Source organism: Amycolatopsis sp. NPDC104819 (genome assembly GCF_055583145.1).
This window is the reverse complement of record NZ_JBVJON010000003.1, coordinates 514,160-567,514: the sequence shown is the minus strand read 5'-3', so window position 1 is coordinate 567,514 and position 53,355 is coordinate 514,160. Positions and strand designations below refer to the sequence as shown.

The 53,355-nt window shown below is 69.9% G+C and carries 67 protein-coding genes (1 of these 67 running past the window's edge); 55 read left to right on the top strand and 12 right to left on the bottom strand.

Features of this window, described 5'->3' with window-relative positions; all coding sequences use genetic code 11:
- From ACZ63E_RS11935 to ACZ63E_RS11920, 4 genes are all read left to right on the top strand, one after another.
- Nucleotides 1-1,270, top strand: partial view of a hypothetical protein gene (locus ACZ63E_RS11935; protein ID WP_465335958.1) — the 3' portion only. 578 nt of this gene lie to the left of the window's left edge; only the last 1,270 of its 1,848 coding nucleotides appear in the window; the start codon falls outside the window, past its left edge; it ends in the stop codon at nt 1,268-1,270.
- A gap of 72 nt (nt 1,271-1,342) precedes the next feature.
- Nucleotides 1,343-3,028, top strand: coding sequence for a hypothetical protein (locus ACZ63E_RS11930; RefSeq protein WP_465335957.1), 1,686 nt, complete (start codon nt 1,343-1,345; stop codon nt 3,026-3,028).
- A gap of 26 nt (nt 3,029-3,054) precedes the next feature.
- Complete coding sequence (locus tag ACZ63E_RS11925) at nt 3,055-3,261, top strand: hypothetical protein (protein ID WP_465335956.1); 207 nt, start codon at nt 3,055-3,057, stop codon at nt 3,259-3,261.
- Between the two features lie 17 nt (nt 3,262-3,278).
- Nucleotides 3,279-3,509 (top strand): hypothetical protein, encoded by a 231-nt coding sequence (locus tag ACZ63E_RS11920; protein WP_465335955.1) that lies wholly within the window; start codon nt 3,279-3,281, stop codon nt 3,507-3,509.
- Between the two features lie 102 nt (nt 3,510-3,611).
- Here ACZ63E_RS11920 and ACZ63E_RS11915 read toward each other — a convergent pair whose 3' ends face one another.
- Nucleotides 3,612-4,091 carry a GNAT family N-acetyltransferase gene (locus tag ACZ63E_RS11915; protein ID WP_465335954.1) on the bottom strand — a complete coding sequence of 160 codons (480 nt, stop codon included), beginning with the start codon at nt 4,089-4,091 and terminating at the stop codon, nt 3,612-3,614.
- A gap of 58 nt (nt 4,092-4,149) precedes the next feature.
- On the opposite strand from ACZ63E_RS11915, the gene ACZ63E_RS11910 reads away from it, so the two are divergent.
- Nucleotides 4,150-4,374 carry a hypothetical protein gene (locus ACZ63E_RS11910; RefSeq protein ID WP_465308650.1) on the top strand — a complete coding sequence of 75 codons (225 nt, stop codon included), beginning with the start codon at nt 4,150-4,152 and terminating at the stop codon, nt 4,372-4,374.
- Nucleotides 4,375-4,376: 2 nt separating this feature from the next.
- On the opposite strand, the gene ACZ63E_RS11905 is transcribed toward ACZ63E_RS11910, so the two are convergent.
- The 4 genes from ACZ63E_RS11905 to ACZ63E_RS11890 are packed head-to-tail and all read right to left on the bottom strand — an operon-like array spanning nt 4,377 to nt 7,127.
- On the bottom strand, nt 4,377-4,991 hold the full coding sequence (locus tag ACZ63E_RS11905) for a hypothetical protein (RefSeq protein ID WP_465335953.1): 615 nt from the start codon (nt 4,989-4,991) through the stop codon (nt 4,377-4,379).
- A gap of 2 nt (nt 4,992-4,993) precedes the next feature.
- Nucleotides 4,994-6,220, bottom strand: a complete 1,227-nt coding sequence (locus tag ACZ63E_RS11900; RefSeq protein ID WP_465335952.1) for a hypothetical protein — start codon at nt 6,218-6,220, stop codon at nt 4,994-4,996.
- Nucleotides 6,221-6,231: 11 nt separating this feature from the next.
- Nucleotides 6,232-6,579, bottom strand: a complete 348-nt coding sequence (locus ACZ63E_RS11895; protein WP_465335951.1) for a hypothetical protein — start codon at nt 6,577-6,579, stop codon at nt 6,232-6,234.
- Nucleotides 6,579-7,127 (bottom strand): YbaB/EbfC family nucleoid-associated protein, encoded by a 549-nt coding sequence (locus ACZ63E_RS11890; RefSeq protein ID WP_465335950.1) that lies wholly within the window; start codon nt 7,125-7,127, stop codon nt 6,579-6,581. The genes ACZ63E_RS11895 and ACZ63E_RS11890 overlap by 1 nt, the downstream gene beginning before the upstream one ends.
- 166 nt (nt 7,128-7,293) lie before the next feature.
- Between ACZ63E_RS11890 and ACZ63E_RS11885 the strand changes: the two genes are divergently transcribed.
- The 39 genes from ACZ63E_RS11885 to truA all read left to right on the top strand — a co-directional run bounded on the left by ACZ63E_RS11885 (nt 7,294) and on the right by truA (nt 32,214).
- Nucleotides 7,294-7,449, top strand: coding sequence for a hypothetical protein (locus ACZ63E_RS11885; protein WP_465335949.1), 156 nt, complete (start codon nt 7,294-7,296; stop codon nt 7,447-7,449).
- A gap of 451 nt (nt 7,450-7,900) precedes the next feature.
- Nucleotides 7,901-8,275, top strand: coding sequence for a 30S ribosomal protein S12 (gene rpsL / locus ACZ63E_RS11880; RefSeq protein WP_003102113.1), 375 nt, complete (start codon nt 7,901-7,903; stop codon nt 8,273-8,275).
- On the top strand, nt 8,275-8,745 hold the full coding sequence (gene rpsG / locus ACZ63E_RS11875) for a 30S ribosomal protein S7 (RefSeq protein ID WP_003102106.1): 471 nt from the start codon (nt 8,275-8,277) through the stop codon (nt 8,743-8,745). Before rpsL ends, rpsG begins: the two co-directional genes overlap by 1 nt.
- A 63-nt stretch (nt 8,746-8,808) precedes the next feature.
- The gene (gene fusA / locus ACZ63E_RS11870) at nt 8,809-10,908 is read left to right on the top strand and encodes an elongation factor G (RefSeq protein WP_465308660.1); all 2,100 of its coding nucleotides are present in this window, start codon (nt 8,809-8,811) and stop codon (nt 10,906-10,908) included.
- A gap of 130 nt (nt 10,909-11,038) precedes the next feature.
- Nucleotides 11,039-12,232, top strand: a complete 1,194-nt coding sequence (tuf, locus tag ACZ63E_RS11865; protein WP_285482326.1) for an elongation factor Tu — start codon at nt 11,039-11,041, stop codon at nt 12,230-12,232.
- Between the two features lie 490 nt (nt 12,233-12,722).
- Complete coding sequence (gene rpsJ, locus ACZ63E_RS11860; RefSeq protein WP_003102098.1) at nt 12,723-13,028, top strand: 30S ribosomal protein S10; 306 nt, start codon at nt 12,723-12,725, stop codon at nt 13,026-13,028.
- 33 nt (nt 13,029-13,061) lie between these two features.
- On the top strand, nt 13,062-13,718 hold the full coding sequence (rplC, locus tag ACZ63E_RS11855) for a 50S ribosomal protein L3 (protein WP_465308664.1): 657 nt from the start codon (nt 13,062-13,064) through the stop codon (nt 13,716-13,718).
- The gene (rplD, locus tag ACZ63E_RS11850; protein WP_465308666.1) at nt 13,715-14,404 is read left to right on the top strand and encodes a 50S ribosomal protein L4; all 690 of its coding nucleotides are present in this window, start codon (nt 13,715-13,717) and stop codon (nt 14,402-14,404) included. The genes rplC and rplD overlap by 4 nt, the downstream gene beginning before the upstream one ends.
- Complete coding sequence (gene rplW / locus ACZ63E_RS11845; RefSeq protein ID WP_003102087.1) at nt 14,401-14,712, top strand: 50S ribosomal protein L23; 312 nt, start codon at nt 14,401-14,403, stop codon at nt 14,710-14,712. Before rplD ends, rplW begins: the two co-directional genes overlap by 4 nt.
- Nucleotides 14,713-14,727: 15 nt before the next feature.
- Nucleotides 14,728-15,564 carry a 50S ribosomal protein L2 gene (gene rplB / locus ACZ63E_RS11840; RefSeq protein WP_465308668.1) on the top strand — a complete coding sequence of 279 codons (837 nt, stop codon included), beginning with the start codon at nt 14,728-14,730 and terminating at the stop codon, nt 15,562-15,564.
- Nucleotides 15,565-15,582: 18 nt separating this feature from the next.
- Complete coding sequence (gene rpsS, locus ACZ63E_RS11835) at nt 15,583-15,864, top strand: 30S ribosomal protein S19 (RefSeq protein ID WP_003102083.1); 282 nt, start codon at nt 15,583-15,585, stop codon at nt 15,862-15,864.
- Between the two features lie 29 nt (nt 15,865-15,893).
- The gene (gene rplV / locus ACZ63E_RS11830; RefSeq protein ID WP_086675501.1) at nt 15,894-16,313 is read left to right on the top strand and encodes a 50S ribosomal protein L22; all 420 of its coding nucleotides are present in this window, start codon (nt 15,894-15,896) and stop codon (nt 16,311-16,313) included.
- The gene (rpsC, locus tag ACZ63E_RS11825) at nt 16,313-17,134 is read left to right on the top strand and encodes a 30S ribosomal protein S3 (protein ID WP_395920633.1); all 822 of its coding nucleotides are present in this window, start codon (nt 16,313-16,315) and stop codon (nt 17,132-17,134) included. Before rplV ends, rpsC begins: the two co-directional genes overlap by 1 nt.
- A 3-nt stretch (nt 17,135-17,137) precedes the next feature.
- Nucleotides 17,138-17,557 (top strand): 50S ribosomal protein L16, encoded by a 420-nt coding sequence (rplP, locus tag ACZ63E_RS11820; RefSeq protein ID WP_004558864.1) that lies wholly within the window; start codon nt 17,138-17,140, stop codon nt 17,555-17,557.
- The gene (gene rpmC / locus ACZ63E_RS11815) at nt 17,557-17,802 is read left to right on the top strand and encodes a 50S ribosomal protein L29 (RefSeq protein WP_086675500.1); all 246 of its coding nucleotides are present in this window, start codon (nt 17,557-17,559) and stop codon (nt 17,800-17,802) included. Before rplP ends, rpmC begins: the two co-directional genes overlap by 1 nt.
- Nucleotides 17,799-18,077, top strand: a complete 279-nt coding sequence (rpsQ, locus tag ACZ63E_RS11810; RefSeq protein WP_086675499.1) for a 30S ribosomal protein S17 — start codon at nt 17,799-17,801, stop codon at nt 18,075-18,077. Before rpmC ends, rpsQ begins: the two co-directional genes overlap by 4 nt.
- Before the next feature lie 80 nt (nt 18,078-18,157).
- Nucleotides 18,158-18,526, top strand: coding sequence for a 50S ribosomal protein L14 (gene rplN, locus ACZ63E_RS11805; protein ID WP_004558867.1), 369 nt, complete (start codon nt 18,158-18,160; stop codon nt 18,524-18,526).
- A complete protein-coding gene (gene rplX / locus ACZ63E_RS11800; protein ID WP_086675498.1) occupies nt 18,526-18,840 on the top strand; it encodes a 50S ribosomal protein L24 in 315 nt (104 codons plus the stop codon). Before rplN ends, rplX begins: the two co-directional genes overlap by 1 nt.
- Nucleotides 18,840-19,403 carry a 50S ribosomal protein L5 gene (gene rplE, locus ACZ63E_RS11795; RefSeq protein ID WP_465308672.1) on the top strand — a complete coding sequence of 188 codons (564 nt, stop codon included), beginning with the start codon at nt 18,840-18,842 and terminating at the stop codon, nt 19,401-19,403. Before rplX ends, rplE begins: the two co-directional genes overlap by 1 nt.
- A 4-nt stretch (nt 19,404-19,407) precedes the next feature.
- The gene (locus ACZ63E_RS11790) at nt 19,408-19,593 is read left to right on the top strand and encodes a type Z 30S ribosomal protein S14 (RefSeq protein WP_004558870.1); all 186 of its coding nucleotides are present in this window, start codon (nt 19,408-19,410) and stop codon (nt 19,591-19,593) included.
- An 85-nt stretch (nt 19,594-19,678) separates the two neighbouring features.
- Complete coding sequence (gene rpsH / locus ACZ63E_RS11785) at nt 19,679-20,077, top strand: 30S ribosomal protein S8 (protein WP_155548873.1); 399 nt, start codon at nt 19,679-19,681, stop codon at nt 20,075-20,077.
- Nucleotides 20,078-20,093: 16 nt separating this feature from the next.
- On the top strand, nt 20,094-20,633 hold the full coding sequence (gene rplF / locus ACZ63E_RS11780; RefSeq protein ID WP_465308675.1) for a 50S ribosomal protein L6: 540 nt from the start codon (nt 20,094-20,096) through the stop codon (nt 20,631-20,633).
- 2 nt (nt 20,634-20,635) lie between these two features.
- Nucleotides 20,636-21,034 (top strand): 50S ribosomal protein L18, encoded by a 399-nt coding sequence (gene rplR / locus ACZ63E_RS11775; RefSeq protein ID WP_465335948.1) that lies wholly within the window; start codon nt 20,636-20,638, stop codon nt 21,032-21,034.
- A 31-nt stretch (nt 21,035-21,065) separates the two neighbouring features.
- Nucleotides 21,066-21,713 carry a 30S ribosomal protein S5 gene (gene rpsE, locus ACZ63E_RS11770; RefSeq protein ID WP_465308679.1) on the top strand — a complete coding sequence of 216 codons (648 nt, stop codon included), beginning with the start codon at nt 21,066-21,068 and terminating at the stop codon, nt 21,711-21,713.
- A gap of 1 nt (nt 21,714) precedes the next feature.
- Nucleotides 21,715-21,900, top strand: coding sequence for a 50S ribosomal protein L30 (gene rpmD / locus ACZ63E_RS11765; protein ID WP_465335947.1), 186 nt, complete (start codon nt 21,715-21,717; stop codon nt 21,898-21,900).
- On the top strand, nt 21,897-22,343 hold the full coding sequence (rplO, locus tag ACZ63E_RS11760) for a 50S ribosomal protein L15 (protein ID WP_465308681.1): 447 nt from the start codon (nt 21,897-21,899) through the stop codon (nt 22,341-22,343). Before rpmD ends, rplO begins: the two co-directional genes overlap by 4 nt.
- A gap of 667 nt (nt 22,344-23,010) precedes the next feature.
- On the top strand, nt 23,011-23,724 hold the full coding sequence (locus tag ACZ63E_RS11755) for a hypothetical protein (protein WP_465335946.1): 714 nt from the start codon (nt 23,011-23,013) through the stop codon (nt 23,722-23,724).
- A 592-nt stretch (nt 23,725-24,316) separates the two neighbouring features.
- Nucleotides 24,317-25,624 (top strand): preprotein translocase subunit SecY, encoded by a 1,308-nt coding sequence (secY, locus tag ACZ63E_RS11750; protein WP_465308685.1) that lies wholly within the window; start codon nt 24,317-24,319, stop codon nt 25,622-25,624.
- Nucleotides 25,621-26,175, top strand: a complete 555-nt coding sequence (locus tag ACZ63E_RS11745; RefSeq protein ID WP_465335945.1) for an adenylate kinase — start codon at nt 25,621-25,623, stop codon at nt 26,173-26,175. Before secY ends, ACZ63E_RS11745 begins: the two co-directional genes overlap by 4 nt.
- A 44-nt stretch (nt 26,176-26,219) precedes the next feature.
- A complete protein-coding gene (gene map / locus ACZ63E_RS11740; RefSeq protein WP_465336109.1) occupies nt 26,220-26,996 on the top strand; it encodes a type I methionyl aminopeptidase in 777 nt (258 codons plus the stop codon).
- Nucleotides 26,997-27,259: 263 nt separating this feature from the next.
- Entirely contained in the window at nt 27,260-27,481 is a 222-nt protein-coding gene (gene infA, locus ACZ63E_RS11735; RefSeq protein WP_004558881.1) for a translation initiation factor IF-1, read from the top strand.
- Between the two features lie 33 nt (nt 27,482-27,514).
- Nucleotides 27,515-27,628 (top strand): 50S ribosomal protein L36, encoded by a 114-nt coding sequence (gene rpmJ / locus ACZ63E_RS11730; protein WP_004558882.1) that lies wholly within the window; start codon nt 27,515-27,517, stop codon nt 27,626-27,628.
- A 205-nt stretch (nt 27,629-27,833) separates the two neighbouring features.
- On the top strand, nt 27,834-28,214 hold the full coding sequence (gene rpsM / locus ACZ63E_RS11725) for a 30S ribosomal protein S13 (RefSeq protein ID WP_004558883.1): 381 nt from the start codon (nt 27,834-27,836) through the stop codon (nt 28,212-28,214).
- Nucleotides 28,211-28,396: a hypothetical protein gene (locus ACZ63E_RS11720; RefSeq protein ID WP_020643221.1), complete on the top strand. Its 186-nt coding sequence runs from the start codon at nt 28,211-28,213 to the stop codon at nt 28,394-28,396. The genes rpsM and ACZ63E_RS11720 overlap by 4 nt, the downstream gene beginning before the upstream one ends.
- A gap of 18 nt (nt 28,397-28,414) precedes the next feature.
- Nucleotides 28,415-28,822, top strand: coding sequence for a 30S ribosomal protein S11 (rpsK, locus tag ACZ63E_RS11715; RefSeq protein ID WP_004558885.1), 408 nt, complete (start codon nt 28,415-28,417; stop codon nt 28,820-28,822).
- Nucleotides 28,823-28,845: 23 nt separating this feature from the next.
- A complete protein-coding gene (gene rpsD / locus ACZ63E_RS11710) occupies nt 28,846-29,451 on the top strand; it encodes a 30S ribosomal protein S4 (protein ID WP_285970653.1) in 606 nt (201 codons plus the stop codon).
- Nucleotides 29,452-29,543: 92 nt separating this feature from the next.
- Nucleotides 29,544-30,614, top strand: a complete 1,071-nt coding sequence (locus tag ACZ63E_RS11705) for a DNA-directed RNA polymerase subunit alpha (protein ID WP_004558887.1) — start codon at nt 29,544-29,546, stop codon at nt 30,612-30,614.
- A gap of 41 nt (nt 30,615-30,655) precedes the next feature.
- Nucleotides 30,656-31,321: a 50S ribosomal protein L17, sunset domain variant gene (gene rplQ / locus ACZ63E_RS11700; RefSeq protein WP_465335944.1), complete on the top strand. Its 666-nt coding sequence runs from the start codon at nt 30,656-30,658 to the stop codon at nt 31,319-31,321.
- 65 nt (nt 31,322-31,386) lie between these two features.
- Entirely contained in the window at nt 31,387-32,214 is an 828-nt protein-coding gene (truA, locus tag ACZ63E_RS11695; RefSeq protein WP_465336108.1) for a tRNA pseudouridine(38-40) synthase TruA, read from the top strand.
- Nucleotides 32,215-32,266: 52 nt separating this feature from the next.
- Here truA and ACZ63E_RS11690 read toward each other — a convergent pair whose 3' ends face one another.
- The 3 genes from ACZ63E_RS11690 to ACZ63E_RS11680 are packed head-to-tail and all read right to left on the bottom strand — an operon-like array spanning nt 32,267 to nt 34,562.
- Nucleotides 32,267-32,986 (bottom strand): hypothetical protein, encoded by a 720-nt coding sequence (locus ACZ63E_RS11690; protein ID WP_465308694.1) that lies wholly within the window; start codon nt 32,984-32,986, stop codon nt 32,267-32,269.
- On the bottom strand, nt 32,983-34,164 hold the full coding sequence (eccE, locus tag ACZ63E_RS11685; RefSeq protein ID WP_465336107.1) for a type VII secretion protein EccE: 1,182 nt from the start codon (nt 34,162-34,164) through the stop codon (nt 32,983-32,985). Before eccE ends, ACZ63E_RS11690 begins: the two co-directional genes overlap by 4 nt.
- Nucleotides 34,165-34,181: 17 nt before the next feature.
- Entirely contained in the window at nt 34,182-34,562 is a 381-nt protein-coding gene (locus ACZ63E_RS11680) for a hypothetical protein (protein WP_465335943.1), read from the bottom strand.
- A gap of 256 nt (nt 34,563-34,818) precedes the next feature.
- Between ACZ63E_RS11680 and eccB the strand changes: the two genes are divergently transcribed.
- From eccB to ACZ63E_RS11665, 3 genes are all read left to right on the top strand, one after another.
- The gene (gene eccB / locus ACZ63E_RS11675; protein ID WP_465335942.1) at nt 34,819-36,456 is read left to right on the top strand and encodes a type VII secretion protein EccB; all 1,638 of its coding nucleotides are present in this window, start codon (nt 34,819-34,821) and stop codon (nt 36,454-36,456) included.
- A gap of 67 nt (nt 36,457-36,523) precedes the next feature.
- On the top strand, nt 36,524-36,841 hold the full coding sequence (locus ACZ63E_RS11670; RefSeq protein WP_465335941.1) for a hypothetical protein: 318 nt from the start codon (nt 36,524-36,526) through the stop codon (nt 36,839-36,841).
- Entirely contained in the window at nt 36,841-37,950 is a 1,110-nt protein-coding gene (locus ACZ63E_RS11665; RefSeq protein WP_465336106.1) for a WXG100 family type VII secretion target, read from the top strand. The genes ACZ63E_RS11670 and ACZ63E_RS11665 overlap by 1 nt, the downstream gene beginning before the upstream one ends.
- Nucleotides 37,951-37,957: 7 nt before the next feature.
- Here ACZ63E_RS11665 and ACZ63E_RS11660 read toward each other — a convergent pair whose 3' ends face one another.
- Both ACZ63E_RS11660 and eccD read right to left on the bottom strand, forming a co-directional pair.
- Nucleotides 37,958-39,580 carry a S8 family serine peptidase gene (locus tag ACZ63E_RS11660; protein WP_465335940.1) on the bottom strand — a complete coding sequence of 541 codons (1,623 nt, stop codon included), beginning with the start codon at nt 39,578-39,580 and terminating at the stop codon, nt 37,958-37,960.
- A 20-nt stretch (nt 39,581-39,600) separates the two neighbouring features.
- On the bottom strand, nt 39,601-40,965 hold the full coding sequence (gene eccD, locus ACZ63E_RS11655) for a type VII secretion integral membrane protein EccD (protein ID WP_465308704.1): 1,365 nt from the start codon (nt 40,963-40,965) through the stop codon (nt 39,601-39,603).
- 314 nt (nt 40,966-41,279) lie between these two features.
- Here eccD and eccCa point away from each other — a divergent pair, with 314 nt between their 5' ends.
- The 5 genes from eccCa (at nt 41,280) to ACZ63E_RS11630 (ending at nt 48,747) form a co-directional block, all read left to right on the top strand.
- Entirely contained in the window at nt 41,280-45,296 is a 4,017-nt protein-coding gene (eccCa, locus tag ACZ63E_RS11650) for a type VII secretion protein EccCa (protein ID WP_465335939.1), read from the top strand.
- A gap of 106 nt (nt 45,297-45,402) precedes the next feature.
- Complete coding sequence (locus ACZ63E_RS11645; protein WP_465335938.1) at nt 45,403-47,454, top strand: type VII secretion-associated protein; 2,052 nt, start codon at nt 45,403-45,405, stop codon at nt 47,452-47,454.
- Nucleotides 47,455-47,468: 14 nt separating this feature from the next.
- Nucleotides 47,469-47,822 carry a hypothetical protein gene (locus tag ACZ63E_RS11640; protein WP_465335937.1) on the top strand — a complete coding sequence of 118 codons (354 nt, stop codon included), beginning with the start codon at nt 47,469-47,471 and terminating at the stop codon, nt 47,820-47,822.
- A 252-nt stretch (nt 47,823-48,074) separates the two neighbouring features.
- Nucleotides 48,075-48,392: a WXG100 family type VII secretion target gene (locus tag ACZ63E_RS11635; protein WP_465308712.1), complete on the top strand. Its 318-nt coding sequence runs from the start codon at nt 48,075-48,077 to the stop codon at nt 48,390-48,392.
- A 61-nt stretch (nt 48,393-48,453) separates the two neighbouring features.
- A complete protein-coding gene (locus tag ACZ63E_RS11630) occupies nt 48,454-48,747 on the top strand; it encodes a WXG100 family type VII secretion target (protein ID WP_465308714.1) in 294 nt (97 codons plus the stop codon).
- 143 nt (nt 48,748-48,890) lie between these two features.
- Here the strand turns inward: ACZ63E_RS11630 and ACZ63E_RS11625 are convergent, their stop codons facing one another.
- Complete coding sequence (locus ACZ63E_RS11625) at nt 48,891-49,571, bottom strand: DUF4333 domain-containing protein (RefSeq protein WP_465335936.1); 681 nt, start codon at nt 49,569-49,571, stop codon at nt 48,891-48,893.
- Nucleotides 49,572-49,593: 22 nt separating this feature from the next.
- A complete protein-coding gene (locus ACZ63E_RS11620; RefSeq protein WP_465335935.1) occupies nt 49,594-50,487 on the bottom strand; it encodes a hypothetical protein in 894 nt (297 codons plus the stop codon).
- 259 nt (nt 50,488-50,746) lie between these two features.
- On the opposite strand from ACZ63E_RS11620, the gene rplM reads away from it, so the two are divergent.
- The 3 genes from rplM (at nt 50,747) to glmM (ending at nt 53,244) form a co-directional block, all read left to right on the top strand.
- Entirely contained in the window at nt 50,747-51,199 is a 453-nt protein-coding gene (gene rplM, locus ACZ63E_RS11615; protein WP_465308720.1) for a 50S ribosomal protein L13, read from the top strand.
- 14 nt (nt 51,200-51,213) lie between these two features.
- The gene (gene rpsI / locus ACZ63E_RS11610) at nt 51,214-51,729 is read left to right on the top strand and encodes a 30S ribosomal protein S9 (protein ID WP_465308722.1); all 516 of its coding nucleotides are present in this window, start codon (nt 51,214-51,216) and stop codon (nt 51,727-51,729) included.
- Nucleotides 51,730-51,909: 180 nt separating this feature from the next.
- Complete coding sequence (gene glmM / locus ACZ63E_RS11605) at nt 51,910-53,244, top strand: phosphoglucosamine mutase (RefSeq protein WP_465335934.1); 1,335 nt, start codon at nt 51,910-51,912, stop codon at nt 53,242-53,244.
- Nucleotides 53,245-53,355 lie beyond the last annotated feature (111 nt).

The following is a 53,355-nucleotide window of genomic DNA, read 5'->3' as shown; positions in this document are numbered from 1 at the left end:
CACCCTCGGCGGCAGCGTCCCGGACGCCTACTGGGTGCTCAAGGACGGCACCGCGTACGGCACTTACATGGGCGGCCCGGTCGTCCCCGGCCCGCACGCCTACGCCGACGGCTCCACACAGATCGGCAACGGCTTCGCGGGCAGCCCCGGCGAGGTTGTCCACTTCGGACAGAACGCGCAGGTGCTCTCGGAGTCCCCGGCGGCGACCCCGCAGGGTGACAACCAGAAGCTCTGCGACAACCTGCCGCAGCTGGGCAAGCCGACGTGCGCCAACCCGCACGGCATCCAGGCCCGCGAGGACCTGAACACGCTCGTCACCAGCGACTACGCCGAGCCCCGCAACATCATCCTCGACCCGGTGAAGCAGCCGTCGCCGTACCTGCGCCGGCCGACCGTGCGGACCTGGGACATCGCCGACCGCAACCACCCGAAGCTGAAGTCGGTGTCGTACCTGCAGGACGGCCCGCGCGCCGATCCGGCCGACCCGCTGCACGCCGAGAGCCGCGCGGTCATGGAGACGACCGTGACGAACCTGCCGGGGCACAAGGGCGCCTTCGCCCAGACCATGCAAGGCGGCGCGGTCTTCTACACGCCGGACATCACCGCGGCCGAGCCGCACTGGATCGAGGTGTTCGACGACGGCGCCGCCAACAAGGCGATCTACCCGAACAACGACTCGAACGGCGCCAGCTCCAACGGCGGCTGGATCCAGACCAGCCCGGACGACAAGTACCTCTACCGCGCGATCGTCGGGCGGCAGAAGGGCACCCTCTCGGCCGACGACCCCGGCACCACCGGCGGTGTCTACGTCCTCGACATCCGGAAGCTGCTCGCCGCGGGGGACAAGGTCGAGGACATCCAGGGCCGGGTCGACACCAAGGCGAAGGCGCAGCAGGGCGGGGGTGGCGACCTGCCGACCGTCGTCGGTGCGGCGCCGATCAACCCGGGCACGCCGGGCGCGGGCCCGCACTGGGGCGCCTACGACAACTGGGCGCTCGGCAGTGACGGTTTCTACCACGAAACCGACACGCCGCAGCACCTCGCGGTGTCGAACTACTTCGTCGCCCGGTCCGGTTTGGACGGTGACCACAAGGTCAACCTGCTGGACATCGGGCCGGACGGGAAGCTCGCGGTCGACTCGAACTTCCGCGACGAGTTCACCGGGCAGGTCGGCATCAACTTCAACCGCAAGTCGTGGCCGCACGGGGACTTCGGCAACGCCAAGCCGCACTCCGAGCTGTTCGTCGTCGCGGACGCGGACATCAAGTAACGCCGTCGTGAGTGTTTAGGGCGGTTCTAGCCGCCCTAAACACTCACGACAACTTGCACCGAGGAGCCCTTGATGAACCACGACCACCCCGCGCCGACGGGCTCGTCCACTGTGGACGCTTTCGCCCTCTTGCTGAGACTGGCGTTGCTGCTCGCGACGGCGTTCCTCGCCGGCGGCGGCCTGCTTCGCCCGCCGGGGCAGCGGCCACAGCGCACGCTGTACGTCCTCGGCGGGGTGTCGGCGCTGCTCGCGGTGGTGTCGTCGTTCGCGGTCGACATCACCGTCGTCGCGCTGGCGATCCACGTCGTGCTCGCGGTGGCGGTGCCGGTCTTCCCGCGGGCCACCCGCTGGACGTCGGCCGCGCTGCTGGCGCTCGTCGTGCTGGAGACGTCGCTCGGCGGCACCGGCATCGAGTTCGCGATCGACACGGTGTTCGTCGCCGGCGCCGCCGTGTGGTTCGGCTTCGCGCTGCACGGGCCGGTCCCGACGTCGTCGATCCGGCCGGGCCCGCTGGCTCTCACCCTCGGTGGCCTGCTGGTCCTGGCGGGTGCGGTGCGGTTCGCCGTGTCCGGCCTCGGTTTCGACCGGCGCCTCTACACGACGCTCTTCGGGCTGGCGGTCCTCGCCGTCGTGGTCCTGCCGCTCGCGGTGAGCGTGCTCGCCGGGCTGGTCAAGGGTCGCGCGTACCGGTTCGGCGTGGCCGGGGTCGCGCTCGGGTTCCTCGCGTGGACCGCGCTGGGCGCGATCCCGGCGTCACCGCCGCTGCCCGTCCCGGGGGTGCCGCTGCTGGCCGCCGAGCCGGGGTTCCCGGTGCTGGTCAGCCCGCAACGGCCGGGGCACAACCTCGTCCACTTCCCGGCGAGCGCGGGGGACGACCTCTCCGCCGGGGTCCGCGGCGGCCTGGTCACGAAGGCCGTCGCCCGGCCCGGCGCCGAAGGCACCTGGGCCGACGTCGACCTGCCGCCCGGCCGCAGTGACCTCGAAATCCGCCGTGGGGACACCACAACGGTCGTCGGGGTCGACGCGGGGGAGAGCCCCGGCCCGTCGATCGGCGACGCCGACGCGCCGGAGTGCGCGGGCGCGGCGCTCGGCGGCCTGGTCACCGGCCGCGCCGACGTGCTGACGTCGTGCCCGTCCGACACGCTGACCCCGGAGGACGGCGGTGCGCTGGTCAAGCTCGTCGAGTTCCTCGCCGGGCGGAAACCGTCGGCGCTCACGCTCGTCGAGGACGGCTCCCCGCGCGGCGTCGCGGCGGCGAAGCTGGTGCGCGAGACGGCGGCGCGGACCGGGCTGGCCGTGCGGCCGGACGCCGGGCCCGACACCGCGCTCGTCGTCGTCTCCGGCTGGGCCGCCGGCTACACGGCGATGACCCGCGCGGCCGAGTTGCAGCGCCTCGAGCCCACCCACCAGTACGGGCTCTACCTCGCGCCGTGGCTGCTCAACGGGCCGATCGTCAACGCCGTGGCGAGCGCGTCCCTGCCGCTGCGGTTCGACCCGCGGGAAGCGACCGCGGTCGGGTACGCCGTCGCGGTCGGCGACCGCTTCGGCGGCGAAAGCCCGACCCTCGGCGGCTTCCGGGCCTGGCGGGGCGCCGACGACGCAGCCCACGACGTGCAGATCTTCGCCGCCGCCCAGGTCAACGCCATGCCGATGTACCCGACCGAACCCCACGCCACCGGGATGGTGATGGACCGCGACTACGCGGGCCAGTGGGTGCCCGACGGAACCATCGTGCCGATCACGTCGGTTCTGCGCTGAAAACCCTGTGAAGGAAAGGAAAACGCATGAAACGTCTAGCTGCCCGCCTCCTGCTGCCGCTCGCCGCGGCGACGGTGTTCACCGGCCTCGCCGCCGGGGTCGCGAGTGCCGACCCGACCGACGGCTCGGTCTGGCTCGTGCCCGGTGTCGACCTCGGCGGTGTGCTCGGGCCGGTCGGCCAGCCGGTCGGCCTGCTCGCGCCCGTCTTCGACCTCATCACCGCAGTTTCCTGAACCGGAAGGCGAAAACCATGAAGAAGAACCTCGTCCGCGCTGCCGGTGCCGCTCTCCTCGCCGGCGCTGCCCTGTTCGGCGCGGCCGCGCCCGCCATCGCCGCCGACACCCCCGGGGTGGTGGTGGTCGACGAGCCGGACACGAGCGGCCTGAACAACATCTGGACGTTCGCGCCGCTGGGTGTGCCGGTGCTCGGCCTGATCCAGTCGGTGAACGGTGTGCCGGGCAAGCTCCTGCCCTCCTTCTGACCCGTCGGCGGCCCCTCGCCCGAGGGGCCGCCGTTCTCGTCGGTGGGTTCGGCATCGCGGTGATCGCGATCGCGGCGGTCGTCGCCGTGTGCACCGGACGGCTCAGCTGAGCGCCTTCGCGAACCAGTGCTCGGCGAACTGCCCGTTGTTGAAGGGCTCGACCTCGGCGTACCCGGTCTTCGTGTAGAGCGTGCGGGCCTCGACGAGGTCGTGGCGGGTGTCGAGCCGCATGAGCGACGACCCGAGCCGCCGGGCCGCCGCTTCGGCCGCCGCCACCAGCCGCGGTGCGGCGCCCGAGCCGCGGTGGGCGGGCTTGACGTACATCTTGGTGAGCTCGGTGATCCCCGAGGCGACCACGCGGGTGCCGACACAGCCGGCGAGGACGCCGTCCCAGCGGCCGAGCAGGAATGCCCCGGTCGGGGCGGCCAGGTCGGTGCCGGGCTCCTCGGCCACGTACCGCGTGAGCTCGGCTTCGGTGATCGGCCGGCCGAAGTACCGCGACGCGACTTCGTCCATGTATTCGCGCATGACCGCGACGGCGTCCGGGTGCTCGACCGGCACTTCGGTGATGGTCCACTCCACGCCCCCATCCTGGGGACGCTGTCCAGCGAATTCGCCCGGCCCCGGGCACCATGAGGACATGACGACTGTCACGAAGCGCCTCACGGTGGTGGCCGTCCTGCTGATCACGGTGGGCGCGGTCCTGCTGTCGGTGGGCGCGATCGGCTTCCGGGCGACGTCCGACCAGCCGGACGCCAACATCGGCGCCGGGTTCGCCCTGCTGGCCGGGCCGTACATCGTCGGCCTCGGCCTGGTGTTCGCGCTCTCGGCGGGCCTCACCCACCTGACCACCCGGCGGCGCTGATCTCAGCGTGGCGAGTGCTCCCACAACGCCGCGGGCAGGGCGTCGGCCAGCTCGGCGAGGTAACCGGCCTCGGCGAGGACGTTCTCCCGGGTCGCGCAGCCCTGGCCCCAGGTGCGCGCGGCGCCGTGCTCGACGACGACGTCCCGCCGCGCGAACCGCGGGTTCGCCGCGAGCCAGCGGGCCACCTCCGCCTCCAGCCGCGAGTCCGGCGGCAGGGTCGGCATGGACACCGTCCCGCCGGGCACGATCCGCAGCTCCGGGCTCGGCGGCACCTGGACCTGCGTGACGTGGACGTCGCGGAAGTACGTGTGGTCGTCGAAGTGCCGGTACGGCTCCTGGGTGTCGATCGCGATCGCCGCGCGGTCGCCGGCGCGGAAGCCGACCCAGGTCTCCTGCGGCCAGTCCGCCAGCGGCCGCCCGGTCGGGTGCACCACGCCGAACGCCGGCGCCGGGCCCCCGCCGGAGCCGCTGTGGAACGTGCCGCCGCGCTCGGTCGCGAACGCCTTGAACCAGTGCTCCTCGCGGCTCGCGACGAACTTCTTGTGCGACCGCCACCAGATCGCGGCGGCGATCGCGGCCACCACGACGAGCAGGCCGATCGTGAAGAGCGTCTCCACCGTCAGAAGTCCAGGTCTTCTCGGGTCTCGTCGGCTGACTGGTCGCGGCCCGTGCCGTCGTAGTCGCTCGTCTTCTTCGCGTTCTTGACGTGGCTGTTGAGCTTGCCGAGGTGGTCGTTCACCGTCTTGGCCGGGTTGTCGCCGGGGTTGGCCGGGTTGTACCCGAGCACGCCCTTGACCGCCGCTTCGCCGCCCTTCTTCAGGGCTTCGGTCGCGCCGGCCTTGAGCATCGTCTTCTGGTAGTCGACCTTGCCGGCGGCGTCGAGGACCGGGTTTTCGAACGCCTTCGCCCAGCGTTTACCGATGAAACCCTTGTCCCCGGCGGCTTTCTGGAGGAGGTCCTTGCCCTCGTTCTCCTGCGCGATCTTCGTGAGCGACTTGCCGAGCTTCGTCTCGGCGAGCTTCGCCTGCAGCTTCTTCAGCCAGTCGAGCACCTTCTGCAGGAGCTGACGCAGCTTCGACACCTTCTGCGTGGTCTTCGCAGTGGTCTCGGCCGCCTTGACCTCGGACACCGGCGCCGCGGCCGAGAGCGAGGCGCCGCAGGTCGGCACCGCGGCCGCCAGCGCCGGCACCCACAACAGGATCAGCCAGGTGACGAACTCGGTCAGGATCGCCTTGATCAGGTCCTCGACGAAGCTCATCAGCATGCTGTTGAGCTGCAGCATCTTCGCGAGGTCACCGGACTTCCCGGCGACGCCTTCGATGCCGTGGCCGAACTCGCCGAGCGCCGTCTTCGCCGCGTTGCCCGCGTCGCCCTGCCAGTTCTTCAGCGCGTCTTCGGTCACGTCGGCGAAGTTCTGGGCCAGCTGGTCCAGCCCGGTCGCGATCGCCCCGAAGTTCTCCGCCGCGACGCCCAGCGCCGGGCCGTCACCGCTGACGAAGTGGATCGCGTCCTGGATCGGCTGGACGGCCGTGATGAGGAAGTTGAGGCCTTGCCCGACCAGCCAGCCGAGCGGGTCGATCGCGATGTCGGTGATGGTGCTCGAGCTCGACTGGATGAAGCCCGCCGTGTCGGTCGCGATGGTGCCCAGCGCCAGCGTGATGTCCGCGCCGTCCTTCTGGGGCGCGAACACGGCCTTCTTCACCGAGACGGCGTCCTTGCCGACGGTGACCGCGCTGCCGACGAACGGTGTCGCCTTGACGGCGTTGTCGACGTTGACCCCGAGCACCGTGTTCGGGTCGTCGGACTTGACGGTGATCCCGCCGGCGACGTCCGCCACCTCTGCCATGCCCGTCCCCCTCAGTGCTGGTTCTTGCCGGGGCCGTCGAGGAGGACCTCGATCTGGCCGAAGAAGGTCTTGTGGTCGTCTTCGACGCCTTGGTAGACGTTCGCCGCGTCGGTGAGCTTCGCCTGCGCCGAGGTCAGCCCCTCCGCGAGCGACCCGAGCAGCTCCCGCAGCTCGCGCAGGGTGTCGTCGTAGCCGCCCTTGGTGAAGACGCCGACGACGCCCCACGACTTGTCGCCGACGTCGGACTGGCCGGCCTTCTCGGTGATCTTGGCGCCCTGGTCCTGGTACTTGCCCAGGTCGCCGACGTACTTGTGCAGCGCGTCCACCTCGACCTGGTAACCGCCGGCTCCGTCGGGCATCAGTCCTCCTCGTCGAACAGGGTGCGGAGGAAGCTGTCACCCGCGCTGGCGGGCGGCGCCGGCGGCGGGGCCGGGGCGTCCGCCTGGCGCAGCACCCGCTGTTCCGAGAAGTCCTCGGGCGGGGCGGGCGGCTTCGGGGTTTCCTCCGCGAGCTTCGACCGCATTTCCTCGACGGTGGTTCCGAACGCCGCGGCCTGGGTCTCCAGGACCTGGTCGACCAGGCCGAGGTCGTCGCCCATGGCCTCCTGGACGATCACCGCCTGCCGCCGGGCCGCCTCGCCGACGGCTTCCCGCAGCGTCGCCAGCACGGTCGCGGACAGCGCCTGCGCGCCCTTGGCGAGCGCGGCGTCGGTGAACTTGACGTCCAGGACCGCTCCGCCGGGCCCGGTGACGACCGTCACGCCGCCGTCCGGTGAAGAGACTCTCGCCTGGAGCTCGGTCAGCTGCTGCCGCATCGCGCCGAGGCCGGCGAACCGGTCGTCGACGTTCCGCACGCTCGCCTGGAACCGCTCGTACTCGGTCACCAGCTGCTCGAACTCGGCCGACATGCCCTGTTCCCCTCCGTTCGCCCGGTGCGTGGCCCACCCATCGTGACCCCTCGGCGACAGTGTGACGCACGGAACGGACGATCCGATCCCACTGCGTCACCCGACCGGGTAATGGGTAGGTTGCGCCCGCAAGGGGAAGCACGGGGAAGAGCGCTAGGAGTGCGTGATGAGCAGCAGCGAAGGGGCCGAGCGGCCCGACGAAGAACCGAAGTCGACCGGCAGCCACGCTGCGCCCGAGGGAGCCGCGGTGCACCCGCTGATCGACCTCTCGCGCGACCCGAACCCGGGCAAGCCGGACCACGCGAAGCCCGACGAGGACTGATTCACGGGGCCGGCTCGCGCGCCCGCCCGGGTGCGCGGACCGGCCTGGTCCGCCGCGGGAATGACGGACGGCGGCGCTGTGTTGAAGGAAAGGCGACCGGTCTCCGGTCGTGCCCGTCCGGTTGTCCGCCGCCCGGTGGAATGTCCCGCGCGGGGGCGGCGTTCAGCGGTACGCTGGAGGTTCGCCGCTCTTCGGACCCCCCGCCGCGTTCGTCCCGAACCCCGGCGGGTATCTTTGGAGACCGTGCCCGGCAGGCGTCGGGCCGCTCCGCGTGCCGTGCGGCATGGGCGGGGTGCTCAGGCACCCGGTCACCGGCTTCGGCAGGTCGGGGTTCCGACGGAAAATCCCTCCGGGAAGTTACCGGTCGTCAGACCGTGACGCGGGCCGACACGCCCGACCGCGGGGGCCGGTGAAGACACGAAGAAGCAGATCACGACAGGAAGCTGGTCCATTGCCCACGATCCAGCAGCTGGTCCGCAAGGGCCGCCAGGACAAGGCTGCCAAGCAGAAGACCGCGGCCCTCAAGGGGAGCCCGCAGCGGCGTGGCGTGTGCACTCGCGTGTACACCACGACCCCCAAGAAGCCGAACTCGGCGCTGCGCAAGGTCGCGCGTGTGAAGCTGACCAGCGGCATCGAGGTCACCGCCTACATCCCCGGTGAGGGCCACAACCTGCAGGAGCACTCGATGGTGCTCGTGCGCGGTGGTCGTGTGAAGGACCTTCCGGGTGTCCGTTACAAGATCATCCGCGGTTCCCTCGACACGCAGGGTGTCAAGAACCGCAAGCAGGCGCGCAGCCGGTACGGCGCGAAGAAGGAGAAGAGCTAATGCCCCGCAAGGGTCCGGCCCCGAAGCGGCCGCTGATCTCCGACCCCGTCTACGCCTCCCCGCTGGTCACCCAGCTGGTGAACAAGGTGCTGAAGGACGGCAAGCGGTCCCTGGCCGAGCGCATCGTCTACGGCGCGCTCGAAGGCGCTCGCGAGAAGACGGGCACCGACCCGGTCGTCACGCTGAAGCGCGCCCTCGACAACGTGAAGCCCACCATCGAGGTGAAGAGCCGCCGCGTCGGTGGCGCCACCTACCAGGTGCCGATCGAGGTCAAGCCGGGCCGCTCCACCACCCTGGCGCTGCGCTGGCTGGTCTCCTTCTCGCAGGCTCGCCGCGAGAAGACGATGATCGAGCGCCTGCAGAACGAGCTCCTGGACGCTTCCAACGGCCTCGGTGCCTCCGTGAAGCGTCGCGAAGACACGCACAAGATGGCCGAGTCCAACCGGGCCTTCGCACACTACCGCTGGTGATCATCGCCCGGCTGTCGACCAAGCCATGCCGGGCCCCAAGCTTGAGAACAGGGGAACACTCTCGTGGCACGTGAAGTGCTGACCGACCTGAACAAGGTCCGCAACATCGGCATCATGGCCCACATCGACGCCGGCAAGACCACCACCACCGAGCGGATCCTGTTCTACACCGGGGTCAACTACAAGATCGGTGAAGTCCACGACGGCGCCGCCACGATGGACTGGATGGAGGAGGAGCAGAAGCGGGGCATCACCATCACCTCGGCTGCGACCACCACCTTCTGGGACGACCACCAGATCAACATCATCGACACCCCCGGGCACGTCGACTTCACCGTCGAGGTGGAGCGCAACCTGCGGGTGCTCGACGGTGCGGTCGCCGTCTTCGACGGCAAGGAGGGCGTCGAGCCGCAGTCCGAGCAGGTCTGGCGGCAGGCGGACAAGTACGACGTCCCGCGCATCTGCTTCGTCAACAAGATGGACAAGCTGGGCGCGGACTTCTACTACACCGTGAAGACCATCGTGGAGCGCCTCGGCGTCCGCCCGCTGGTCATCCAGCTGCCGATCGGCGCCGAGAACGACTTCGAAGGCGTTGTCGACCTGGTCCGCATGAAGGCGCTGACCTGGCGCGGCGAGGTCCAGAAGGGCGAGGACTACTCCGTCGAGGAGATCCCGGCCGAGCTGGCCGAGCTGGCCGCGGAGTACCGCGAGAAGCTCGTCGAGACCGTCGCCGAGGCCGACGACGCGCTGATGGAGAAGTTCCTCGAGGGTGAGGAGCTGACGGAGGCCGAGATCAAGTCCGGCATCCGCAAGCTCACCATCACGCGGGACGTCTTCCCGGTGCTGGCCGGTTCCGCGTTCAAGAACAAGGGCGTCCAGCCCATGCTCGACGCGGTCATCGACTACCTGCCGTCGCCGCTGGACATGCCGGCGGTCGAGGGCACGCTGACCGACGGCGAGACCCCGGCGACCCGGTCGGCCTCGGTCGACGAGCCGTTCGCCGCGCTCGCGTTCAAGATCGCCGCGCACCCGTTCTTCGGCAAGCTGACCTACATCCGGGTGTACTCGGGCAAGGTCGCCGCCGGCGCTCAGGTCATCAACGCGACCAAGGAGCGCAAGGAGCGCATCGGGAAGATCTTCCAGATGCACTCCAACAAGGAGAACCCGGTCGACGACGCCCAGGTCGGCCACATCTACGCGGTCATCGGGCTGAAGGACACCACCACGGGTGACACCCTGGCGGACCCGCAGAACCCGATCGTGCTGGAGTCGATGACGTTCCCCGAGCCGGTCATCCGGGTCGCGATCGAGCCGAAGACGAAGGCCGACCAGGAGAAGCTGTCCCTGGCGATCCAGAAGCTGGCCGAAGAGGACCCGACGTTCCAGGTCAAGCTGGACGAGGACACCGGCCAGACGATCATCGCGGGCATGGGCGAGCTGCACCTCGAGGTGCTGGTGAACCGGATGAAGTCCGACTACAAGGTCGAGGCGAACATCGGCAAGCCGCAGGTCGCCTACCGCGAGACGATCAAGAAGACGGTCGACAAGCTGGACTACGTCCACAAGAAGCAGACCGGTGGTTCCGGCCAGTTCGCGAAGGTCATCGTGAAGCTGGAGCCGCTCGAGCGCACCGACGGCGCGCTCTACGAGTTCGACAACAAGGTGACCGGTGGTCGCGTGCCGCGGGAGTACATCCCGTCGGTGGACGCGGGCGCGCAGGACGCGATGCAGTACGGCGTCCTGGCCGGCTACCCGCTCGTCGGGTTGAAGTTCACCCTGTTGGACGGTGCGTACCACGAGGTCGACTCTTCGGAGATGGCGTTCAAGATCGCCGGTTCCATGGCGATGAAGGAAGCCGCGAAGAAGGCCGGCCCGGTGATCCTGGAGCCGATGATGGCGGTCGAGGTGACCACGCCCGAGGACTACATGGGCGATGTCATCGGTGACCTCAACTCCCGCCGTGGTCAGATCCAGGCCATGGAGGAGCGGTCGGGTACCCGTGTCGTGAAGGCGCTGGTCCCGCTGTCGGAGATGTTCGGTTACGTCGGCGACCTCCGGTCCCGCACGCAGGGCCGGGCGAACTACTCCATGGTGTTCGACTCCTACGCCGAGGTTCCCGCGAACGTCGCGAAGGAAATCATCGCGAAGGCGACGGGGGAGTAACTCCCCCACCGCGCGCGGGCATTAAGGGACTCTCCTGAACGTCCGCTAGCACCGACGAAGGAACATTCGGGGGTCGGCAGCCACGCCGGCCCCCGAGCACAAAGCGAAATCAGTCCAGGAGGACATTCCAGTGGCGAAGGCGAAGTTCGAGCGGAGCAAGCCGCACGTCAACATCGGGACCATCGGTCACGTCGACCACGGTAAGACCACTCTGACCGCGGCGATCACCAAGGTTCTGCACGACAAGTACCCCGAGCTGAACGAGTCGCGTGCGTTCGACCAGATCGACAACGCGCCCGAAGAGAAGCAGCGCGGCATCACGATCAACATCTCGCACGTCGAGTACCAGACCGAGAAGCGTCACTACGCGCACGTCGACGCCCCGGGTCACGCGGACTACATCAAGAACATGATCACCGGTGCCGCCCAGATGGACGGCGCGATCCTGGTCGTGGCCGCCACCGACGGCCCGATGCCGCAGACCCGTGAGCACGTGCTGCTGGCCCGCCAGGTCGGCGTGCCCTACATCGTGGTCGCGCTGAACAAGGCCGACATGGTCGACGACGAGGAGATCCTCGAGCTCGTCGAGCTGGAGGTCCGCGAGCTGCTGTCCTCGCAGGAGTTCCCGGGCGACGACGCGCCGGTCGTGCGCGTTTCGGGCCTCAAGGCGCTCGAGGGCGACGAGAAGTGGGCCGAGGCCGTTCTCGAGCTGATGACCGCTGTCGACGACAACGTGCCGGACCCGGTGCGCGAGCTCGACAAGCCGTTCCTCATGCCGATCGAGGACGTCTTCACGATCACCGGTCGCGGCACGGTCGTCACCGGCCGCGTCGAGCGTGGCGTGGTCAACGTGAACGAAGAGGTCGAGATCGTCGGCATCAAGGACAAGTCGACCAAGACCACCGTCACCGGTGTCGAGATGTTCCGCAAGCTGCTGGACCAGGGCCAGGCGGGCGACAACGTCGGCCTCCTCGTCCGCGGTATCAAGCGCGAGGACGTCGAGCGCGGCCAGGTCGTCGTGAAGCCGGGCACCACCACCCCGCACACCGACTTCGAGGGCCGGGTCTACATCCTGTCGAAGGACGAGGGTGGCCGTCACACCCCGTTCTTCAACAACTACCGCCCGCAGTTCTACTTCCGCACCACCGACGTGACCGGCGTCGTGACCCTCCCCGAGGGCACCGAGATGGTCATGCCGGGCGACAACACCGACATCTCGGTCGCGCTGATCCAGCCGGTCGCGATGGACGTGAACCTGCGCTTCGCCATCCGCGAGGGTGGCCGCACCGTCGGTGCGGGTCAGGTCACCAAGATCATCAAGTGATTCGGCGCCCCGCCCGGGGGGATGCGGAACGCGCGTCGCGGCTCTCAACGCGACCACGGCGCGCGCTTCGCTTGCTATACCCCTGATTTGCCACTGCGCGCAAGCTTGCGGGCATAACAGTCACCCCCGGGTCAGGGGCGTCAAATCACGTGTGCGACACTATTCAGGTTGCTCGTCCTGGGGCGGCCGACCCTTCAAGGGTCCGGCCGCCTCGGTATGAGTGGCCACGGTCCGCCGAGCTCTTCCTTCGGGTTGCAGGCGAGCGGGCAAAGGCGAGTGAGACGGTCAGCCGGCTCATAGCCTCCTCACGTTGAGGAAGACCAGGCAAGACGACGATCCCGCGGGATCCGTCTGTGCGTCGGGCGCGACACGCCCGACCGCGTGGACCGGGGACAGGGCCGTTGAACTGCGGAAACCCAGGCCAAAGTGGAGACACCGCGGCGGGGTTTGTGAGATAGCGGCACGAGACGACAAGGAACGAGCAGCCACCATGGCGGGACAGAAGATCCGCATCCGGCTCAAGGCCTACGACCACGAGGCGATCGACACCTCGGCGCGCAAGATCGTGGAAACGGTCACGCGCACCGGCGCCCGGGTCGTCGGGCCGGTGCCGCTGCCCACCGAGAAGAACGTTTACTGCGTCATCCGCTCGCCGCACAAGTACAAGGACTCGCGCGAGCACTTCGAGATGCGCACGCACAAGCGTCTGATCGACATCCTCGACCCGACGCCGAAGACGGTCGACGCGCTCATGCGCATCGACCTGCCGGCGAGCGTCGACGTCAACATTCAGTAGCAGCGGCTGGCGAGCGGCGGAGATAAGAGACTCATGTCTGACAGGCAGATGAAGGGCATCCTGGGCACCAAGCTCGGCATGACCCAGGTCTTCGACGAGCAGAACCGGGTTGTCCCGGTCACCGTCGTGAAGGCCGGTCCGAACGTGGTCACCCAGGTTCGGACGCAGGAGAAGGACGGCTACGTGGCCGTGCAGCTGGCGTTCGGCGCGGTCGACCCGCGCAAGGTGAACAAGCCGCGCACCGGGCACTACGACAAGGCGGGCGTGACCCCGCGGCGCTTCCTCGCGGAGCTGCGTACCACCGACGCCGAGACCTACGAGGTCGGCCAGGAGATCACCGCCGAGGTGTTCGCCGCCGGCGTCGAGGTCGACGTGACCGGTACCAGCAAGGGCAAGGGCTACGCCGGTGTCATGAAGCGCCACGGCTTCAAGGGTCAGGGCGCGAGCCACGGTGCCCAGGCCGTGCACCGCAAGCCGGGCTCCATCGGTGGCTGCGCCACCCCCGGCCGCGTCTTCAAGGGCCTGCGCATGGCGGGCCGGATGGGCAACGACCGGGTCACCACGCAGAACCTGACCGTGCACGCGGTGCGTGCCGAAGACGGCCTGCTGCTGATCAAGGGCGCTGTGCCCGGTCCCAAGGGCGGCCTGCTGTTCGTGCGCAGCGCCGCGAAGGGTGGTAACTCCGAATGACGAACGTCGAGCTGAAGACCCCGGCCGGTAAAGCCGACGGCACCGTGGACCTCCCCGAGGAGATCTTCGACGTGCAGGCCAATGTCGCGCTCATGCACCAGGTCGTGATCGGCCAGCTGGCCGCCGCGCGCCAGGGCACGCACGACACGAAGACCCGTGGTGAGGTTCGCGGTGGCGGCAAGAAGCCGTACCGCCAGAAGGGCACCGGCCGTGCCCGCCAGGGTTCGACCCGCGCGCCGCAGTTCGCCGGCGGTGGCGTCGTGCACGGCCCCACGCCGCGCGACTACACCCAGCGCACCCCGAAGAAGATGAAGGCTGCCGCCCTGCGTGGCGCCCTCTCCGACCGGGCCCGCGCCGGCCAGCTGCACATCGTCACCGAGCTGGTGACCGGTGAGAAGCCGTCCACCAAGGCCGCCAAGACCGTTCTCGCCGCGGTGACGCAGGCGAAGCGCGTGCTCGTGGTGCTGCACCGGGACGACGAGCTGAGCTGGGTTTCCCTGCGGAACCTGCCCGAGGTGCACATCCTCTGGGCCGACCAGCTCAACACCTACGACGTGCTGGTCAACGACGACGTCGTGTTCACCAAGGCCGCGTACGACGTGTTTGTCGCCGGCCCCGTCCGTGGCAAGGCCGTCAAGGCCTCCGCGCGGTCGGGCGAGGTCACGGAAGGGAGTGACGAGAAGTGAGTTCGGTCGCCATTCCGGACCCCCGCGACATCCTGCTCGCGCCGGTCATCTCCGAGAAGTCCTACGGGCTGCTCGAGGACCACAAGTACACGTTCATCGTCCGCCCGGACGCCAACAAGACCCAGATCAAGATCGCGGTCGAGAAGGTGTTCGGCGTCAAGGTGGTCAGCGTCAACACGGCCAACCGCCAGGGCAAGCGGAAGCGGACTCGCGCGGGCTTCGGCAAGCGCAAGGACACCAAGCGCGCCATCGTGACTCTTTCGCCCGAGAGCAAGGCGATCGAGATCTTCGGCGGACCCACCGCGTAAAGGACTGAGCTGACAATGGGCATCCGCAAGTACAAGCCGACGACCCCGGGTCGTCGCGGTTCGAGCGTCTCGGACTTCGCCGAGATCACCCGCTCCACTCCGGAGAAGTCGCTGCTTCGTCCGCTGAGCGGTTCGGGCGGGCGCAACTCGTCCGGCAAGATCACCACCCGGCACAAGGGTGGCGGCCACAAGCGCGCTTACCGCGTCATCGACTTCCGTCGCAACGACAAGGACGGCGTTCCCGCCAAGGTCGCGCACATCGAGTACGACCCCAACCGGTCCGCTCGCATCGCGCTGCTGCACTACGCCGACGGCGAGAAGCGCTACATCATCGCGCCGGAGAAGCTGAAGCAGGGCGACACCGTCGAGAACGGCCCCCGGGCCGACATCAAGCCGGGCAACAACCTGCCGCTGCGCAACATCCCCGTCGGCACCGTGATCCACGCGATCGAGCTCCGCCCCGGTGGCGGCGCGAAGATGGCGCGGTCGGCCGGCGCGAAGGTGCAGCTCGTCGCCAAGGACGGTCCGTACGCCCAGCTGCGTCTCCCCTCGGGTGAGATCCGCAACGTGGACGTGCGCAACCGCGCCACGGTCGGCGAGGTCGGCAACTCCGAGCACGCCAACATCAACTGGGGCAAGGCCGGCCGCAACCGCTGGCGCGGCAAGCGCCCCACGGTCCGTGGTGTCGTCATGAACCCGGTCGACCACCCGCACGGTGGTGGCGAGGGCAAGACGTCCGGTGGTCGTCACCCCGTCAACCCGAACGGCAAGCCCGAAGGTCGTACGCGCCGGCGCAAGCCGAGCGACGCCCTCATCGTCCGCCGCCGGCGTACCGGCAAGAACAAGCGCTGAGCAGGGAGGTAGAACAACATGCCACGTAGCCTCAAGAAGGGCCCGTTCGTGGACGACCACCTGCTCAAGAAGGTGGACGCGCTGAACGAATCGGGCAAGAAGACCGTGATCAAGACCTGGTCGCGCCGCTCGACGATCATCCCGGACTTCCTGGGTCACACGATCGCCGTGCACGACGGCCGCAAGCACGTCCCGGTGTTCGTCACCGAGGCCATGGTGGGTCACAAGCTGGGCGAGTTCGCCCCGACGCGGACCTTCAAGGGCCACATCAAGGACGACCGCAAGTCGCGCCGCCGCTGAGCGGGCACGAAACCAGACAGGAAGTAGCGATGAACGCCCAGAACGACGTGACGACCGAGGCTGAACTGCCTACGGCGTACGCGCGGGCTCGCTTCGTCCGGGACTCGCCGACCAAGGTGCGCCGGGTGATCGAGCTCATCAAGGGACGTAGCGCCGCCGACGCCTTGGCCGTGCTCCGGTTCGCCCCGCAGGCGGCCAGCGAGCCGGTCGCGAAGGTGCTCGCCAGCGCCGTGGCCAACGCCGAGAACAACCTTCAGCTGGACCCGGAGACGCTCTGGGTCAAGAACGCGTACGCGGACGAGGGCCCGACCCTCAAGCGCATCCGGCCGCGGGCCCAGGGCCGCGCGTACCGGATCCGCAAGCGGACCAGCCACATCACCGTCGAGGTGGAGTCGCGTCCGGCCGTAGCGCAGAAGGCTCAGAGCAAGAAGAAGGCAGGTGGCCGGTAGTGGGCCAGAAGATCAACCCGCACGGTTTCCGCCTGGGTATCACCACGGACTGGAAGTCGCGCTGGTACGCCGACAAGCAGTACGCGGAGTACGTGGCCGAGGACGTCAAGATCCGCAAGCTGCTCTCCACCGGCATGGAGCGCGCCGGCATCTCCAAGGTCGAGATCGAGCGCACCCGTGACCGCGTCCGCGTCGACATCCACACCGCCCGGCCGGGCATCGTCATCGGCCGCCGCGGCGCGGAGGCCGACCGGATCCGCGGCGCGCTGGAGAAGCTGACCAAGAAGCAGGTCCAGCTGAACATCCTCGAGGTCAAGAACCCCGAGGCCGACGCCCAGCTGGTCGCCCAGGCGGTCGCGGAGCAGCTTTCCAACCGCGTGGCGTTCCGCCGCGCGATGCGGAAGGCGATCCAGACCTCCATGCGTTCGCCGCAGGTCAAGGGCATCCGCGTGCAGTGCGGCGGTCGTCTCGGCGGTGCCGAGATGTCCCGCTCCGAGCACTACCGCGACGGCCGGGTCCCGCTGCACACGCTGCGCGCCGACATCGACTACGGCTTCTTCGAGGCCAAGACGACGTTCGGTCGCATCGGCGTCAAGGTGTGGATCTACAAGGGTGAGCTCGTCGGTGGCCTGAAGGCCCGCGAAGCGCGTGACGCCGCCGAGCGCGCGCCGCGTCGCGAGCGCAGTGACCGGCCGTCCCGTCCGCGTCGTTCCGGCGCCTCGGGCACGACCGCCACCTCGACCGAAGCCGGTCGCGCCGCCGCTGCCGCCACGACCGAGGCGGCCCCGGCCACCGAGACCGCAGAAAAGACGGAGGGCTGAGACGTGCTCATCCCGCGCAGGGTCAAGCACCGGAAGCAGCACTCCCCGAAGCGCCACGGCGCCGCCAAGGGTGGCACGAAGGTCAGCTTCGGCGAGTACGGCATCCAGGCGCTTGAGCACAGCTACGTGACGAACCGGCAGATCGAGTCCGCTCGTATCGCCATGACGCGTCACATCAAGCGTGGCGGCAAGGTGTGGACGACCATCTACCCGGACCGCCCGCTGACGAAGAAGCCGGCCGAGACCCGCATGGGTTCCGGTAAGGGTTCGCCCGAGTGGTGGATCGCCAACGTGAAGCCGGGCCGCGTGATGTTCGAGATCTCGTTCCCGAACGAGGAGACCGCCCGCGAGGCGCTCCGCCGCGCGATCCACAAGCTGCCCATGAAGTGCCGCATCGTGACCCGTGAAGGTGGTGAGTTCTGATGGCGAACGCTGGTGCCCTGGCATCGGAGCTGCGTGAGCTCACCGCGGAAGAGCTCGTCCTGCGTCTGAAGGAATACAAGGAGGAGCTCTTCAACCTCCGCTTCCAGATGGCGACCGGGCAGCTCGACAACAACCGCCGTCTGCGCACCGTCCGCACGGACATCGCGCGGATCTACACGGTCATGCGCGAGCGCGAACTCGGCCTGTCCGTTGCCCCCGACGCCGAGAGTGAAGGTGCCGCATGAGCGAGCCCACCACCGAGACGCCGGCCCGGAACGACCGCAAGGTCCGCGAGGGCTACGTGGTCTCGGACAAGATGAACAAGACGATCGTGGTCGAGCTCGAGGACCGCAAGAAGCACCCCCGTTACTCGAAGGTTCTCCGCAGCACCACCAAGGTCAAGGTGCACGACGAGAACAACGAGGCGGGCGTGGGCGACCGGGTCACCCTGATGGAGACCCGCCCGCTGTCGGCAACGAAGCGGTGGCGCCTGGTGCAGATCGTGGAGAAGGCCAAGTAAGCAGGGCTCTTTCAGAGAGTTCTTAGTTCCGCAAGGCTCGCTCGTCGGGGCGAGAACCGGCGCGACATACAGGAGTTGACGTGATCCAGCAGGAGTCGCGGCTTCGGGTAGCCGACAACACGGGTGCGAAGGAAATCCTCTGCATCCGGGTTCTCGGTGGTTCCGGGCGGCGCTACGCCGGTATCGGCGACATCATCGTCGCCACCGTGAAGGACGCCATCCCGGCTGCCGGGGTGAAGAAGGGCGACGTCGTCAAGGCCGTCATCGTCCGCACGGTCAAGGAGCGTCGTCGTCCGGACGGTTCCTACATCCGGTTCGACGAGAACGCCGCCGTGCTCATCAAGAACGACAACGAGCCCCGGGGCACCCGCATCTTCGGCCCGGTGGGCCGCGAGCTGCGCGACCGAAAGTTCATGAAGATCATTTCGCTCGCGCCGGAGGTGCTGTGATGAAGGTGAAGAAGGGCGACACGGTCGTCGTCATCGCCGGCAAGGACAAGGGCGCCAAGGGCAAGGTCATCCAGGCTTACCCCGAGCGCGACCGCGTGCTGGTCGAAGGCGTGAACCGGATCAAGAAGCACACGCGGATCACCCAGACCCAGCGCGGCGCGCAGTCCGGTGGCATCGTCACGCAGGAGGCGCCCATCCACGTCTCGAACGTGATGGTCGTCGACTCGGACGGCAAGCCGTCCCGGGTGGGTTACCGCATCGGCGAGGACGGCAAGAAGGTCCGGATCTCGCGCCGGAACGGTAAGGACATCTGATGACCACCGCAGAGAAGGTCGCGCCGCGCCTCAAGGTGCGCTACCGCGACGAGATCAAGGGCCAGCTGCAGGCGGAGTTCTCCTTCGCCAACGTCCACCAGATCCCGGGCGTCGTGAAGGTCGTCGTGAACATGGGTGTCGGTGACGCCGCCCGTGACAGCAAGCTGATCGAGGGTGCGGTCAAGGACCTCTCCCTGATCACCGGCCAGAAGCCCGAGGTCCGGAAGGCCCGCAAGTCCATCGCGCAGTTCAAGCTGCGCGAGGGTCAGCCGATCGGCGCGCGCGTCACGCTGCGCGGCGACCGGATGTGGGAGTTCCTCGACCGGCTGCTGACCATCGCGCTGCCGCGTATCCGCGACTTCCGCGGGCTTTCGCCCAAGCAGTTCGACGGCCACGGCAACTACACGTTCGGTCTCAACGAGCAGTCGATGTTCCACGAGATCGACCCCGACTCCATCGACCGCCCGCGCGGCATGGACGTCACCGTCGTCACGACCGCCACGACCGACGACGAGGGCCGGGCGCTGCTGCGCAAGCTCGGCTTCCCGTTCAAGGAGAACTGAGCCGATGGCCAAGAAAGCCCTGGTCCACAAGGCCGCGAAGAAGCCGAAGTTCGCCGTGCGCGCCTACACCCGCTGCCAGCGGTGCGGCCGTCCGCACGCCGTGTTCCGCAAGTTCGGGCTCTGCCGGATCTGCCTTCGCGAGATGGCGCACGCGGGCGAGCTGCCCGGCGTCCGCAAGTCCAGCTGGTAAGAGCGTTTTTCTATAACTCCAGTTCGCCACAGGCCCCGCCCCTCCGGGGGCGGGGAACCAGGGCGAGAAAGGTTGACAGGTCACCATGACGATGACCGACCCCATCGCAGACTTCTTGACCCGTCTGCGTAACGCGAACTCGGCGTACCACGACGAGGTCGTGCTTCCCCACTCGAAGCTCAAGGCGAACATCGCGGAGATCCTCAAGCGCGAGGGTTACATCGCGAGCTACCGCGACGAGCCGGGCGAGAAGCACAAGAACCTGATCGTCGAGCTCAAGTACGGCCCCAACCGCGAGCGGAGCATCGCCGGCCTCCGGCGCGTCTCCAAGCCCGGTCTGCGGGTCTACGCAAAATCGACCGAACTGCCGTCCGTTCTCGGTGGCCTCGGCGTCGCGATCATCTCGACGTCTTCGGGGCTGCAGACGGACCGTCAGGCCAAGCGCAACAGCGTGGGCGGCGAAGTCCTCGCCTACGTCTGGTAAGGAAGGGGGCACAGACATGTCACGCATCGGAAAGCTGCCGGTCGCCGTCCCCTCCGGGGTCGAGGTGACCATCAACGGTCAGCACATCAGCGTCAAGGGCCCCAAGGGGACCCTGGAACACACCATCGCCGAGCCGATCACGGTCGAGCGCGACGAGGACGGCACCCTGCTGGTCAAGCGCCCGGACGACGAGCGCTACAGCAAGGCCATGCACGGCCTCACCCGCACGCTCGTGAACAACCTCGTGGTGGGCGTCACCGCCGGCTACGAGAAGAAGCTCGAGATCCACGGTGTCGGTTACCGCGTGCAGGCCAAGGGCTCGGACCTCGAGTTCGCCCTCGGTTACTCGCACCCGGTGAAGATCGAGGCCCCGGAAGGCATCACCTTCAAGGTGGAGACCCCGACCCGGTTCTCGGTCTCCGGCATCGACAAGCAGAAGGTCGGCCAGATCTCGGCCGTCATCCGCAAGCTGCGGCGCCCGGACCCGTACAAGGGCAAGGGCCTGCGCTACGAGGGTGAGAAGATCCGCCGCAAGGTCGGAAAGACGGGTAAGTGATCATGAGCGACACGACTACGAAGCGCAAGCCGGTGGGCAAGGACATCTCGACCCGCCGCCGCGTCGCGAAGGCCCGTCGGCACTTCCGGCTCCGCAAGAAGGTCTCCGGCACCGAGCAGCGTCCGCGCCTGGTCGTCAAGCGGTCCTCGCGGCACATCGCCGTGCAGGTCATCGACGACCTGGCCGGCCACACGCTGGTGTCGGCGTCCACCCTCGAGGCGGACCTCCGGACGTTCGACGGCGACAAGAAGGCCAAGGCCGCCAAGGTCGGGGCCCTCGTCGCCGAGCGTGCCAAGAACGCCGGGATCTCGGCCGTGGTGTTCGACCGTGGCGGCAACGCCTACCACGGCCGCATCGCCGCGCTCGCCGACGCCGCCCGTGATGCGGGGTTGGAGTTCTGATGCAGATGCTCGTTAAGGGAAGGAAAGCCTGATGCCGGGACGTACGCGGCAATTCGGCGGCGGCCAGGGCGGACCGGGCGGTCAGGGCGGCAACGACCGCAACGACCGTCGCGGTGGCGGCCGGGACCGGCGCGACAGCGGCCGTGGCGGGGCCGGCCAGGACAAGACCCCGCACCTCGAGAAGGTCGTGACGATCAACCGCGTCGCCAAGGTCGTCAAGGGTGGTCGTCGCTTCAGCTTCACCGCCCTCGTCGTCGTCGGTGACGGTGACGGTCAGGTCGGCGTCGGCTACGGCAAGGCCAAGGAAGTTCCCGCGGCCATCGCCAAGGGCGTCGAGGAAGCCAAGAAGAACTTCTTCAAGGTTCCCCGCGTCGGCGGCACCATCCCCCACCCGATCCAGGGTGAGGAGGCCGCCGGTGTCGTGCTGCTCCGTCCGGCGTCCGCCGGTACCGGCGTCATCGCCGGTGGCCCGGTGCGCGCGGTGCTGGAGTGCGCGGGCGTCCACGACGTGCTGTCGAAGTCGCTCGGCTCCGACAACGCGATCAACATCGTGCACGCGACCGTGGCGGCCCTGAAGGGTCTGCAGCGTCCCGAAGAGGTCGCGGCCCGCCGCGGTCTCCCGCTCGAGGACGTCGCTCCGGCCCGGATGCTGCGCCAGCGCGCGGGCCAGGGGGTCTGACATGGCTCAGCTGAAGGTCACCCAGGTCAAGAGCAAGATCGGCACGAAGCACGCTCACCGCGAGTCGCTGCGCACCCTCGGGCTGCGCAAGATCCGCCAGAGCGTCGTGCGTGAAGACACCCCCCAGGTGCGCGGCCTGATTCTCACCGTCCGCCACCTGGTGGAGGTCGAGGAGGTCCAGGCATGACGGCCATCAAGATCCACCACCTGCGCCCGGCCCCGGGCGCCAAGACCGACAAGATCCGTGTCGGCCGTGGTGAGGGCTCGAAGGGCAAGACGGCCGGTCGCGGTACGAAGGGCACCAAGGCCCGGAAGAACGTGCCGGCCGGGTTCGAGGGTGGGCAGATGCCCATCCACATGCGGCTCCCGAAGCTTCGCGGCTTCAAGAACCGCTTCCGCACCGAGTACCAGCCGGTGAACGTGGGCGACATCGCCCGCCTCTTCCCGAAGGGCGGCAAGGTCGGCGCCGAGGAGCTGGTCGCGGCCGGTCTCGTCCGCAAGGGCAAGCTCGTCAAGGTGCTCGGCAACGGTGACGTCGACGGCATCAAGCTCGACGTGACCGCCGACGGCTTCTCCGGCTCCGCCAAGGAGAAGCTCGAAGCGGCCGGTGGCTCCGCCACCACCAACTGAGCGAAGCTCGGTCCGAAGGCCCGTCTGGCAGCCGCCAGGCGGGCCTTCGGCGTTTTTCCGGGTGCCGGGACCGGACAGGTTCCTTGCCGTGCGGATGATCCGGACGGAGGATCATCAGGTGGACAGATCGTCGCAGGACCCGCCGGACCGGCCGGCCGAAGCCGAATCCCCGCTGAGCTTCCCGGTGGAGGCCCCGCGGCCCGAGGGCGTGGAGCCGGGAGCGGGAGCAGCGCCGAGCGTTCCGGCGGGGGAGCCGTTGCAGTTCCCGGTCGAGGCTTCGAGGGCTTCGGTGCCGGAGCCGTTGGGCTTCCCCGGGGATGGGTCGCGGCCGGCTGATGCTTCTCGGCCTGCGGATGTGCCGCCGTCGGTGTTCGCGGGGGATGTCTCGCGGCCTGGCGATGGGGCGCCGCTCGCCTTCACCGTCGAGGCGCAGCAGGCGGGGATCGGGGATCCCGCCGCGGCGTCTCCGCTGAGCTTCCCGGTCGAGGCCGAAGGCCCTTCGGCTCCGCAGGCTTCCCCACTCAGCTTTCCGGTCGAAGCCCCGCGCCCTCCGGCACCCGAGCCACCGGCCTTCCCCGCCGATACCGCTGGGTCCGCCGACACACCGCCGCCGGGGGAGCCGCTGTACTTCCCGGCCGGTCCGCCACAGCCTTCCGGACCAGCGCCGATGCCCGCGCCCTTCCCGGTCGCCCAGCTGCCCGGCCTGCCCGCACAACCACTCCAACCGGCCGCCGAAGCCGCTCAAGCCGCCCAAGCCGTCCAGGCCGAAGAAGCCCCTCCCGGGTTCCTCCGCCTCCTCCCAGCCGCCCTGACCACGCTCGCCGCCCTCCTGACCCTCTGGGGGCTCTTCCTGCCGCTCTTCCGGGTCCAGCAGCAGGTCGGCTCGCGCAGCCGCTCCTTCGAAACCCAGCTCACGCTCACGCAGGACGTCTGGGGCAGCCGCATCGAGGTCTCCGGGCAGGAGGCCGCCGAGCGGGTGGGCGCGCCCCTCGGGGTTCCGCTGATCATCGCGATCGTCGTGCTGGCCGTCGCCGCTTTCACCGCCTTCTCGCGCCCTCGGCGCGGCCGGCCGCTGGTCGCCCTCGGGGCCGTCTTCACCGCCGGCGTGGTCCTCACCGTCGGGATGAGCCGGTTCGAATGGACCGCCATCTTCGAAGACGAAGCCCCGGACATCGTCACCGCGGCCGGCATGTGGCTGCTGATCCTCGCGACCGTGCTGGCCGCCGCCGCGGCCGTCGTCGCCTACCTGCCCCTGTGGCGGCACACCACCGACGACGGCTGGGACGACCCCGAGCTCGCCTACGCCGACACCCCGACCCCGCCCACCGGCGTCGCCATCACAGTCCTGCCGCCCGAGCCGGAGGACGACGACCAGCGCTAGCGGCGCCTTACGCCAGGGGCGAACAACCAGCCCGGACATGACGCACGGTGTTCGCCGAGGCCCCGTCGCTCGCACACTGTTGATCACGGCCGCCGCGACAACCCTGCCGCGGCCGCGGTCGCGCCGACGATCATCAAAAACCGCCTGCTCCGGCCCGCGGTGGTCCGCCTCCGGGAGGCGCGAAGGCCCGCCGGGAACCCGGCCCAGGCGAACCGGGCATCACCGCAGGTCACGACTCTCGCTGCGGCAGGCTTCCCCGGGCGAGCCGAACCGGTGCGCGCGGCCCGCCGCCGACCCCGCGGCGAAGTGGTCCTGAGCCCCGGATTCGGTCCCCCCACAGGGGAATGTGTCAAGGGTTACGGCCGTCCCGCCGATGTGGATCAACCCGCCGGAGCAACCTTGGTACGGAAAACGCACACGGACTGCGGACACGCCCTGTGAAGCTGTTAGAGTCGGCGACACGCTTCGGGACGAGTGTGCCCCGAAGCGTTCCTGGCTTGCCTGCCAGTAGTGCTGTGTGTTCCTGCCGGCCCCGTGCCGGCCAAGCCGATCGTCGGTTAGGACAGCCGACGACGCCGAGGAGGTCCCCCGCGTGCTCAGCGCCTTCCGCTCGGCTCTCGCGACGCCGGATCTACGCAAGAAGATCCTGTTCACGCTAGCCATCGTCGCGGTTTACCGAATCGGTGCGACCATTCCGGCCCCCGGGATCTCGTACGGTGCCGTCCAGGCATGTAGCTCCCAGGCGCAGCAGGAGGGCGTCTACCAGCTGCTGAACCTGTTCAGCGGTGGTGCGCTGCTCCAGCTGTCGCTCTTCTCGACCGGCATCATGCCGTACATCACGGCGAGCATCATCATCCAGCTGCTGACCGTGGTCATCCCGCGGTTCGAGGAGCTGAAGAAGGAAGGCCAGTCCGGCCAGGGCAAGCTGACCCAGTACACCCGGTACCTGACGGTCGCGCTGGCGATCCTGCAGGCCACCGGCGTGGTCGCGCTCGCGGACCGCAAGCAGCTCTTCCCGGACTGCGACTCGCCGATCATCCCGGACAACAGCGTCTACTCGCTGGCGATCATCGTCATCACCATGACCGCGGGCACCGCCGTCATGATGTGGCTGGGCGAGCTGATCACCGAGCGCGGCGTCGGCAACGGCATGTCCGTCCTGATCTTCCTGAACATCGCGGCGCGCATCCCGGTCGAGGGCGGCAACATCCTCAGCAACGCCGGTGGCCTCGGCCTGACGATCGTCTGCGTGTTCGGCCTGGTGATCATCGCCAGCGTCATCTTCGTCGAACAGGGGCAGCGCCGGATCCCGGTGCAGTACGCCAAGCGCATGATCGGCCGCCGGATGTACGGCGGCACGTCGACCTACCTGCCGATCAAGGTGAACCAGGCCGGCGTCATCCCGGTCATCTTCGCGTCTTCCCTGCTGTACCTGCCGGACCTGATCAGCCGCCTCGTCGGCGACCAGAACGCCAACTCCGGCTGGCAGGTCTTCATCAAGAACTACGTCGTGAACCAGTCCAGCTGGGTGCACATCGCGCTGTACTTCGCGCTGATCATCTTCTTCACGTACTTCTACATCACGATCACGTTCAACGTGGACGAGCGTGCCGACGAGATGAAGAAGTTCGGCGGGTTCATCCCGGGCATCCGCCCGGGCCGCCCGACCGCGGAGTACCTGAGCTTCGTGCTCGGCCGGATCACCCTGCCGGGCTCGCTGTACCTGGGCATCATCGCGATCCTCCCGAACTTCTTCCTGTCGGTGACCGGTAGCGGGAACAACCAGAACTTCCCGTTCGGTGGCACGGCTGTGCTGATCATGGTCGGTGTCGGGCTCGACACCGTGAAGCAGATCGAAAGCCAGCTGATGCAGCGCAACTACGAAGGGTTCTTGAAGTGACGCGGCTGGTTCTCGTGGGTCCGCCCGGCGCGGGCAAAGGTACGCAGGCGGTGGCGCTGTCCGAGCAGTTGCGGATCCCGCACATCTCGACCGGCGACCTCTTCCGCGCCCACGTCGGCCAGGAGACCCCGCTCGGCCAGGAGGCCAAGCGCTACCTGGACTCGGGCGAGCTCGTGCCCGACTCGGTGACGAACGAGATGGTCCGCGAGCGGCTCGCCGAGCCGGACGCGAAGGTCGGCTTCCTGCTCGACGGCTTCCCCCGCAACACCAAGCAGGCCGAGGTCCTCGGCGAGATCCTGGGCGAGTCGGACCTCGCGCTCGACGCCGTGATCCAGCTGCAGGTGCCGGAGGACGTCGTGGTCGGGCGGCTCATGTCGCGCGGCCGCGCGGACGACACCGAAGAGGTCATCCGCCGCCGTCAGCAGATCTACGTGTCGGACACCGCGCCGCTGCTCGAGTACTACGCCGACATCCTGGTGACCGTCGACGGGGTCGGCAGTGTCGAAGAGATCTCCGGCCGGGTGCTGAAAGCGCTGCGCGACCGCACGTGAATCTCGGAGGGTTGCGTGTTCTGCAAGTGCTCCGCCGCGGGCGCATGATCGAGGTCAAGACCCCCGGTGAGCTGGAGGCCATGCGCGCCGCCGGGCTCGTCGTGGCCCGCACGCTGGCGGCGGTACGCGCCATCGCGAAGCCGGGGGTCAGCACCGCCGAGCTCGACGAGCTGGCCGAGCAGACCATCCGGGACGCCGGCGCGGTGCCGTCGTTCAAGGGTTACCACGGCTTCCCGGCGTCGATCTGCGCGTCGGTGAACGAGCAGATCGTGCACGGCATCCCGGCGAAGACCCAGGTGCTCGCCGACGGCGACATCATCTCCGTCGACTGCGGGGCGATCCTCGAGGGCTGGCACGGCGACTCCGCCGTCACGCTGGCCATCGGCGACGTCTCGGGCACCGACCTGGCGCTCTCCGCGGCCACCGAGGCGGCGATGTGGGCCGGCATCGAGGCGGTCAGCGCCGGCGGTCGGCTCACCGACATCTCCTACGCCGTTCAGTCCGCCGCCGAGCGCGCGGGCCGGGACGACGGCGTCGAGTACGGGATGATCGTCGAGTACGGCGGCCACGGCATCGGGCGCCAGATGCACATGGACCCGTTCCTGCCGAACCTCGGCAAGCCCGGCAAGGGCCCGCGGCTGAAGCCCGGCATGGCGCTGGCGATCGAGCCGATGCTGACCGGCGGCGGCGGCGAGACCCGCGAGCTGGACGACGGCTGGACGGTCGTCACGGCCGACGGCTCCCGCGCGGCCCACTGGGAGCACACCGTCGCGATCACCGAAGACGGTCCCTGGGTGCTCACCGCCCCGGAAGACGCCTGACCTGCGCATTCACCCTTCCGTGGTGATCGCGGTCACGTCCACCTGCACGTTCTCCTAGCATGGTTACCCCCGGTTTGGGGGTCGCGACACGGGTTGCGTACACTGTCAAGTCGGCGCACTTATCGCGCCCGGATCCTGCGCGCTCGTGAATTCACGATCATGGGACCCGGGCACCAGTGTGCCACGCACCACCCAACCCAGCACTAGTGCTCGAGTTGATCAGGTGTGGCGACAGGCAGTGCTGACAAGGAAATGCGGAGGACATGGCGAAGAAAGACGGGGCCATCGAGGTCGAAGGCCGCGTAGTCGAGCCGCTCCCCAACGCGATGTTCCGCGTCGAGTTGGAGAACGGTCACAAGGTCCTGGCACACATCAGCGGCAAGATGCGGCAGCACTACATCCGCATCCTGCCCGAGGACAGGGTTGTCGTGGAGCTCTCGCCCTACGACCTCTCTCGTGGTCGCATCGTCTACCGCTACAAGTGATCACGAAGAGCAGCTACTAGGAGAGCAGAAGACGTGAAGGTCCAGCCGAGCGTCAAGAAGATCTGCGACAAGTGCAAGGTGATCCGCCGGCACGGCCGGATCATGGTGATCTGCGAGAACCTGCGGCACAAGCAGCGGCAGGGCTGATCACTCGCACTCGACCAGAGTGGATTGACGGCTACACACCCTCCCCGCACCTGCCGGGCCACGCGAGTGGCCCGGTTCACCCCCGGACTTCAGGCCGGGGCTGGGACACCCGAGGCGCAAGCCGAGGGCACGACAGGCGAGTCGGTCCCGGAACCGGACGGGGAGCAGACCTGGAGATGAATTCAATGAAGGAGCATCAGCGCCAATGGCACGACTCGCTGGCGTAGACCTCCCCCGCGAAAAGCGGTTGGAGATCGCGCTTACGTACATCTACGGCATCGGCCGTACCCGCTCGAAGCAGCTCATCAAGGCTGCCGAGCTCAACGCGGACACCCGCGTCAAAGACCTCAGCGATGACGACCTCGCGAAGCTGCGTACGTACATCGAAGAAAACTTCAAGGTCGAGGGTGACCTTCGCCGCGAGGTGAACGCCGACATCCGTCGGAAGATCGAGATCGGGTGCTACGAGGGCCTTCGCTGGCGTCGCGGACTGCCCGTCCGCGGTCAGCGCACGAAGACCAACGCCCGTACCCGCAAGGGTCCGAAGAAGACGGTCGCCGGCAAGAAGAAGGCTGGCAAGAAGTGAGCGTCCAGGGCAAGAAGGTCGTGCAGATGGGCGGCGCCCAGCGCCGCGGCTCGGCTTGTGTCTCGCCCAAGGCGCTCTACGCCCGCCCGATGGCGCTCCGCAACCTGTACACCGACGCCGGTTCGATCATCCGGCGCGGCCAGGCCGAAGCGGTCGCCGCTCACCAAGAGAACGCGCGCTAACAGGAGAACCCTCAGAACATGCCACCGAAGTCTCGTACTGCGGCCGGGGCCAAGAAGGTCCGCCGCAAGGAAAAGAAGAATGTCGCGCACGGTCACGCGCACATCAAGAGCACCTTCAACAACACCATCGTCTCGATCACGGACCCGACCGGTGCCGTGATCGCGTGGGCGTCGAGTGGTCACGTGGGCTTCAAGGGCTCGCGTAAGTCCACCCCGTTCGCCGCGCAGATGGCCGCCGAGAACGCTGCCCGCAAGGCCGCCGAGCACGGCATGAAGAAGGTCGACGTCTTCGTGAAGGGCCCGGGTTCGGGCCGCGAGACGGCGATCCGCTCGCTGCAGGCGGCCGGCCTCGAGGTCGGCACCATCCAGGACGTGACCCCGCAGCCTCACAACGGCTGCCGCCCGCCCAAGCGGCGCCGGGTCTGAGGAACGGGGAGGAGTAAGAAGAAATGGCTCGTTACACCGGCCCCGCGACGCGTATTTCGCGTCGCCTCAAGGTTGACCTCATCGGCGGCGACCAGGCTTTCGAGCGTCGCCCCTACCCGCCGGGCCAGCACGGCCGCGGGCGCATCAAGGAGTCCGAGTACCTCCTGCAGTCGCAGGAGAAGCAGAAGGCTCGCTACACCTACGGCGTTCTCGAGCGTCAGTTCGTCCGGTACTACAAGGAAGCCGTCCGGCGTCCCGGCAAGACCGGTGAGAACCTGCTGCAGATCCTCGAGTCCCGCCTGGACAACGTGATCTACCGCGCCGGCATCGCCCGCACCCGCCGTCAGGCGCGTCAGCTGGTGAGCCACGGCCACTTCCTGGTCAACGGCGTCAAGGTCAACGTCCCGTCCTTCCAGGTCTCGAAGTGGGACATCATCGACGTGCGGCCGAAGTCGTTCGCGATGCTGCCCTTCGTCGTGGCGAAGGAGTCCTTCGGCGAGCGCCCGATCCCGGCGTGGCTGCAGGTCGTCCAGTCCAACCTCCGCGTGCTGGTCCACCAGCTGCCGGAGCGTGCGCAGATCGACGTTCCGGTTCAGGAACAGCTGATCGTCGAGCTTTACTCGAAGTAGTTTTTTCGGGCGGCGGCGCAACAGGTGCGCCGCCGCCGCGCCATCCCTTCGACGTCATATGGCGGGCGTCGTCTGGAAAGGAATTAGGAAAAATGCTGATTTCCCAGCGGCCGGCTCTCGGCGAAGAGACGGTCAACGAGACCCGCTCCCGGTTCACCATCGAACCGCTGGAGCCCGGCTTCGGCTACACGCTCGGCAACTCGCTGCGTCGCACGCTGCTGTCGTCCATCCCGGGCGCGGCCGTGACGAGCATCCGCATCGACGGCGTGCTGCACGAGTTCACCACCGTTCCCGGGGTGAAGGAAGACGTCACCGACATCATCCTGAACCTCAAGGAGCTCGTGGTGTCCTCGGAAGAGGACGAGCCGGTCACCATGTACCTGCGCAAGCAGGGCCCCGGTGAGGTCACGGCGGCCGACATCGTGCCGCCGGCGGGTGTCACCGTGCACAACCCGGACCTGCACATCGCGTCGCTGAACGGCAAGGGCAAGCTCGAGATCGAGCTCGTCGTCGAGCGCGGCCGCGGTTACGTTCCGGCCCTGCAGAACAAGCAGGCGGGCGCGGAGATCGGCCGGATCCCGGTCGACTCGATCTACTCGCCGGTGCTCAAGGTGACCTACAAGGTCGAGGCCACCCGTGTCGAGCAGCGCACCGACTTCGACAAGCTGATCCTGGACGTCGAGACCAAGCCGTCGATCACGCCGCGCGACGCGGTCGCGTCGGCCGGCAAGACGCTGGTGGAGCTGTTCGGTCTCGCCCGCGAGCTGAACGTCGACGCCGAGGGCATCGAGATCGGCCCGTCGCCGCAGGAAGCGGACACCATCGCCGCCTACGCGATGCCGATCGAGGACCTGGACCTCACCGTCCGGTCGTACAACTGCCTCAAGCGCGAGGGCATCCACACGGTGGGCGAGCTCGTCTCGCGCAGCGAGGCGGACCTGCTCGACATCCGCAACTTCGGCGCCAAGTCGATCGACGAGGTCAAGCTCAAGCTCGTCGGCCTCGGCCTCGCGCTGAAGGACAGCCCGCCCGGGTTCGACCCGACCGCGGCGGCCGCCAGCTACGACGGTGAAGGCTGGTCGGAGGGTGTCGGTGGCATCGCCGACGGGATTTCGGACGGCCACGACGATGGCCAGGACTACGCAGAGACCGAGCAGCTCTGAGGCGCTGAGCCTGGACGCTGTGAGCTGAACGAGGAGAACCAATGCCCACCCCTACCAAGGGAGCCCGGCTCGGCGGGTCGTCCGCGCACGAGCGGCTGATCCTGGCCAACCTGGCCACGCAGCTGTTCGAGCACGGCAAGATCACGACGACCGAGGCGAAGGCGAAGCGGGTCCGTCCGCTGGCCGAGAAGCTGATCTCGAAGGCGAAGCGGGGCGACCTGCACAACCGCCGTCAGGTTCAGCGCGTCGTCCGTGACAAGGACGTCGTCCACAAGCTGTTCGCCGAGATCGGTCCGCACTTCGCGGAGCGGCCGGGCGGCTACACCCGGATCACCAAGACGATGCCGCGCAAGGGCGACAACGCCAAGATGGCGGTCATCGAGCTGGTGAACGAGAAGACCGTGACTTCGGAAGCCGAGCGGGCTCGCAAGACCAAGTTCGCCAAGGACGAGAAGCCGGCCGTCGAGGCCGCCGCCACCACCGAGGAAGCGGCTGCTCCCTACGGTGAGGGCAGCCACGCCGCGCTCGAGGACGGGACGCAGCCCGAGGGCTTCCCGATCAAGGGCAACGACGAGTCGAAGTACTACCACACCGAGGAAAGCCCGTACTACGAGCAGACCAAGGCCGAGGTGTGGTTCGCCTCCGCCGAGGCTGCCGAAGCCGCGGGCTTCTCGCTGCCGCCGTCGCAGCAGGACGACGAGTCCTGACGACGGAAGCCGTTCCGGACGAGCCCGCCCTCCCCGCTGGGGACGGCGGGCTCGTTCGTCTGCGTCTGGACGTCTCCTACGACGGCACGGACTTCTCGGGCTGGGCCCGCCAGCCGGGCCGGCGGACCGTCCAGGGCCTCCTGGAGGAGGCATTGCAGCGGCAGCCGCCGGGAGCGTCCGTGCCGAAGTCCGTGGTCGTGGCGGGCCGCACGGACGCCGGGGTGCACGCGAGCGGCCAGGTGGTGCACGTCGACGTCGTCCCGCTCTCGGCTCCTTCCGGGCGGATTCCCGTTTCCGCGGAGGGAATCCCGGACCTGACCCGAATGGCCGGCCGCTGGAACCGCCTCCTGCCGGGCGACGTGCGGGTGCTCGGCGCCCGGATCGCGCCCGAGGGTTTCGACGCCCGGTTTTCGGCGATCCGCCGTCACTACCGCTACCGCGTCTCGGACGCGCCGTGGGGCGTGGACCCGTTGCGCCGCCACGACACGCTGGCCTGGAACCGTCCACTGTCGACGGACGCGATGAACGACGCCGCTTCGGCGTTGCTGGGGCTGCAGGACTTCGCGGCGTACTGCAAGCAGCGCGACACGGGCACGACGATCCGCGAGCTGCAGCGCCTGGAGTGGCGCCGGGTGGACGAGCACCTGCTGGAGATCGCGGTCTCGGCGGACGCGTTCTGCCACTCGATGGTTCGCAGCCTGGTGGGAGCGTTGCTCCTGGTCGGCGACGGCCGGCGAGGGCGTGACTGGCCTTCGGAAGTGCTGGCGAGCGGGGTGCGCGACAGCGCCGTGGCGCCCGCTCACGGCCTCACGCTGACGGCCGTGGACTACCCGCCGGACGAGGAGCTGGCCGCCCGGGCGGAGCAGACGAGGAACGTCCGCACCTCGCTCTGACACACAAAAATGCGGGTGGCTCCGGGCAGCCACCCGCATTTCGTGGAAAACCTCAGTCGCCGCGGCGGACCGGGCCCAGGAGCTGCTGCTCCTTGCCCGTCGTCACGAGCCTCAGCGGCCGCCACAGGTTGCGGCCCAATGCCACCACCTGGTCGTCCTTCAACGTCGTCAGCTGGCGCATCATCTGGGGCGGCAGCCGCCAGATGCGGGCCGCCAGTTCGGCCTGGCCCGCCGGGAGGCGCTGCATCAGCACCAGGTCCGCCGCGTTGGCCGTCGCGCCCGCCTGCGGGTGCAGGTACGGGAGCACGTAGATCGTCGTCTGCCAGGGGGAGCGAGGCGGGAACAGGTCCTGCGGGGTCGGGCCGCCGTCGGTGACCACCAGCAGCGGCGCGTCCTCCGACGGCCGCGGCAGCTCGACCGGGGACAGCCGGCGGATCTGCACCAGCGGTGACGGCCGGCCGTCGCGGGTGCCGGCCGCGCGGGAGAGCACCTGCCACTCCGTCGGGCGCCCGGTCGCCACCACGACCCACGCGCCGACCGCCATCGCGCGCATCGCGACCTGGCGGGCCAGGTACAGCCCGCCCACGAGCACGATGCGGGTCGGCGTCGAACGCAGCGCCGAGATCGTCAGCGGCTCGCCCTTCAGGCCCGAGCCGAGCACGATGCCGCCGCGGTCGCCCGAGGGGCTGATCGCGTCGAGCATCGCGGGGTCCACGGTGAACTCCGGCGCCACACCGACGTTCTGTCCGGCGTCACGGACGCGGGTACTCATGCTGTGCCTCCGATCGGCAACGTCGCGGCGAACGCGGAGACCTGCAACCCGCGCAGCGGCGTCAGGTCCACTCCCAGCCGCTCGGACAGCCCGTGCAGCCGTTGGTCGGCGGCGTCGAGCTCACGCGGATTGCGCGCGCTCAGCCGGACCACCCCGCGCAGGCCGATCTTGCCCTCGTCGGACGCCGGCGAGATCGACATCGCGAGCGTCGCCGACAGCGCGCGGACGCTCGTCAGCGCGTCCAGGCTGCCGCTGATCTTGCCCTTCGGCCAGCCGGTGATCGCGTAGCTCGCGTGGCCGATGCCGGCCGCGGTCACGCCGGACCACCGCTCCTGCAGCGTCACCTTGTTCGGCGAACCGGCGACGGAAGTCAGCTCCGCGGCCGAAATGCTCGCCCGCAGCAGCTCGTCCGGGTCGAGTGGCCGGGTCGGCACGCCCTGCGACTCCAGCGCGTTGCGCACGCGGGAAAGCGCGCCGATCAGCGCGCGGTGGGCGCCGACCACACCGCCGCCACGCTCGCGGATCGCCGCCGGGCAGCGCTTCGGGTCGAGCCGGATCGCGACCCACGTCGTCCGCCGCGCCGCCGCGGGCAGCGGGCCGAGCACCTCCATGTAGGAGCTCAACGCCGGTGAGTCCGACGGCAGCGCCGCGCTGCCCGGGTAGCAGTGCCAGATCATCTGGATCGCGTCGAGGATCACGCCGCGGTCTTCCAGGCACGGCGCGAGCGCCGCCAGCGGCAGGCTCGGCGCGCCGCCGGCCTGGGTGATCAGCGCCGGGGTCGGCTCGACCAGCAGCACCGCCGTCCAGGTGCCGTCGTTCCAGGCGAGCCCGACCTGCTGGCGCTCGTGGTCGACGCCGTGCGCGACGACGAGGTCCGGCACCGCGATGCGAAGCAGGTTCACGCGGGCGTCGTCCGGGCCCGTGACGGTGGTCTCTTCGGCGGCCAGCTCCTCGACGGTGCTCGGCGGCAGCGGCTCCGCGACGCGGTCGTGGGAGCGGAAGGAGTAGCGCGTCGTCAGCCCGACCCACTGGGTGAACCAGCGGCCGCGCCAGCGCAGCAGCGCGACGATGAGCGCGAAGGCGAGGATGCCGATCCCGACGTACTTCAGCGACATGTCGATCGCGAGCAGCACGAGCCCGACCGCCAGGCCGACCTCGAGCACCACGAGGTTCGCCACCGGCAGCGGGCCGAGGTTCACGCCCGAAGAGCGCCGCCGGGCGGGCGGGGCCAGCCTCGTCGCGCCGGCCGGGGCGGACGGGCCGTCGGAGTCACCGGCGCCGGGTCCCTGAGGGCCGCCGGGGCCACCCGGGCCGCCGGGGCCACCAGGTCCGCCGGGACCACCAGGTCCACCAGGTCCACCCGGGCCGCCGGGCCCACCGGGACCGCCAGGCCCACCGGGTCCACTCGGGCCACCGGGACGAGGTCCGCCGGAACCCGGGCCGCCAGGACCACCCGGACCGGGGCCGGGACCACCGGGGCCGCGCGGAGGCATGCCGGGACCAACGGGAACCCCACCGGGCCCACCAGGACCGCCACCGGGGCCGCCAGGACCGCCCGGCACTCCACCAGGGCCACCGGGTCTCCCGGGCCGCGGCGGCGGCGGGCCGGGGCGTCCCTGCCCGGGCGGCGGGGGCCCAGGCGGGCCAGGCGGACGTGGAGGGTTGGTGACGGACATCCGCGCTTTCTCTTCCCCTCGAGTTCACTCCGTACCCGGAAGCCGGGTCCCGGGGTGTCCGACCCTAGCTTGAGTTGGTAGAAACCCCACACCAGACGGTCCCCGTACGGCTATCCTGCGGAACCGTACCGCGACGGGGAGGACTGTAGGTCGAGAATGCCATCAACACCGACGACCAAATCTCAGGTTCAGGCCTACAAGTTCGTCCTGCGCCGGATGCAGTCGGCGCTGGTCCGGCGGGACGCCGTGATGCTGCACGACCCGATGCGCACCCACACGCGGGCCACGATCGTGGGGGTCGTGCTCGGCGCCCTCGTCGCGATCGTGTTCGTCGTCTTGGCCCTGCTCAGCCCGGCGCCGTCGGTGCCCGAGGCCGGCAACATCGTCATCGGCGAGCAGTCCGGCACGGTCTACGTGGTGATGGGCAACCCGAAGACGCTCGTCCCGACGTTCAACCTCGCGTCCGCCAGGCTGCTTCTGCTCGCTCAGCAGAAGCAGTCGAGCGCGGGCACCAGCCCCGGCGCCGCGCCGGCCGCTCCGGCCGCGGCGAGCACCGCGGCTGTGAAGAACCCCACGGTCGTTTCCGACGACCAGCTGAGGGACATTCCACGCGGAAAACTGACCGGAATTCCGGACGGGCCGCAGCTGATCCCGACGGAGTCCCAGCGGATCACCCCCAACTGGGCGGTGTGCGACCAGGTTCTGCTGGACCCGACGCAGCCGAACCCGGACATCGGCAAGACCGAGACGTCCGTCTTCGGCGGCGTCGCCCCGAGCGGCCTCGGCACCGAGCTGGGGGAGAAGGAAGCGCTGCTGGCGAAGGCGGACAACGGCAAGACCTACCTGATCTACCGCCTGCCGAGCACGCAGAACCGCCCGAACGCCAACACCGTCCGCGCCGAGATCGACACCAGCGACCTGCACAACTCGGTCTCGACCGCCCTGCAGCTGCTGAACCAGAAGCCGCGGAAGATCACGCCGGGCCTGCTGAACGCCATCCCCGAGGTGCCGCGCCTGACCCCGCCGCAGATCCCGGACGGCCCGGCCCCGGCCGACCTCGACGGGCTGGTGGCGGGCGACGTCTTCTCGACGCAGCCCACGGGTGAGCAGCCGCAGTACTGGGCCATCACCACGAACGGCATCCAGCAGGTGTCGCAGGCGGTCGCCGACGTCGTGCGCGTCGCGAAGCACGGCAGCGCGAGCTCGCTGCGAACCCTCGGGCTCGACAAGCTGTCCGGCATCCGCGTGCTGCGGTCCGGCGACGCCGACTACATCCCGGTCGACTCGTTCCCGCGTTCGGTCCCGACGGTCCTCGACGCGACGAAGAACTCGGCGGTCGCCTGCCTCGGCTGGTCGGTCGTCGGTGACGGCGCCAACCGCGACGGCCACACCTCGGTCTACATCGACACCCTGCTGCCGGGGCAGAACAGCCACGGCCCGAAGTTCGCGACGACGAAGGTCACCACGCCGGGCCCGAACCGCGTGCCGATCAACGGGTTCTACCTCCAGCCCGGCTTCGGCGCGGTGGTCCAGTCCGCGACCGGCCAGGCCAGCTTCGGCAAGGGCACGATCCAGCTGATCTCCGACCGCGGCATCCGCTACAGCGTCCCGGACGCCGCGACCGCGGACGCGATCGGCTTGAACAACCGGCAGCCCGCCCCCGAGTCGATCATCGGCCTGCTGCCGACCGGGGCTTCGCTGAACACCCAGGACGTCCTCAAGCAGTTCGACTCGGTGCCGATCGACCCGAACGCCGGCTCGTTCCCGGCCCCGGCCGCGCAGGCGGGCGGCTGAGGCGGAACCATCGGGCGGCGGCGGACGTCCTACGCCCGACGGATCTTCTGGCGAGCGGAGAGATGCCATGGCCGGCTTGAGGATGGACGGCGTGGTCGTCGCCGAGTACGCCCGGACGGCTGAAGAGGCCGCTGACGACCTCCGTGCGGCCGCGGCCGACGTGGGGGGCGAAGGCGTTTCCGGTGAGTCCTACGGCCCGCTGGGGGCGCGGATCGGGCTCGGTGAGTCGTACGGCCGCGCGGCCGGCGCGCTGCGGCGCCAGCTGACCGACGGCGCCGAGGCGCTGAAGTCGGCCGCGGAGGCGCTGCGGCACGTCACGGTCCGCCACAGCGGGCAGGACGCGGTAGCCGCGGCGCTGATCAAGCGGGCCGGTGAGCTCGGATGATGTTCGCCGAACCGGAAGCCACGGACTCGATCCCGCACCCGCTGGCCAAGCCGGCCGCTCCGGCGCCGGCCGTGCCCGTGGTGGCTTTCGCCCCGGACGCGGACGGCGCCGAGATCGCCGCCACGGCCGAGCCGTACCTGGCGTACGTCACCGACGTCTCGCACCAGCTCGGGCTGATCGACCCCGTCGAGACGTACTTCCGCCCGCTGGTCGGCCGCTGGGCCGACCTCGGCGCCGAGGCGGAACGGCTGCGCCGGGCGGCGAGCGCCGCGGCCGAGGTGTCCACCCGGCTCGACGAGGGCCTCGGCCGGCTCGACGGCGGCTGGGAGGGCCGGGACGCCGACGCGTTCGTGGCCTACATCAGGGAGATCGGCGCGGCGGGCGGCGACCTCCAGGAGGCGCTGACCGTCCTCGCCGGCGCGCTCGACGAACTGGTGACGACGCTCCGCCACGTCGTCGTCGACCTCGTCGAGGTCCTGATCGACGCCGCGGACCTGATCTCCGAAACGATGACGCTGCCGAGCGGCGGCGCCAACCGGGCGCGGACCCAGCTGCGGGAGACGCAGGAGTCGGCGAAGGCGCTCTACGAGACGGCGCGGGACGTCCTCGAGGCGTTCGACCGGCTGTGCGACGGCGTCGACGATCCCGACGCGACGGCCCGCAGCATCGAGATCGCGCACCGGTACCCCGAGGAGCGCTTCGCGCTGCACGAGGACACCGCGTCCGGCGGCGGTTCGCCTTCTTCGGCCGATGCGACGACACCGTCCTCGGCCGAGGAGTCGACGACACCGTCGTCGGCGAGCGGCGACGGCGACCCCGCGGAGCCGAAGCACACGGGCGCGGGCACCCCCGACGCGGCTCAGCCCGCCGCCGCGGCGGCGCCCCAGCCGGCCGAAGACAGTGCGGCGCACCAGAACGCGTCGGGCATGCCGATGATGCCGATGATGGGCTTCGGCTCGTTCGGCGGCGGCCAGGGCGGCCGCCGCCCGTCGAAGAACCGGCCGATCGTGAAGTCGTCGGAACTGCTGGGGGAGCCGGGCTTGGTGGCGCCCCCGGTGATCGGTGAGGACGAAAACGCCCCGAAGCCGAAGAAACCCCCGGCGACGTGACGCCGGATCAGCGCCGGGAAGCGGCTTCCTCGGGCCGGTTGCGGCGGATGGTGCGCATCACGAACAGCGTGATCAGCAGCGCCGCGACGCCGCCGCCGGTGCCGGCCAGCGCCACGATCATCGGGGTCGAGTCGCGGTCGTTGGCCGGCGGGAGCTGGGCCTGCTGCGGCGCCGGGATCGGCGCCAGGCCGCCCACCTCCGACGGCAGGCTCGCCGTCAGCGCCGCCACCGGGTCGATCACCCCGTAGCCGACGAAGTTGTCACGACCGCCCGCGGCGGCCGGGTGCTGCGCGGTCTGCTTGATCCGGTTGACGATGCCCCGGCCGTCGAGGTTCGTGAACTTGGCCTTGACCAGCGCCGCCAGGCCGGCGACATAGGGCGCGGCGAAGCTCGTTCCCTGGATTTCGCTGGCCTTGTCGCCGCTCTCGAACGTCAGGTTGGCCAGCCCGTCCGATCCCTCGGCGGGGTCCAGCGAAGTGATCTTGGTCCCGGGCGCGGCGACGCCGACCCAGGGCCCGTGGACGCTGAACGGCGCCACGCCGCCGTTTTCGTCGATCGCGCCGACGGACAGGACGTCGTCGGCGAACCACGGCGGAGTCACGATCGTTTTGGGGCGCTTCGCGTCCGGCTGGTCGTTCTGCGGGCAGGTGTCCGTCGCGTTGCCCGCGGCGGCGATGATCACGACGCCCTTCTCCGCGGCGAAGTGCACGGCGGCCTGGACCTGCTGCTCGCCGTCGGTGATCCCGCCGGTGGCGGCGCGGCAGTTGTCGACCGACATGTTGATGATGTCGGCCTCGCCCCGCTCGGCGATGCCGCGGATGATCTCGGCCAGCGTCTTCAGGGTGCCCGCGGTGCCGGCCTTTTCCAGCTGGCGCCCGCCGTTCGACTGCCCGGGCGACGTCTGGTCGCCTTCACCGCTGCCGCCACCACCACCGCCGGAGGGCGGAAGCGAGGTCTCGGTGCCGGAAGGCGGGTTGGTGCTCGACGACGGCGTGCCGCCGGCGGTGTTGCTCGCGGGCGGCGTGGTCGTCGACGTGTCGGGCTCGTAGTTCTCGCTGAGCTGGCGGTAGGACACGATCGTCGCGTCCGGGGCGACCCCGACGAACCCGACCTCCGGGTTGTCCGGCTTGCCCGCGATGATCCCGGCGACCTCGGTGCCGTGGCCGTCGCAGTCCTCGAGCCCGTCCGGCTGGCCGTTCGCCGGCTTCGCGACGTACTCGCCGCCCGACTTGAGGTCCTGCAGCCACGGGTGCCGCGTCACGCCGGTGTCGACCACGGCGACCCGGACACCCTTGCCGATGCCGCCGGTGGCCGCCTTGACGATGGCCTGGGCCGCCGAGATCTGCAGGTAGTCCTGCCCCCACGGCCGGTTCTTCAGCACGATGTTCTGGCCGAGGGTGCTGCGCTGGACGCACCCCTTCGACGGCTTGTACTTCTTGTCCGGCTGACGCGAGTCGGGGATCAGCTTGCTCATGTCCACCGGGGGCGGGCTCGCGAAGTAGCCGTCGGCCGATGTCGTCTGGGCCGCGGCCGGGGCCACGGCGCCCAGCGGGGCCAGCACGCCGAGCGTGCCGGCCAGCACCGCGGTCGTGGTGCGCCGAGTGGCGCCGAAACGCCGTCCTACCACCATCCGAGAGTCACCCGATCCGGTCACTTGAAGTTCAGGTGCCGCAGGGTGGTGTAGAGGTCCATCACACCCAGGGCGAGCGGCAGCACCGAAGCGATGCAGAGCGCTTCGATGATCTCCACGGTGCGCCGCAGCGGCGGCGAGAAGCGCTGGTTCGGGAAGATCACGCCGACCACGAGCGCGCCCGCGGCCAGCAGGACAAGCACCCCGAAGACGTAGAGCAGGCGGTTCTGGGCGCTCGCCGAAACCAGCCAGCCGGCGGCGATCCCGGTCGCCGAGACCAGGCCCGTGGTGAGCAGGGCGATCGCCTGGCTGCCGTTCGCGTACGCGCGGGCGCGCAGCATCAGGACGAGGCTCGCGACGACACCCAGGATGATCCCGAACGCGCCGGGCGCGGTGGCGGCGATGATCGCGGCCACCGCGACCGTGGCGCCGCAGCCGATCATCAGGCCGGTCATGTAGTTGTGCGCGATCGCCGTGCGGCGCTCGATCGCCCGGTAGTCGGGGAAGCCCGAGTCCTCCTTGAGCTCCTCCGCGCTGCCCGGGACGTGCGGGAGCGGCAGCTTCGCGAGCCAGATCGTGGCGCGCGGCAGGACCGAGATGCAGGCGAGGGCGACGGCGACGGTGCCGGCCGCGATGCCGGCGCCCGGGTGCGCGACGAGCGTGCCGAAGAGGAAGGCCAGCGCGCCGAAGGTGCCCGCGGTCGCGGCCGCGATGAACGTCGTGATGCCGGCGCCGATGACCATGATGCAGACCGAGGCGACGATGATCACGAGGACCGCGCCGAGCAGCAGGTTCGCCCGCAGGGACAACCCGGGCACGATGTAGAAGCCGCTCACGAACGCCAGGGGCAGGCCGCCGGCTGCGGCGATCAGCACCCCGGTCGCCTCCGCCTGGTAGGCCTTGGCGAGCGTCGCGCCGACCGCGACGCACGCGATCGCGCCGATGCCGCCGGCGATGGCCGCGCCGAGCGCGCTGCCGCCGTAGAACGACCCGCTCATGAACAGCGCGATGGCGGCGGCGACCAGCGCCAGCCCGCCCGCGACGTGCCCGAAGCGGTTCGCCGTTTCCTTGGTCCAGGGCCGGAAGCTGTCCGGGGAGGACTCCGCGATCGCGTCGACGACGTCGTCGTAGAGCGGCGGCGGCGGGTTCTCGTTGCGCTTGCGCAGCTGCAGCAGCTCACCGTCGACGACGCCGAGCGAAGCCAGCGTGCGGCTCGGGTCGAGCGGGGCGTCACCCAGCTTCGCCAGCGCCCAGCCGCCGTGGCGGGCGCCGCCGTCCGGCGACGACTCCTTCGCCATGTCCAGCAGCATCGGGAGGAGGTCGGCCACCGCGACGTCGGCGGGCAGCGCCACGTCGATCCGGGTCGAGGGCGCGACGACCGTCACCCTGCTGAAAACTGTCGTGCCCGTAGCCACTGCACTGCCCCCGCTCTGATGAGACTGCTCCCGGGGGAACTTATACCGGACCCGGGCGCGGACATCATCGAACGTCCGAAATTCACCGTCATCCGCTGGTCGGCGGCCGGAGCCCGGCATTACTGTCGGTGGCGGGCCCTACACTCGTCAGGCGAGGTCAGGGCGGGCCCGGCGGGTGGATCCGGCATCCGCCGGAATTCCGCCGGGACGTTCGATAGGTTGTCCGCGCACCTTGTGCACTAAAACGGTGGCCGCCATCGTCGAGTTTGAAGAGGGGTCCTTCGATGAGCACGCTGCAGTTCAAGAAGTCGCCGCGGCTGGCGGCACCGCGCCCGCCGGGCGGTGAGGTGCACCTCGAGCCGCCGCCCGAGGTGCCGCGGGTCATCCCCGGCAACATCGTCATGAAGGCGCTGCCGATCGTCATGATCGTCGCGTCGCTCGGGATGATGGTCTTCATGTTCCAGGCCAGCAACCGGAACCCGATGATGATGGCCATGGGCGGCATGATGGTCGTCGGCACGCTCGGGATGATGGCCGGCGGCGGGGGCGGCAAGGGCGGCGGCGCCAAGCGCGCCGAGATGGACGAAGACCGCAAGGACTACCTCCGGTACCTGGGCCAGATGCGCGACCGCGCCCGCGAAGCGATGGTCGACCAGCGCGCCGCGCTCGAGTGGGTCCACCCCGACCCCCAGTCCCTCTGGTCGCTGGCCGCCAGCCGCCGGATGTGGGAGCGCCGCCAGAACGACCAGGACTTCCTGCACCTGCGCGTCGGGCGCAGCTCGCACCGCCTCGCGACGCGGCTGGTCCCGCCGCAGACCGGGCCGGTCGACGAGCTGGAGCCGATCGCCACCCTCGCGCTGCGCCGGTTCGTGCGCGCGCACTCGATCGTGCCGGACCTGCCGACCCAGATCACGCTCCGCGGGTTCGCCGCGGTGAGCATGCAGGGCGACCGCGCCCTGACCCGCGGCCTGACCCGCGCGATGCTCGCCCAGATGGTCACCTTCCACAGCCCGGACGACGTGCTGATCGCGGTCGCCACCGCGGGCCGCGCGAAGGAGGAGTGGGAGTGGGCGAAGTGGCTGCCGCACGCCCAGCACCCCACGCTGTCGGACGGCATCGGCCAGCTCCGCATGATGGCCGGTTCGCTGGCCCAGATCGAAAACTGGCTCGACGAAGAACTGCGTGACCGCCAGCGCTTCTCCCGCAACGCCACCCCGGCGCCGGACCAGCCGCACGTCGTGATCATCGTCGACGACGCCGAGGTGACCCGCGAAGAGCAGATCATCCTCGAAGAGGGCCTGGTCGGCGTCACGCTGATCGACCTCTCCGACTCCATCGGCAACCTCGCCGCCCGCCGCGGCCTCCGGCTGGTCGTGGAGGCCGACCGGCTCGGCGCGCGCAGCGCCGGCGGGGTCGAGTGGTTCGGCCGCCCGGACACCCTGAGCCTGGTCGAGACCGAGTCGCTGGCGCGGCTCATCTCGCCCTACCGCGTCGGCGGCGCGGCGGGGCAGGACGTCAGCGACGAAGAGCCGCTGCTGTCCAACCCGTCGCTGCTGGAGCTGCTCGGCATCCCGGGCGACCCGATGACCTTCGACGTCCAGCAGGCGTGGCGGCCCCGCCCGATCCGCGACCGCTACCGCGTCCCGTTCGGGGTCGGCGAGTACGGGCAGCCGGTCGAGCTGGACATCAAGGAAGCCGCCGCCGAAGGCATGGGCCCGCACGGCCTGTGCATCGGCGCGACCGGTTCCGGTAAGTCGGAGTTCCTCCGCACGCTGGTGCTGGGCATGCTGGCGACGCACTCGTCGTCCACGCTCAACTTCGTCCTCGTCGACTTCAAGGGTGGCGCGACCTTCCTCGGCCTCGACAAGGCGCCGCACGTCTCCGCGGTCATCACCAACCTCGCGGACGAGGTCACGCTGGTCGACCGTATGAAGGACGCGCTGGCCGGCGAGATGAACCGGCGCCAGGAGGCGCTGAAGAACGGCGGTAACTTCAAGAACGTCTGGGAATACGAGAAAGCCCGGGAAAACGGCGCGGACCTCGACCCGCTGCCCGCGCTGTTCATCGTCTGCGACGAGTTCTCCGAGCTGCTCGCGGCGAAGCCGGACTTCATCGACCTGTTCGTCGCGATCGGCCGGCTGGGCCGGTCGCTGCAGATGCACATGCTGCTCGCCTCGCAGCGCCTGGAAGAGGGCAAGCTGCGCGGCCTGGACTCGCACCTGTCGTACCGCATCGGCCTGAAGACGTTCTCGGCGGCGGAGTCCCGCGCCGCGATCGGCGTGCCGGACGCGTTCGAGCTGCCGTCGGTGCCCGGTGGCGGGTACCTCAAGTTCGACACCTCGACGCTGGTGCGGTTCAAGGCGTCCTACGTCTCGGGCCCCTACCGGCCGGCCGGCATCCAGGCGGCGGGCCCGGCGGCGACCGTGGTCCGCGCGGACAAGCGGCCGCAGCTGTTCGTCCCGGACTTCGTCGAGCTGCCGAAGGAGCCGGAACCGGAGCTGCTCGAGGCGGCGCCGAAGGTCGAGGAGCGGCAGTCCGAAGAGGCCGTCGAGCCCAGCGAGCTGGACGTCATCGTCTCGCGGCTGATCGGGCAGGGCCCGCCGGCGCACGAGGTGTGGCTGCCGCCGTTGAAGGACCCGAGCTCGCTCGACACGCTGCTGCCGAACCTGAACCCGACCGACGACCGCGGCCTGTCCCCGGTCGGCTTCTTCGGCAACGGCCGGCTGCAGGTGCCGCTGGGCATCATCGACCGCCCGTACGAGCAGCGCCGTGACCCGCTGTGGGCGGACTTCTCCGGCGCGGCCGGGCACGGTGTGATCGTCGGCGGCCCGCAGTCGGGCAAGTCGACGATGCTGCGGACGCTGATCATGTCGATGGCGTTGACGCACACCCCGGAAGAGGCGCAGTTCTACTGTCTCGACCTCGGTGGTGGCACCTTGGCGGGTCTGGCGGACCTGCCGCACGTCGGCGGTGTGGCGGTGGCTCGGCGGGAGCCGGACAAGGCGCGCCGGATCGTGGCCGAGCTGACCACGTTGCTGACCGAGCGCGAAGGCCGGTTCGGGGCGATGGGCATCGACTCGATGACCGAGTTCCGCAACCGCAAGCGCCGCGGGGAGATCCGCGCGGACCAGGACCCGTTCGGGGACGCGTTCCTGATCGTGGACAACTGGCGCGCGCTGCGCGACGACTTCGAAGAGCTGGAAACGACGATCACCCGGCTGGCCACGCAGGGTCTGTCCTACGGCGTGCACGTGGTCATCGCCGCCAACCGGTGGGCGGACATCCGCCCGGCGATCAAGGACATGATCGGCACCCGGTTCGAGCTGCGCCTGGGTGACCCGACCGAGTCCGACATCGACCGCCGGGTCGCGGTGAACATCCCGGCCGGGCGGCCGGGCCGGGGCCTGACGCGGGAGAAGCTGCACCTGCTGGGCGGTCTCCCGCGGATCGACGGCTCGAGCGACCCGGAGACGATCGCCTCCGGCGTGGCCGACGCGGTCGCGAAGGTCAAGGGCGCGTGGCGCGGCCGGATCGCGCCCCAGGTCCGGCTGCTGCCGGAGATGATCACCTACGACGAGGTGCTCAAGCTCGACCAGGTCCGGGACTCGAAGCTGATCCCGATCGGCGTCAACGAAGAGGACCTGCAGCCGATCTACCTCGACTTCAACGCCGAGCCGCACTTCTACGCGTTCGCCGACGGCGAGTCGGGCAAGACGAACCTGCTGCGGCAGATCGCCCGGGGCATCTCCGAGCGCTACTCCGCGAAGGAGGCGCTGATCCTGCTGGTCGACTACCGGCGCACGATGCTCGGGTTCGTCCAGGGTGACTCGCTGCTGGGGTACGCGGTGTCGGCCGCGCAGCTGGAGAGCATGGTCAGCGACGTCTTCAACTCGATGACCCGGCGCCTGCCCGGCCCGGACGTCACGCAGGAGCAGCTGAAGACCCGCTCGTGGTGGAAGGGCCCGGAGCTGTTCGTCCTGGTCGACGACTACGACCTGGTGGCGACGTCGACGAACAACCCGCTGCGCAAGATCTCCGACTTCCTGCCGCAGGCCAAGGACGTCGGCCTGCACCTGGTGGTCGTGCGGCGCACCGGTGGCGCGTCGAAGGCGATGTACGACCCGATCATCGGCAAGCTCAAGGAGATCGCGGCGCCGGGCATGGTCATGAACGGCTCCCGCGACGAGGGTGCGCTGGTCGGCAACATCAAGGCGAGCGCGATGCCGCCGGGCCGGGGCATGATGCTGACCCGGAAGTATGGCAAGCAGCTCATGCAGGTGTCGTGGATCAACCCGGACTGAGGACGGCGGCGGAACGCCCGGCGGCGAAGGGTAGGTTCCTCCGCGAGGGATCGCCCCGTCGGCCGGGCGCGGGGGAACGCGACAAGAACTGTTTCGGGAGCTGCTGGTGACGGTCCGGGTTGCGGTGGACTTCGGGACGTCGAGCACCTGCGTTGTCGCTTCGGTGAACGGGCGCGACCCGCAGGTCGTGGTGATCGACGGCCAGCCGCTGATGTCCTCGGCGGTGTTCGCGGCGGCGGACGGCACGCTGTTCGTCGGCCAGGAGGCCGAGCGGCAGGCGGCCGTCGACCCGTCGCGTTACGAGCCGAACCCGAAACGTCGCATCGACGAAGGTGAGCTGCTGCTCGGCGACAGCGTCCTGCGGGTCACCGACGTGGTGCACGCGGTCCTGGGCCGGGCGGTCGCCGAAGCGCGCCGTCTCGCCGGCGAGGCCGAGGTCGACCTGCTCGTGCTGACCCACCCCGCGGACTGGGGCGCCATCCGCACCCGGCTGCTGCGGCAGGCCGCGGGCGGGCTGGCGCGCGAGGTCGCGCTGGTGCCGGAGCCGGTCGCCGCGGCGGTCTACCACGCGGCGACGTTCGCGCCGCAGGACGTGACTAACGACCGCACCGTGGAGTTCAGCGGCCGCCCGGGGGACGCGCTCGCGGTGCTGGACCTCGGCGGCGGCACGGTCGACGTCAGTGTGGTCCGCCGGCTCCCGCCGGACCCCGCCCGCGACCGCTCCGGGCGCCCCCAGCGCGGCGGCTTCCAGGTGCTCGCGACCCGCGGCGACCCGGCGTTCGGCGGCGCGGACATCGACCAGGCGCTGCTGGAGCACGTCGGCTCGCTCGTGGCGGGGGCCGACCAGGACGCGTGGCGCCAGCTCGTCGAAGGCCGCGAGCTGGTCGACCGGCGCCGGCGCCGGGTGCTGCGCCAGGACGTGCGCGGCGCGAAGGAAACCCTCTCCCGGCACGCCTACACCGACGTGCCGATGCCCCCGCCGTTCGCCGACGCGCACGTCACCCGCGAGGACCTGGAGCGGCTGATCACGGCCCCGCTCGGCCGTGCGGTGGAGCTGACGGTCGCGGCGATCGGCGACGCGGGCCTGCGCCCGAAGCAGCTCACGGCGATCTTCCTGGTCGGCGGGTCGAGCCGGATCCCGATGATCTCGCGGCTGGTGCACGAACGCACCGGCGTCGTGCCGACGAGCCTGGACCAGCCGGAGACGGTCGTCGCGCGCGGCGCGCTGCGGGCCGTGCTGGTCGACCCGGACCGCACCGGCGCGCTCCCTGGCGAGGCGATGGCCCGGATGGGCGCGGTCCCGGGTGGCGCCCTCGGCCCGGCGGCGCAGCGCACCGAGGTCGTCCGGCCCGGTGACGCCGGCCCGCGCCCGGCCGACGCCGGCCAGCGTCCGGCCGACGCCGGCCCGCGTCCGGCGCCGCCGCGCACACCGGGCCCGCCCGCCGCCAACGGGTTCCCGAACCGCGGGGGCCCGCCGCCGTCACCGCCGCCCTCACCGCCGCACGGCCAGCCGGTCGCCCGGCCGCCGTGGACCCCGCCCGCGGGGCAGCCGGCCCCGGGCGGCAACCGCCCCGGCGGCGCCTCCGCGGTGCCGGAGAAGAAGAGCCGCCGGAAGCTGTGGGGGATCGTCGCGGGCGCGGTGGTCGTCGTGGCCGCGCTCGTCGTTGGCGGGATCTTCGTGTTCAGCGACTCGGGCGCCCAGCCCGAAAGCGGCCGGACGCTCTCGCAGTACGACTTCAAGTTCGTCGCGCCCGAGGACTGGGTCCAGACCGACGACCGCGTCGCCGAGCGGCAGGTCGTCATCCACCCGCAGGAGTCCCGCGACGGCAACGACCTGCTGGTCGCGCAGGAGTACGTCATGGACTACGACGCGACCGCCGACCCGCAGAAGCTCGCGGACGAGCTCCGGCGGGGCGTGGAGACCGACCCGCGGCAGCAGTACAGCGCGTACAACCCGAGCGCGTCGTACGCGGGCCGGACGGTGATCTTCTACCACCAGGTCAAGCCGGACCGCCCCGACATCCAGGTCGACTGGTACGTCGTGGCGAAGGGCCGGGTCCGCGTCCACGTCGGCTGCCAGTACGCCACGGACCAGCTGAAGGGCCGGGTCGACGCGGCGTGCACGCAGGCCGTGCGCACCGCCGAAATCGTGAACTGAGAGGAGGGCGCGCGGTGCCGTCCGAGGAATTCGAAAGCGCCGCGGCGTCCTTCAAACGGATCGGCCAGGACGCGGTGACGCACGCCCGGCGCGTCGCGGGGAACGCCGTGGCGCGCAACCGGCGTCACCACAGCGAAAACGTCGAATTGCTCAAGCGAAGCGGCCGCGGTGTGAAGTCCGGCGACCCGACCCCGGGCACGCTGCGCGCCGCCGCCGAACGGTTCCGCCGCGCCCGGGGACTGTCCGTTCCGGTTCCCGATCCCGCCGATTCGGTTCCTTCGCGTTCGCAATCTCCCGCCCGGCCCCCTCGAACGGGTGACGACGAGGAGGACTTTTCCCAGATGCGAATCATGAATCGGGATCGCTGAGCCTCGGCGCGTGATCGCTGTGCGTGTGCTAACTCCCCTGGTAGGGCGCGCATTTTCGGGTGACGCATCGCCGTGTCGTGGCACGCGGCCAATACCGGCGGCGACCGGTTCCGGACGCCAGCGTTCCCGCAAGCAACTACTTGCCGGCAAACCACGACAAGGGGGAACCGGACATGGCAATGTCTGCGTCGTAGGGCCGTACAAACGAACAAGCCCGGTACGGACGACAACACTTACGAAGGGGGTTCCACCATGAGTGGATTCCAGGGAACACCGCAGCAGTTCACCGAAGCCGAAGGCCGCGTGACCGAGGTCCGCACCGGCATGGACCAGAACCTCGCGACGCTCCGCGACCGCATCGAGGCCACCCGCGCCGGGTGGAAGGGCGAGGCGCAGAAGGCGTTCGACCACGTGATGATGCGGTTCGACGACGACGCCCGCCAGATGAACCAGGCGCTGCAGCGCATCGCCGACCTGCTCCGCGAGGCCGGTTCGAAGTACGCGCGTTCCGAGCAGCAGCAGCAGGAGACCATCGGCGCCCTGAACAAGGGCTTCGAAGCGCTCGGCTGAGCTTCACCCCTGAACTTTTCTTCCCGTACACCAAAACTTTCTCAGCACCGAAGGAGCGAATATGCCCAGCGACGCCGGCATTGTCGTCAATTATGCCACCATCCACGCGGCCGCCGATGACTGCAACAGCACCGGTGGCGAGCTGCAGCAGGCGTTCGACCGCCTGAAGGACGACCTCAAGCCGCTGGTCACCACGTGGACCGGTTCGGCCAAGGAGTCCTACGACGCGGCTCAGCGCACCTGGGACCAGAAGTTCGAGGACCTCAAGCAGGTTCTGGCCCAGATCGCCGCCGCCCTCCCGCAGATCGCCGACGGCTACCAGGCCACGGACAACGCCGTCGAAGGCCTGTTCTGAGCCGCTAGCCCCCGGAAACACGCCGGCGGGCCCGCACTTCGGTGCAGGGCCCGCCGTTTTCGTTGGTGCGGTGGGGAAATGTGGACGCGGTGCCGCGGACTGCCCGTTCTGCTCGTTCGCTTCCGCTTCACCCGCAACAAAACTCAGTGCGGCGCGCCGACCTCGTACTCCGGCCGGTCGTTCAGCACCCGCACCGTCACCTTCTTCTCCTGGCCGCCGATCTGCACCGTGCAGTCGAACGTCGTCCCGTTGTGGGCGGCCTGGTTCGACGGGCACTGCGCGTTCTTCACGTCCGGCTCGCCGTAGTTCTCGTTGAGGACCTTCACCACACCGTCCTCAAGGGACTGCTGGTCGAGCACGTCCCCGCGGAACGCGCCCAGCAGCCACGCCGCGCCGCCGCCGAGCACGACGACCACGACCGCGATCCCCGCGATCAGCAACGGCTTCTTCGACTTCGGCTTCCGGGCCGGCTCCGGCGTGAACGCGCCCAGGCCGCCGTACTGCGTCGGCTGGAACCCGCCGCCGTACTGCTGCTGCCCCTGTGCCGGACCGCCGCCGGGTGGTGTTCCCGGCTGGGCCGGCCAGCCACCACCTGGAGTGGTGTTCGGCTGCCACGGCCCGGAAAACGAGCCGGTCGTGCCGGGCTGCGCCGGGTTCCACTGGCCCGTGTACGAGCCGGTGGGCGGCTCGGGGTTCTGCTGCCACTGGCCGGCGTGCGGGCCGGTCGGCTGCTGCTCCGGCTGCCACGCCGGCGGGTTCGGCTGCTGCGGGTTCGCCGGCGGCTGCCACCACTGGGGCTGCCGCGGGTCGGGCGGCTGGGTCATCGGCGTTCACCTCGGGTCGTGGTCACTGGCCCTGCGCTTCGCCGAGCCGGCGGTAGAAGTCGTCCATCGCCGCGCGGTCGGGCAGCACCGTGATCTGCGCCGGGTCCGGCAGCTTGGGCATGTCCTGCAGGCTCGCCTTGCCGGTGAACTTGAACTCGTACTTGAGCTCGAGCTGGTGGCCGTCGCCGGCGAACTTGGCCTCCATCACGAACGAGGCCAGGCTGCCGTCCGGGTTGAGCGTGATCGTGGTCGGGATCGCGGCCTTCTTCAGCTCCGGCCCGACCTGGTCGACCAGGCTCTGCGGCAGGATCTCGACCTTGTTCTTGACGAAGACCTCGAACGGCACGTTGACCGTGAGCGCCGTCTTGCCGTCGCCGAGGCTCTTCGCGCCGCGGACGGCCCGCTTGTCGGCCTGGTAGGCGTCGACCGTCGAGTCCGCCATCCGGCACGGCGTCAGCACCCCGCCCCAGGCGCACGGCACGATCAGGCCGGCCTCGGGTTTCGGCATCGACACCCACGCCGTCGGCGAGACGCCCTTCTGCACGTAGACCGGGCCGAGGTAGGTGTACTCGACCGCGCCGTCCGCCGGGGTGTACGTGTCGATGATCTCGTCGGGGTTCTTCTGCGAGCGGTGCCGCACCGCCCGGCTCTCCGGGCTGCCGGTGCGGGCCGACGTCACCGTGCTGTGGATCCACTTGTCGTCGAACTTGAAGTAGGCGTCGAGCGAGTTGGTGACGTCGCGCGTGTCGGTGATGGCGTCGCCGAGCTTGCCGATGACCTGCTCGAACTTGCCGCCGACGTAGTCCGCCGCGTCGTCGCCCTTCGGCAGCGCGGTCCCGGCCTTGGCCGTGCCGCACGCGCTGACCAGGGCCAGGACGGCCGCCAGGACGAAGATCGCCGTCGGTCGTCTGCTCATCGCCGTCCCCCGCTCCGCTGGAAAGCACCGTGTCGCCCGGATCGTCTCATCCTCGCGTGTCGGGGTGGCGAGTGCAGGCACTTCGGCCGGAAAACCGGGTACAGTCGCTGCGGGCCGGGACTGTTCCGGCCCCTGGACCCACCCCCGATGCGTGGCCGCGGCGGACGTGGGGGTATCTTCATATGTCGTTGTGCGTTGCGGCGCATCAGCGCTAGGCCCGCACAGAACCCACACGCAATGTTGACGACGAGGTAGACCCTTGCCCACGTACAGCCCCAAGCCCGGCGACGTCACTCGTGCCTGGCACGTGATCGACGCCGAGGATGTCGTGCTCGGCCGGCTCGCGACCGAGGTCGCCACGCTGCTGCGCGGCAAGCACAAGCCGACCTACGCCCCGCACGTGGACACCGGTGACTTCGTCATCATCGTCAACGCCGAGAAGGTCGCGCTCACCGGAAACAAGCGCGAGCAGAAGTTCGCGTACCGGCACAGCGGTTACCCGGGCGGTCTGCGGAAGCGCTCGTTCGGCGAGCTGCTCGACTCCAAGCCCGAACACCTTCTCGAGAAGGTCGTCAAGGGCATGCTGCCGAAGAACAAGCTCGGCCGCGCCCAGGCGAAGAAGCTGAAGGTCTACGCCGGCCCGCAGCACCCGCACACCGCGCAGCAGCCGCAGGTGCGCGAGATCACCAAGATCGCGCAGGTCGCGCAGTGAGTGAGGAACAGTCTGTGACCAGCACCGAGACCGAGACCGCCGAGGTCACGACCGAGGCGACCGAGACCGGCGCCGTCGCGACCAGCGAGACCCCCGTCGCCACCAGCGAGTCCGAGGCCGCCCCGCGTCCCTCGCGCGCCGCCGGCGGCAACGCGCAGACCGTCGGCCGCCGCAAGGAAGCCGTCGTCCGCGTGCGCGTCGTCCCGGGCACCGGCGAGTTCAAGCTCAACGGCCGCACCCTCGAGGAGTACTTCCCGAACAAGGTGCACCAGCAGCTCATCCGTGAGCCGCTGGTCCTGGTCGAGAAGCCGGACTCGTTCGACATCTTCGCCAACCTCCACGGTGGCGGCGTCTCGGGTCAGGCGGGCGCGCTGCGCCTCGCGATCGCCCGTGCGCTCATCGAGGTCGACGCCGACGACCGCCCGGCCCTCAAGAAGGCCGGCTTCCTCACCCGTGACGCGCGCGCCACGGAGCGGAAGAAGTACGGCCTCAAGAAGGCCCGCAAGGCCCCGCAGTACAGCAAGCGCTGATCGCGCCCCTGGCGCAACCCACCGGAGCGCCCATCCGTCCATCGGATGGGCGCTTCGGCGTTTTCACAGACTGTGTCGTTTCCGGGGTCCGGAGCGACATCCAGGGGTAGCGCGGCCCGGGAGGGCCGCTACGTTGTCGTGGTGGTTGCACTGTCGTAACCGCACTGAGGAGGTCCATCGATGGCACGCCTGTTCGGTACCGACGGGGTCCGTGGCCTGGCCAACGCCGAGCTGACGCCGGAGCTGGCGCTGGCGGTGGCGGCCAGCGCCGCCCGCGTGCTGGCCGCACACGACCGCTCGCACCGGCCGGTCGCGGTGGTCGGGCGCGACCCGCGCGCCAGCGGTGAGATGCTCGAGGCCGCCGTCGTGGCGGGCCTCACCTCCGCCGGGGCCGACGTGCTCCGCGTCGGCGTGCTGCCGACGCCGGCCGTCGCCTACCTGGTCGGCTCGCTCGAGGCCGACCTCGGTGTGATGATCTCCGCGTCGCACAACCCGATGCCCGACAACGGCATCAAGCTCTTCGCCGCGGGCGGGCACAAGCTCCCCGACGGCATCGAGGACGAGATCGAGGCCGGTCTCGCGGACGGCAAGATCCGCCCGACCGGCACTGGCGTCGGCCGCGTCCACGACGTCGTCGATGCCCTCGAGCGCTACGCCACCCACCTGCTCGGCGTCACGCCGCACTCGCTCGCCGGTCTGAAGGTCGTCGTCGACTGCGCGAACGGCGCGTCGTCGGCCGCCGCCCCCGAGATCTACCGCCGGGCGGGGGCCGAGGTCGTCGCGCTGTTCGCCGAGCCGGACGGCATCAACATCAACGACCACTGCGGCTCGAACCACCCCGAGAAGCTGCGCGAGGCGGTCGTCAAGCACGGCGCCGACCTCGGCATCGCCCACGACGGCGACGCCGACCGCTGCGTGGCCGTCGACTCCGCGGGCGAGCTCGTGGACGGCGACCAGATCATGGCGGTGCTGGCCCTGGCGCTGGCCGAGTCCGGTGAGCTGCACAAGGACACGCTGGTCGCGACCGTGATGAGCAACCTCGGCCTGCACCTGGCCATGAAGGCCCACAGCATCAACGTCGTCACGACGGCGGTCGGTGACCGCTACGTCCTCGAGGAGCTCCGCGCCAGCGGCTTCGCCCTCGGCGGCGAGCAGTCCGGGCACGTCGTCCTGCCGGCGCACGCCACCACGGGTGACGGCCTGCTCACCGCGCTGCGCCTGATGAGCCGCATGGCCGAGACGGGCAAGTCCCTCGCCGACCTGGCGGCCGTGATGAACCGCCTGCCGCAGGTGCTGGTGAACGTCCCGGTCGCGGACAAGGCGGCGGTGGCCGGATCGACCGAGGTCCGCGACGCCGTCGACGAGGTCGAGGCCGAGCTGGGCGAGGAGGGGCGGGTGCTGCTGCGGCCGTCCGGGACCGAACAGCTGGTCCGCGTGATGGTGGAGGCCCCGGCCCAGGCCACGGCCCAGGCGGCGGCCGACCGGCTCGCCGGCGTCGTCTCAGCCGTCTCGTAACCCCGTCGTGGGGGGGGGGGGGGGGGGGGGGGGGGGGGCGCCCCCCCCCCCCCCCCCCCCCCCAACCAAGACCGGGAAAAAAAGAGGGGGGGTTCCCCGACACCCCCCCCC

What these genes read in the sequence shown, in the direction of transcription:
- ACZ63E_RS11920 (WP_465335955.1), top strand. Translation starts at nt 3,279, where the DNA reads ATGAAGAAGAACCTCGTCCGCGCTGCCGGTGCCGCTCTCCTCGCCGGC.
- rplF (WP_465308675.1), top strand. Translation starts at nt 20,094, where the DNA reads ATGTCACGCATCGGAAAGCTGCCGGTCGCCGTCCCCTCCGGGGTCGAG.
- ACZ63E_RS11900 (WP_465335952.1), bottom strand. Translation starts at nt 6,220, where the DNA reads ATGGCAGAGGTGGCGGACGTCGCCGGCGGGATCACCGTCAAGTCCGAC.
- rpsK (WP_004558885.1), top strand. Translation starts at nt 28,415, where the DNA reads ATGCCACCGAAGTCTCGTACTGCGGCCGGGGCCAAGAAGGTCCGCCGC.
- ACZ63E_RS11930 (WP_465335957.1), top strand. Translation starts at nt 1,343, where the DNA reads ATGAACCACGACCACCCCGCGCCGACGGGCTCGTCCACTGTGGACGCT.
- ACZ63E_RS11665 (WP_465336106.1), top strand. Translation starts at nt 36,841, where the DNA reads ATGTTCGCCGAACCGGAAGCCACGGACTCGATCCCGCACCCGCTGGCC.
- eccCa (WP_465335939.1), top strand. Translation starts at nt 41,280, where the DNA reads ATGAGCACGCTGCAGTTCAAGAAGTCGCCGCGGCTGGCGGCACCGCGC.
- ACZ63E_RS11630 (WP_465308714.1), top strand. Translation starts at nt 48,454, where the DNA reads ATGCCCAGCGACGCCGGCATTGTCGTCAATTATGCCACCATCCACGCG.
- rpsE (WP_465308679.1), top strand. Translation starts at nt 21,066, where the DNA reads ATGCCGGGACGTACGCGGCAATTCGGCGGCGGCCAGGGCGGACCGGGC.
- rpsM (WP_004558883.1), top strand. Translation starts at nt 27,834, where the DNA reads ATGGCACGACTCGCTGGCGTAGACCTCCCCCGCGAAAAGCGGTTGGAG.
- ACZ63E_RS11895 (WP_465335951.1), bottom strand. Translation starts at nt 6,579, where the DNA reads ATGCCCGACGGAGCCGGCGGTTACCAGGTCGAGGTGGACGCGCTGCAC.
- rplB (WP_465308668.1), top strand. Translation starts at nt 14,728, where the DNA reads ATGGGCATCCGCAAGTACAAGCCGACGACCCCGGGTCGTCGCGGTTCG.
- ACZ63E_RS11910 (WP_465308650.1), top strand. Translation starts at nt 4,150, where the DNA reads ATGACGACTGTCACGAAGCGCCTCACGGTGGTGGCCGTCCTGCTGATC.
- ACZ63E_RS11620 (WP_465335935.1), bottom strand. Translation starts at nt 50,487, where the DNA reads ATGAGCAGACGACCGACGGCGATCTTCGTCCTGGCGGCCGTCCTGGCC.
- eccB (WP_465335942.1), top strand. Translation starts at nt 34,819, where the DNA reads ATGCCATCAACACCGACGACCAAATCTCAGGTTCAGGCCTACAAGTTC.
- ACZ63E_RS11625 (WP_465335936.1), bottom strand. Translation starts at nt 49,571, where the DNA reads ATGACCCAGCCGCCCGACCCGCGGCAGCCCCAGTGGTGGCAGCCGCCG.
- rpmD (WP_465335947.1), top strand. Translation starts at nt 21,715, where the DNA reads ATGGCTCAGCTGAAGGTCACCCAGGTCAAGAGCAAGATCGGCACGAAG.
- glmM (WP_465335934.1), top strand. Translation starts at nt 51,910, where the DNA reads ATGGCACGCCTGTTCGGTACCGACGGGGTCCGTGGCCTGGCCAACGCC.
- ACZ63E_RS11925 (WP_465335956.1), top strand. Translation starts at nt 3,055, where the DNA reads ATGAAACGTCTAGCTGCCCGCCTCCTGCTGCCGCTCGCCGCGGCGACG.
- ACZ63E_RS11790 (WP_004558870.1), top strand. Translation starts at nt 19,408, where the DNA reads ATGGCCAAGAAAGCCCTGGTCCACAAGGCCGCGAAGAAGCCGAAGTTC.
- rpsG (WP_003102106.1), top strand. Translation starts at nt 8,275, where the DNA reads ATGCCCCGCAAGGGTCCGGCCCCGAAGCGGCCGCTGATCTCCGACCCC.
- ACZ63E_RS11885 (WP_465335949.1), top strand. Translation starts at nt 7,294, where the DNA reads ATGAGCAGCAGCGAAGGGGCCGAGCGGCCCGACGAAGAACCGAAGTCG.
- rpsJ (WP_003102098.1), top strand. Translation starts at nt 12,723, where the DNA reads ATGGCGGGACAGAAGATCCGCATCCGGCTCAAGGCCTACGACCACGAG.
- ACZ63E_RS11660 (WP_465335940.1), bottom strand. Translation starts at nt 39,580, where the DNA reads ATGGTGGTAGGACGGCGTTTCGGCGCCACTCGGCGCACCACGACCGCG.
- infA (WP_004558881.1), top strand. Translation starts at nt 27,260, where the DNA reads ATGGCGAAGAAAGACGGGGCCATCGAGGTCGAAGGCCGCGTAGTCGAG.
- rpsD (WP_285970653.1), top strand. Translation starts at nt 28,846, where the DNA reads ATGGCTCGTTACACCGGCCCCGCGACGCGTATTTCGCGTCGCCTCAAG.
- ACZ63E_RS11705 (WP_004558887.1), top strand. Translation starts at nt 29,544, where the DNA reads ATGCTGATTTCCCAGCGGCCGGCTCTCGGCGAAGAGACGGTCAACGAG.
- ACZ63E_RS11755 (WP_465335946.1), top strand. Translation starts at nt 23,011, where the DNA reads ATGCCCGCGCCCTTCCCGGTCGCCCAGCTGCCCGGCCTGCCCGCACAA.
- rplC (WP_465308664.1), top strand. Translation starts at nt 13,062, where the DNA reads ATGTCTGACAGGCAGATGAAGGGCATCCTGGGCACCAAGCTCGGCATG.
- rplX (WP_086675498.1), top strand. Translation starts at nt 18,526, where the DNA reads ATGAAGGTGAAGAAGGGCGACACGGTCGTCGTCATCGCCGGCAAGGAC.
- rpsS (WP_003102083.1), top strand. Translation starts at nt 15,583, where the DNA reads ATGCCACGTAGCCTCAAGAAGGGCCCGTTCGTGGACGACCACCTGCTC.
- ACZ63E_RS11670 (WP_465335941.1), top strand. Translation starts at nt 36,524, where the DNA reads ATGGCCGGCTTGAGGATGGACGGCGTGGTCGTCGCCGAGTACGCCCGG.
- rplV (WP_086675501.1), top strand. Translation starts at nt 15,894, where the DNA reads ATGAACGCCCAGAACGACGTGACGACCGAGGCTGAACTGCCTACGGCG.
- rplR (WP_465335948.1), top strand. Translation starts at nt 20,636, where the DNA reads ATGAGCGACACGACTACGAAGCGCAAGCCGGTGGGCAAGGACATCTCG.
- map (WP_465336109.1), top strand. Translation starts at nt 26,220, where the DNA reads ATGATCGAGGTCAAGACCCCCGGTGAGCTGGAGGCCATGCGCGCCGCC.
- rpsH (WP_155548873.1), top strand. Translation starts at nt 19,679, where the DNA reads ATGACGATGACCGACCCCATCGCAGACTTCTTGACCCGTCTGCGTAAC.
- ACZ63E_RS11635 (WP_465308712.1), top strand. Translation starts at nt 48,075, where the DNA reads ATGAGTGGATTCCAGGGAACACCGCAGCAGTTCACCGAAGCCGAAGGC.
- rplE (WP_465308672.1), top strand. Translation starts at nt 18,840, where the DNA reads ATGACCACCGCAGAGAAGGTCGCGCCGCGCCTCAAGGTGCGCTACCGC.
- rplD (WP_465308666.1), top strand. Translation starts at nt 13,715, where the DNA reads ATGACGAACGTCGAGCTGAAGACCCCGGCCGGTAAAGCCGACGGCACC.
- rplO (WP_465308681.1), top strand. Translation starts at nt 21,897, where the DNA reads ATGACGGCCATCAAGATCCACCACCTGCGCCCGGCCCCGGGCGCCAAG.
- rpsQ (WP_086675499.1), top strand. Translation starts at nt 17,799, where the DNA reads ATGAGCGAGCCCACCACCGAGACGCCGGCCCGGAACGACCGCAAGGTC.
- rpmC (WP_086675500.1), top strand. Translation starts at nt 17,557, where the DNA reads ATGGCGAACGCTGGTGCCCTGGCATCGGAGCTGCGTGAGCTCACCGCG.
- ACZ63E_RS11890 (WP_465335950.1), bottom strand. Translation starts at nt 7,127, where the DNA reads ATGTCGGCCGAGTTCGAGCAGCTGGTGACCGAGTACGAGCGGTTCCAG.
- ACZ63E_RS11690 (WP_465308694.1), bottom strand. Translation starts at nt 32,986, where the DNA reads ATGAGTACCCGCGTCCGTGACGCCGGACAGAACGTCGGTGTGGCGCCG.
- rplQ (WP_465335944.1), top strand. Translation starts at nt 30,656, where the DNA reads ATGCCCACCCCTACCAAGGGAGCCCGGCTCGGCGGGTCGTCCGCGCAC.